Origin of the sequence: Paenarthrobacter sp. MSM-2-10-13 (assembly GCF_011605365.1) — a bacterium.
Lineage (GTDB): Bacteria > Actinomycetota > Actinomycetes > Actinomycetales > Micrococcaceae > Arthrobacter.
On the sequence record NZ_JAAOXO010000003.1, the window covers coordinates 403,701 to 460,285 of the forward strand.

The window sequence follows — 56,585 nt, forward strand, 5'->3', positions numbered from 1 at the left end:
TTCATGCGCTTGGCTTTGGCGATGGAGGGCGTTTTCTCCAGGACGCGCAGTCCCAGCGCCTGGGCGCCACGGCGGCCGTCGGCAACGCCGAACTCCACCCGGGTTCCGGCTTTGAGCTCAGTTACGCCCGCGGGCAGGGACGTTTTGGGCAGGAATACTTCCTGCCCGTCTTCTGCCGCGAGGAATCCGAAGCCTTTTTCCTTGTCATACCACTTGACCTTGCCGGTAGGCACGTAATCAACCTTCTTCGTTCTTGCTTTGGGAGACACGTCGGGCCAATCACCGCATCCGCAGGGATCTGCGGGATCGAGGGTGACAGCCCGGTCCGTGTTGGTCTGTTCCTTCAAGGTTATCCTGCCGGACCCCCTATTCCCGCTTTGCCGCGACCACGCAGCACCGGAACAAGACACAGGCAGTACGCGAACAGGACAAGAGCGGCAGCAATGGTGCGGACAGAAGTCACCGCTGCGGCCTAACTGCTAGCGTTGTGCCCATGACTTTCCCGGGTTACCGCCGCCCCCTCATGATCATCGCCGCCGTCATTGCAGTCCTCTCCCTGGCCGCAGTGGGCACGGTCATGGCTGTGGCTTTTAATGAGGGAGTTGCGCCGGTGTGGGTAACCGGGACGGCCCTTTACGGACTGCCCGTGGCCTTCATGCTCGGCATATTCCTGGTAGTTGACTCCGTTCGCCAGCGGCGCCGGCAATAACCTGCGCCCCCGCTGACAGGCACCAGCGGCCCCGTAGCGGTAACGTTGGATTGATGTCCCTTATTCGCGCGCTCAGCAAGGAATTGGAAGCGCGCAGCGACGATTCGCTGCGGGCCTTGTTTGCCGCGCGGCCGGACCTGATCTCCCCCATGGCGCCCGACTTTGCGGCCCTGGCTGCGAGGGCGAGCGCCCGGGTCAGTGTCCAACGGGCCCTGGAACGCCTGAACAAACCGGAAATGCAGGTGCTGGAGACGCTGCACCTGTGTACCAATGCCGATACCGGCCACAGTATTTCCGCGGCCGGGCTGAAGAAGGTCATTGCCGGTTCCACCCTTTCGGCACTGGATCCCATCCTCGCAAAGCTGCAGGAACTGGCACTGGTCCACAGGGCGGATCCGCCCACCGGGTCACCAGCAACCTCGTCCCGTCAGCGCTTTTATCTTCCGGTGGGCAGCCTCAAGGACGTGATTGGCATCTACCCGGCGGGACTCGGGCGCAGCTACACCGAACTTGTCCGGTTACAACCGGCCTTTGCCCAGCGGGTAGTGCAGTTGGTGGCCGAGCTTCATCAAAGCGGCGCTGGCATCCACCCCGCCAGCACTCCCATGGACGCTGCGTTGGCATTGCAACGCTGGACATCCACCCCTGAGAATCTGCGCGCCATCCTTGCGACGGCGCCGGCGCGGACTGTGGGCTTGTTGGACAAATTCGGCAGCTGGGCCATGGGCGCAGTGCCCCAAGCGCAGCGCCGGGCCTCGGTCACCCACGAAAGTCACGACGTCGGCCCTATCGACTGGCTGTTGGCCCGCGGTTTGCTGGTCCCCCTGGATGCCGGCCACGTGGAGCTGCCCCACAGCGTGGGTCTTGCGTTGCGCGGAGGTGCGATCGTGGACGACTTCACGCTGACGCCACCTGTTCCGGAACTCGGCCATACCAGTGCTGCCCTGCGACGGAATGCGGCCATGGGGGCGATCGCGGAAATCCTGCGGCTGACTGCTGAGCTGTTGTTCGCGGTGCGGGAACAACCCCTGGCGACGCTGCGAAGCGGCGGTGTGGGTGTGCGCGAGTTGCGACGATTGGCCGAATCCATCCGCTTGGGTGTCCATGAAACGGCCGTCCTCCTGGAGTTGTGCGCCATGGCGGGATTGCTCCGTTTGGACGTGGACAGTTCCACGTGGGTCCAGCCGCCATCGCTCGAATGGCTCAACCTTCCCCGGCAGGAACAGTGGTTGTGGCTGGTCAATGCCTGGCTGGCCAGCGAGAGGGCACCTTCCCTGGTGGGGCAGCCCCTCACCGGCCCGACGTCGTCGGCCGCCCATCAAGGCACGGCCGGTACCACCATCAACGCTTTGTCCGCGGAAGCGCAACGGCCCGACGCCCCTGTTGTTCGCCGTCGGGTCCTTGAAATTCTCAATGAGCTCACAGCCGAAGCGGCCGCACCGGATGGCAAAGCGCCTGTTTTGGACGCCAGGGCTGTACTGCAGCGGGCCGAGTGGTCCCAGCCGCGGATGTCCCGCCGGTTCAGTTCACTGGTCCGAGGCATCCTTGAGGAAGCCACGCTTCTGGGCCTGATGGGATCAGGGGCGTTAACCCAATTGGGTGCGGCCATTGCCGATGCCCAGCCGGAAAAAGCCCTGACCATCCTTGGTGAGCATTTACCGGCCGCCGTGAACCATATTCTCCTCCAAGCCGATCTCACAGCAGTGGCGCCCGGGTACCTCGCGCCGGAGTTGGGCGATACGCTGCTGCTGATGGCCGACGCCGAGGGCCAGGGTCCGGCGTCGATCTATCGGTTCTCGGCCACCTCCATCCGGAGGGCCTTGGACGCCGGACAGGATGCGGAATCGCTGTTGGCGTTCCTCCGCGAGCATTCGGCCACGGACGTGCCCCAACCTTTGGAGTACCTTATCCAGGACACCGCTTCCCGGCACGGCCGCCTCCGAATCGGAACGAGTGCCAGCTTCATCCAGAGCGACGACGAGACCGCCATTACCGATCTTCTCCGCGAAGCAAGGACGTCGGCTTTGAGCTTGGTGCGCATCGCACCCACTGTCCTGACCTCCTCTGCCAGCCCGCGAGAGACTGCGCGCGTCCTTCGCGAGCTGGGACTATCGCCTGCAGTGCAGGAGGCCGAGACCGCCGTCGTGCGTTTCAAGCGAACCACGGCGCTGCCTGGCAGCGCCCGTCCGGTCTACACTGCGCCCCGAACGGCGCCGCCGGATGACGACGTGGAGGCACAGCTTTCGGTGCTGCGCCAACACCGTGCCGTCCCGGCCGAAACCACCGGCGAGGCGTCCACCCAGCTCGGCCTGGAGACCCTGCAAACGGCTATCCGGCTCAAACAGGCGGTCATCATGAACGTGGTGGACAGCTTGGGGAATGCCAACACTGAAACCGTTGTTCCTGTATCTGTCTCAGGTGGGCGTGTGAGGGTGTTCGATCCCGCCAAGGACACCGAACGGGTGTTGTCCATCCACCGGATCATCGATGTGGAACCCGCAGGAGAGCTGCGCTCATGAAAAGGACTCAACAGTGACCGACGGTCCGCTGATCGTACAAAGTGACAAGACCATCCTCTTGGAAGTCGATCACGAGCTCGCCACCGAGGCCCGGCATGCAATCGCCGCCTTCGCCGAGTTGGAGCGCGCCCCGGAACACATGCACAGCTACCGGCTGACGCCGCTGGGTCTCTGGAACGCCCGGGCTGCAGGGCTGGATGCGGAGCAGGTGCTCGATACCCTTCTGAAGTACTCCCGTTTTCCTGTCCCGCACTCCCTGCTGATCGATATCGAAGAGACCATGTCCCGCTACGGCCGGCTACGGCTTGAAAAGGACGCCCAGCACGGACTGGTGATGCGCACCGATGACTACCCGGTGCTGGAGGAAGTCATCCGTGCAAAAAAGATTGCTCCCCTGCTGGGGCCCAGGATCGACGGCGAAACCGTGGTGGTGCACTCTTCCCAGCGCGGACAGTTGAAGCAGCTGCTCCTCAAACTGGGCTGGCCCGCGGAGGACCTGGCCGGCTACGTCGATGGGCAACCGCACCTCATCATGCTGGACGAAAGCGGCTGGCAGCTGCGCCCTTATCAGAAGTTGGCCACGGAGAACTTCTGGGCCGGCGGCAGCGGCGTCGTCGTGCTTCCCTGCGGGGCGGGAAAGACGTTGGTAGGCGCGGCAGCGATGGCTACATCCTCCACCACCACGCTCATCCTGGTCACCAATACCGTCTCCGCCCGGCAGTGGAAGGACGAACTGCTCAAGCGGACATCACTGACCGAAGACGAAATCGGCGAATACTCCGGTGCAATCAAGGAAGTCCGGCCGGTCACCATTGCCACCTACCAGGTCCTCACCACCAAGCGCGGTGGACTCTATCCGCACCTGGAACTCGTGGACGGGCACGACTGGGGACTCATTATCTATGACGAAGTCCACCTGCTGCCCGCCCCGATTTTCCGGATGACCGCCGACCTCCAGGCCCGGCGTCGGCTAGGCCTCACAGCAACGCTGGTGCGGGAGGATGGGCGCGAAGGCGAGGTCTTCAGCCTGATCGGTCCCAAACGTTACGACGCACCATGGAAGGACATCGAGGCGCAGGGTTACATCGCGCCCGCCGACTGTGTTGAAGTCCGGGTAGACCTCCCCCGCGACGAACGGGTGGCCTATGCGATGGCCGACGATGCCGACAAATACCGGCTCTGCGCCACCTCGGAAACCAAAACCACACTGGTTGAAGAGCTCGTGGCAGTCCACAAGGGTGAACAGTTGCTGGTGATCGGCCAATACATTGACCAACTGGACGAGATCGCCGAGCGGTTGGACGCTCCCCTGATCAAGGGCGAAACCAGCGTCAAGGCACGGCAGAAGCTTTTTGATGCTTTCCGCAAAGGTGAGATTCACACGTTGGTGGTGTCCAAGGTGGCCAACTTCTCCATCGACCTGCCTGAGGCGTCGGTCGCCATCCAGGTCTCAGGTTCCTTTGGCTCACGGCAGGAAGAAGCCCAACGGTTGGGACGCCTCCTGCGTCCCAAGCAAGATGGCCGCGCAGCCCGGTTCTACTCCTTGGTTGCACGGGACACGCTGGACCAGGATTTCGCGGCAAAGCGCCAAAGGTTCCTGGCTGAGCAGGGCTACGCCTACAGAATCATGGACGCCAAAGACGTGGGCAAGGACGTTGGGCAGGAGCAGTAGGAAGCCAGCCGGAACAATGTTTTCCCACGCCTCTTGCTATTCATTTCCATCAACTTTACGATTCCTAGAGAAGCTCTCCGCCCTTAATGGTTGCCCCTGGTCCAGGCAGCCTGGCGGCCAGCCATCGGCGGTGGGGGAATCCCGCAGCCAGGGAGCCGATGGTTCGAAGGCCTTGAAGAATCTGTGAATTGATTACCAGAGGATTCCCCAATGCGTAAAGCCCTCTTGGTCCTCTCCGCGATTGTCCTGCTGTCAGCACTCGCACAGCTGTTCTTCGCCGGATACTTCCACTTCCAAAACACCATCGAAGCCCAGCGTGAAGCCGGCGTCTACCATGCCGTGAACGGCCAATATGTGCTTCGGTACTCAGCTTTGCTGGCCGCGATCGTAGCAGCCATTGCCAAGGCGGGGTCCCGCACCATCTGGCTGGCGGCAGGTATTTTCCTGCTGACATGGCTTCAGCTGATCATCTTTATTGTCGGCGGCATGTTGACCGGATCCTCCCCGGAGTTCATCACTCCTTCGGGCTCGTGGGTGGTTTCCATCCACCCGATCGTCGGCGTGATGATGATCTTCATGTCCTATTGGTTGTTCAAGCGCGCACAAGCTGCCGCCCTCAACCCTCAACCCTTGCCTCCCAAGGCTGCATCTTCGGATGCTTCCACGTCCCCCAGCACAGCCTAAGCACCGGCAGCTGTGAACACCTCGCAGCTGCTGGCAGTAGATCTGCTGCTGTCTTTCGTGTCGGCCGGCGCCTGGATCGGCGCGGCGTGGATGAGCGCGTCCTTGAAGGACAAGTCCCGCCGGACTGACCTTGCATTGCTCCTATTGGGTACAGCCGTCGCAGTGACAGTGGGACGGTACGCATTGCTTCCCGCTTTGGTGGCGGGCAGTTGGTGGTTTGCCAGCGAACGCATAACCATCAACGTGCCTCTGACCGCCATCCCCGCGGCTTGGGCCGCGGCGGCCGGTGTTCCGTTCTTGCTGAGGAGGCGGAACACCGGCTCCAAACCTGTCACACCAGATCCTGGACGATCCCGCGAATGGGCCGTCCTGGCCATAGTGGCTGCTGCCGCTTCCGCCGTGGCATCGCTGGCGCTGACGTTCGTCCTGGGGCCATTCCCCTCTCTTTGGAGCCTAGCGGTGGTGCTGTTCATGGTGGCGGCATCTGTGCTGACCGCCAAGCTCGCACTGTTTCCTCAGACAGGACAGGTCCCACCGCGGTCCGGCGCAGCTCACGGCGGCGGCGCTTCTGCCGTTGTCCGGCGGCCGACGGCGGCTGCCGCGGTGGCCGGGCTCATGATCTGTACCGCTTTGGGATCGGGGGTCTTTGCCTGGCTTGGGAGCCGGTCGGTGGACGGCGCCACCATCACCGCCGCCGTCGGACATCACAGCAGTGCTGGCGTTGCGATGAAGGATCCGACGCCGGTGACCAGCCTGGTGGGCGATGCCTTCGCGGACGCTGTGGTCCGGCGCTACGAACTGACGGCGCGAATGGAACAGGTAACGCTTCCATCCGGACAGACCACGGAGGCCTGGACGTATGGCAGCCTCCCCGGGCCGGCCTTGGAAGCCCAACTGGGAGAAGTGATGGAGGTGGTGCTCCATAACCGCGATGTGGCTGCGGGGGTGACGTTGCACTGGCACGGGTACGACGTCCCCAACGCCATGGACGGGGTGGCAGGGGCTACCCAGAACGCCGTCATGCCCGGAGGGTCCATGACGTATCGCTTCGCCGCCGCCCAAACCGGCACCTACTGGTACCACACCCACCAGGATTCCGCCGAAGGGGTCCGCAAGGGCCTCTATGGCACGTTCGTCGTGCACCACCCCACATCCCCCCGGGCCGATACGGACATTGTGGTGGCGGGGCACGACCTCAGCGGTCTGGGGTTGCTGGGCTCCTCAGACCGCACCACCGTGCATACGGCCACACCTGGTTCGAGTGTGCGGATTCGTCTGATCAACACCGATTCCGTGCAGCAGCGGTACCTGATTCAAGGCGTGGCCTTCAAGGCCGTAGCCGTGGACGGATCCGAAGTGAACCAGCCCCAGGAAGTGACCGGCAAACTGGTACGCCTTGGCGCCGGTGGTCGGGTGGACGTCGCCTTCACCATGCCCGCCTCGCCCGTCACCGTGCGTTCGGACGCAGCAGCCAGCGGCGTCGTGGTCATTGCTCCGCCAGGTTCAGCAGACGCAGATTCCCAGGAACTGGCTCGGGAGAAGGCGCCGGCAGGGGTCTTCACCACCATGCCTGTGCTCGACCTTCTGGAATATGGCAAACCGCTGGATAGGGTTGAATCGCTGGATAGGGTCGAACCGCTGGATGGGGTCGAACCGCTGGATGGGGTCGAACCGCTGGATAGGAGCCGTGATGGCTCTGGACCCGTCCGTCCCATCACGCGGGAAGAAGTGATGGTGCTGGACCGGCAATTCCGATTTGTCGACGGGATTCCCCGGTACGCCTTCACCGTGAACGGGGCAGCGTATCCGCTGGTTCCGTCCATTGAAGTGGCTGAGGGCGACACCGTGAAAGTGACGGTAGTGAACCGCACCTCAGAGCCACATCCGATGCACCCGCACGGTCACCACGTGCAGGTCCTCAGCAGGAACGGCGTGGTCCCCAGCGGGTCACCACTCAACCTGGACACCGTGGACGTGCTGCCGGGCGAAGTGTGGGAACTACTACTCCATGCTGACAACCCTGGGATCTGGATAGATCATTGCCACAATCTGGACCACGCTGCCGAAGGAATGATGATGCTTCTGAAGTACCAAGGCGTGTCATCGCCGTTCGTGCACGGCGGCCAATCACACAACCGGCCTGAGTAAACGGACGGCCTGAGTAAACGGACGGCCTGAGAGGGGTGAACCTTAGGCGACCATTCTGCTGGTGACCTCAATCTTTACGTGATCCACCACGGCCCAGCCGTCCTCATCGCGGAGTTGGGCACTGGCGAACCGTTCGGCTGCGGCCAGGTCGTCAAAATCCTCGCGCCTAATACGGCCCGAATCGGTATCCAGATACGTCACATGGAACTCGACGTCCCTGGTGCGGTTCTGGTGGATGCTTGCGGGAGCTGCTGTGTTTGCCATGTTTTAAGTGTGGAACGGGGCACTGACATTATAGGAAGCATCCGCAGGCGTGTTGGGATTTCGTGGATTCAGGGCTTGGCCAGGTACTGGCCGGACACCTCACGGACCGTGTCGCTCAGGACGTCCAATACCCTTGACGCCGTCTTCCACCGTTGCCAGTAGAGCGGCACATCGAAGGGTCGGTCCGGGGCGAGTTCGATGAGCCGTCCGTCGGCGATGTCAGGCCCGCATTGAACTTCCGGGATCAAGCCCCAACCAAGGCCCAAACGGATCGCGTCGCCGAAGTCCTGGGAAGCCGGGACGTAATGCCGGGGTCCTTTCCGGTCCGGAACCGCGCCGCCCTCAGCTTTGAACGCCGACTGCACAAACGCCCACTGATAGGTGTCCTTGCGATCGAAGTCCACAGTGGGCGCCGCATTGAGTGCGGCTCCGTCCACGTGGCTGCGCGGGTGCTTGTCCGGGTGCTTGTCCGGGTGCTTGTCCAAACCCTTTTCACCTTTCTGGAACCACCGTTCCACGAACTGCGGGGCTGCAACCGCGCGGTAGCGCATCACGCCAAGACTCTCTACGCGGCACCCTTGCACGGGCTCTGGAGTTGCCGTCACGGCGGCCATCACTTTCCCGGAGCGAAGCAAGGATGTGGAGTGCTGCTCATCATCCCTGTGGAGGTCGAAGGTGACGTTGAGGTCCTCAGGCACGTGGGCCAGCGCTTGCAGGAACCACACCGCCAAGGAATCCGCGTTGACCACAATGGGTACAGCCAACTGGGCCCTGTCCCCATCCAGCCCTAGTTCGCGTCCGGCATCAGCTTCCAGTTGCGCTACCTGCCTCGCCAGACGAAGGACCACTTCGCCCGCTTCCGTGGCCTGGGCAGGGTTGCTGCGTTGAAGCAAGACCCTCCCGGCCGACTGTTCGAGTGCCTTCAGCCGTTGGGAGACGGCCGACGGCGTGATGTGAAGCATCCGGGCGGCAGCATCAAGAGTGCCTTCTGAAAGGACCGTGGCGAACGTAAGGAGCTGGTCAGAAGGAAATTGCGGCATAAGAATATCTTATGCCGCATGAGAATCTTTAGCTGGCCTAAAGGTTGTTGCGCCCGTAATTTCGAAGGGTGAACTTTACTGATTTCTTCCAATCCGCGGGCCTCGGCTTGGCCACGGGGCTCGCCCTCATCGTCGCTATCGGAGCACAGAACGCCTTCGTACTCAGGCAAGGAATTCGCGGTGAGCACATTGTGCCGATCGTGGCAGTATGCGCCTTGTCCGACGCCGTCTTGATCGCAGCCGGTGTATTAGGCACGGGTGCGCTTGTTACGGCAGCCCCTGCCGCCGTCGTGGTTCTTCGCTATGTGGGCGCCGCCTTCCTGGTGACGTACGGCATTGTGGCCGCCCGGCGCGCCCTCCGTCCGCAGTCGTTGACAGCAAGTGAAGGGCGCGTCAACGACGCCGGCGCGAAGCGGGGTCTCGCTGCCGCCGTCACCACCGTCCTGGCGCTAACCTGGCTCAACCCGCACGTCTATCTGGACATAGCACTTCTGGGCTCGATAGCCAGCGCCCAGGGCGACCAGCTGCAGTGGTGGTTCGGGGCTGGCGCCATGCTGGGCAGCATCCTATGGTTCAGCTCATTGGGATTTGGAGCACGCTACCTCCGCGGCTTCTTTGCCCGGCCACTGTCCTGGCGATTCCTGGATGGCGGGATCGCCGTAACCATGGTGGCGCTGGGAGCGGGGTTGGTGCTGGGGGCCTGACCTGCCGCCCTTAGCCACGCAGGCGGCTCCCATGCGGCGTCCAGAAAACTCCCAGTTTCTGGGAGCATCATGGGTGTCATGAAAAAGAACGGTCCTGAAGCCAAGCTTCTCGTAGTCGACGACGAACCCAACATCCGCGAGCTGCTGTCCACGTCGCTGCGTTTTGCAGGCTTCGAGGTTGTTGCGGCCGCCAATGGTCGCGAAGCCCTCGCCGCGGCCGACCTCCACTCACCAGACCTGGCAGTTCTGGACGTCATGCTGCCGGACATGGACGGTTTCACGGTCACCCGTCGACTCCGCGCTGCAGGCAAGCACTTCCCGGTGCTGTTCCTCACAGCGAAGGATGACACCGAGGACAAAGTCACCGGCCTCACCGTCGGTGGCGACGACTACGTCACCAAACCCTTCAGCTTGGACGAAGTGGTGGCGCGCATCCGCGCGGTCCTTCGCCGCACCCAGCCGCTGGAAGACGACGACGCCGTGATCCGCGTGGACGATCTTGAACTCGACGACGACGCCCACGAGGTCCGTCGCGGGGGCACCGTGATCGAGCTCTCCCCCACCGAATTCAAGCTCCTGCGCTACCTCATGCTCAATCCCAACCGCGTCCTATCCAAGGCCCAGATCCTGGACCACGTGTGGGAGTACGACTTCAACGGCGATGCTTCGATCGTGGAGTCCTACATCTCCTACCTGCGCCGCAAGGTGGACATCGATCCCGATGCCGCAGCCCTCATTCAGACCAAGCGCGGCGTGGGTTACGTGCTGCGGACGGCAGAGAAGCGCTGACCCTTGCTGCTTCGCTGGAAGTCGGCGTCCCTGAGGTCCCAGCTCGTCGCCATCATCATGGGCCTGCTGCTGCTCGCCCTGGCGGCCACGGGCGCGGGAACGTTGACGCTCGTCAAGAGTTACCTGCAAGGCCAAGTGGACGACAAACTCAAAGCCGCCGTCGCCCTGGCCCAGGACCAGCAGTCTTTCGACAAGCTGGCCCAGCCCAACCCCTCAACGCCTACCGACACTGCCGTGCCCACGGACTACTCGCTAACGCTGTACGTTCCAGGTCTGGAGCCTTATCCTTTCGGCGGCAGTCAGAGTGATCGTCCGGCGATCGCCAATATCACCGCAGCTGAAGCCAAGCTTCGCGGCAACTCCCCCTTCCAAGTCAAAGGCACGGCCGGAACCAACTGGCGCGTGGTGGCCATCGGGGTCACCGCCAACGGCCAAAACGGCGTAGTGATCATCGGGCTGCCTCTCACCCCGGTGGACAAAGTGATGGAGCACGCCGTTCTGGTGGTTGTAGGCGTGGGCCTGTTGACGTTGGTCCTGGCGTTCTTCATCGCCACGTGGACCGTGGCGCGGTCCTTCCGTCCGCTTGCCAAGGTGGAGAAGACGGCTGCAGCCATCGCGGCCGGTGATCTGTCCCGCCGCGTGGAGGTGGATAACCCGCACACTGAGGTTGGCCGGCTGGGCGGTTCCCTCAATGCCATGCTTGCCCATATTGAAGCTTCCTTTGCTGCCCGCGCTGCTTCCGAGGGGCGCATGCGTCGCTTCGCAGCGGACGCCTCCCACGAGCTGCGCACCCCTTTGGTGACCATCCGTGGCTTCTCCGAGCTTTATCGTCACGGAGCATTGGCCACCAAAGAAGACGTAGCCATGGCAATGGGCAGGATTGAAAGCGAAGCCAAGCGTATGGGGTCCATGGTGGAAGACCTGTTGATGCTTGCCCGGCTTGATGAGCAGCGGCCCCTTCAACTCAAGCCAGTGGATCTCCAGCTCCTTGCCCACGATGCCGTAGTGGACACCAAGGCCTCCTCCGGAGACCGAACCATCAGGCTCACCGGGCTCGACGATGCCTCCCCCACTGCCGCGCCCGTTCAAGGTGACGAAGCCAAACTCCGGCAGGTCATTGGGAACCTGGTGGGAAATGCACTGCGGTACACCCCCGAAGGCAGCCCCATAGAACTCGCTGTCGGTGTTCGAAACACTCCGTCGGGTTCCGTTTCAGTCATCGAGATCCGCGATCACGGGCCAGGCATTCCGGAGACCGAAACGAATAAGATCTTCGAGCGCTTCTACCGTGCTGACACCTCACGGACCCGGGAAACAGGCGGCAGTGGTCTCGGCCTTGCAATTGTTGCGGCGATTGTTGGCTCGCACGGCGGTACGGTCCAGGTTGCAGAGACCGACGGCGGCGGCGCCACTTTGGTAGTCAGCCTCCCCTTCCACCAGGAATCAGCTGAGCTGTTGTCCACATAGCGACGTATGCCTGTTCTGCGGCTGCGGGCGGCTGCCTAGGCTCAATGTTGTAGCCAAGCATCCCCGCACCACGCGGAACATCGTCGTCGAAAGGCATCACCCATGAGCGTTATCTCAGTCGATACCGAACTTCTCCAACTCAAGTCAGCCAACGTCAAAGGAACTGTGGATCGCATCAGTTCCGATGTCCACACCATGCGGCGCGGCCTTGAGGAACTCGAGGCGACCTGGCGGGGAACAGCAGCCACCAACTTCCAAGCGCTTGTCATGGAGTGGTCCCTGACCCAAAGCAAGGTGGAGGCGTCCTTGGCCTCCATCAATCTGGCTCTGTCAACAGCGGCCACAAGTTACCTGGAAGTGGAGCAGGGAAACACGCAGCGCTTCACCTATTAGCTCACACTGTCGAGTTACTTACGCTCCCATGAACTCCTGCGGGGCGGGCTGTCTTCCCCCTGTGCAGCCGCCTCGCAGGTCAGGAGTAACTTCTGTTCAGCGTCAGTTCTCCGGCCTAGCTTTCATCCGGCCTAGCTTTCAATAGTCCCCTGGTGGAAACGAAGTCGCCATTGGCCGCGGTCCAGCATCCAGACGGAACTGCGAAGTGCTGAGCCCGTGGTTGCGAAGCTTCGGTAATTCAACAGCATGGTGTTGTCGCTGAGCCGGTCTGCGCTGAGCAGTTCCAGTTCAGTCGGTTCTCCCGGGTCCTCTTCCAAAGCCACCATCATGGCGTCCCGCGTCCAGAACCTGCCCGAACTCCCGATCTCCGCGAAGTCCGGGTGGAGCAGCACAGCAATCCTGCCAATGTCCGCCCTCACATCGGGCCGAAGCAGTTCCCGCTCCAGCGCCAAGACGGTGTCCTCCGCCGACAACTGCTGGGACGAGGCGTCATCCTCCAGCTCACTGAAGAGATCGGCCTGGCCAAAGATGCCGGATTCGCCAAAGAGCGTCGGCTCAAAATGCGGTCGAAGGCTACGGTCTGCCTTCGTGGCCGTGGAAGCAGCGCCCACAGCGGAGGCGCCGGCACCGGTGCTTGAAGAGACGGGCAGAGGAGCACTGTCTTGCATACGTGACTCAGCCTGCCGCTGCGGCTCAGCCTGCTGCTGCGAGCCTTCCCGGTCTTGGCTCGGACCGCCGTCGTGGGCTCCAGGGAACCCAGGGCCTGCTCGGTGCGCAACGCCCTGCTGGTAGGCGGTAGCAACAGCGCGGGCGCGCTCGTCTGCTGCTTCATTGAGCGGGTGACCAGCATGGCCCTTGACCCATTCGAAGGAGTATTTACGGCCAACGATCACTTGGTCAATGTCCTTGAGAAGGTCCACATTCAGCACGGGCTTGCCGTCGGCCTTGCGCCAACCCTTCCGCTTCCATCCCGGCATCCACTTGGTGACGCAGTTAATGACGTATTGGCTGTCGCAAAGGATCAGCAGTTCTTCCTGCGGCACGTGGGCCGTGGACCGGAACAGGTCCAGGACGGCCATTAGTTCGCCCTGATTGTTGGTACCGTGCGGCCAACCCCCTGCTCGCCAACAGGAGTCATCAACATACCAGGCCCAACCGGCCGGCCCAGGATTACCGAGGGCAGACCCATCGGCGGCAGCAATAATCGTCATGGGGTTAATCCTGCCAGACCCCACCGACACTGAAACCGTGCTAGCACCCAACTAGGTCGCATCAGTGCGCGTTCTGAGCCCTCTAAACGCGCACTTATGCGACCTAGTTGGGCTGGGACCGCAAAACGGCGGCCCCCACCAAATGGTGAGGACCGCCGTCGTAATGCTATCCAGCGTGATGCCGGGTGCTGTATCGCTACAGCAGGGAGACTTAGAAGCCGCCCATTCCGCCCATGTCGTCGCCGCCGGGAGCCGGAGCGTTCTTCTCAGGCTTGTCAGCAACTACGGCCTCGGTGGTCAGGAAGAGACCAGCGATGGAAGCAGCGTTCTGGAGAGCCGAGCGGGTGACCTTTACGGGGTCGTTGACGCCGGCAGCCAGAAGGTCTTCGTACTCGCCCGTAGCAGCGTTCAGGCCGTGGCCGGAAGGCAGTCCGCGAACCTTGTCCACCACAACGCCCGGCTCAAGGCCAGCGTTGAAGGCGATCTGCTTCAGCGGTGCATCGATGGCAACCTTGACGATGTTGGCACCGGTTGCCTCGTCACCCTGGAGGGTGAGGTTGGCGAATGCCTTGGCACCAGCCTGGATGAGGGCTACGCCACCACCGGCAACGATGCCTTCTTCAACAGCAGCCTTTGCGTTGCGGACTGCGTCCTCAATGCGGTGCTTGCGTTCCTTGAGCTCAACTTCGGTTGCGGCACCGGCCTTGATGACTGCAACGCCGCCGGCCAGCTTGGCCAGGCGTTCCTGCAGCTTCTCGCGGTCGTAGTCGGAGTCGGAGTTCTCGATCTCGGCGCGGATCTGGGCCACGCGGCCTGCGATCTGATCGGCGTCGCCGGCACCTTCAACGATGGTGGTCTCGTCCTTGGTGACAACAACCTTGCGGGCGGTGCCGAGGAGTTCCAGGCCAGCGTTTTCGAGCTTGAGGCCAACTTCTTCGGAGATGACCTGGCCACCGGTGAGGATGGCGATATCGGCCAGCTGTGCCTTGCGGCGGTCACCGAAGCCCGGAGCCTTGACGGCAACGGACTTGAAGGTGCCACGGATCTTGTTGACGATCAGGGTGGCCAAGGCCTCGCCCTCGATGTCTTCGGCGATGATCAGCAGCGGCTTGTTGGACTGCATGACCTTCTCCAGAACCGTGACGAGTTCCTTCACGTTGGAGATCTTGGAGTTGACGATGAGGATGTACGGGTCTTCGAGGACCGTTTCCTGGCGCTCTGCGTCGGTGACGAAGTAAGCGGAGATGTAACCCTTGTCGAAGCGCATGCCTTCGGTGAGTTCGAGCTCCAGGCCGAAGGTGTTGGATTCCTCGACCGTGATGACGCCTTCCTTGCCCACCTTGTCCAGGGCTTCGGCGATGAGGCTGCCGATTTCCGGGTCGCCGGCGGAGATGGAAGCGGTAGCTGCGATCTCTTCCTTGGTCTCGATTTCCTTGGCGGAGGCGAGCAGTTCGCTGATGACTGCCTCAACAGCCTTCTCGATACCGCGCTTGAGGGACAGCGGGTCGGCGCCGGCGGCAACGTTGCGCAGGCCTTCCTTCACCAGTGCCTGGGCGAGGACGGTTGCAGTGGTAGTACCGTCGCCAGCGACGTCATCCGTCTTCTTGGCAACTTCCTTGACCAGTTCTGCACCGATCTTCTCGTAGGGGTCGTCCAGTTCGATCTCCTTGGCGATGGAAACGCCATCGTTGGTGATCGTGGGGGCGCCCCACTTCTTTTCGAGGACGACGTTGCGTCCACGCGGGCCGAGGGTGACCTTGACGGCGTCTGCGAGGATGTTCAGGCCCCGCTCGAGGCCGCGGCGTGCCTCTTCATCAAATGCAATGATCTTGGCCATAACGGCGGTAGTCCTTTCGGGACAGTCGTTAAGAAGGTACCTGTCAGATGGGGTGCCCGCGACGGACGGTCCATTGCTTGCGGCCTCTGTATGCCACGCGCTCCGGACCTCACCCCACCAAGGTGTTTCTTGATCCTCCGCAGATTCGACGCCTGCCCGCCGCCGGGATGAGCCGGGCCGGACTTAGCAGTCGAACCGTAGGAGTGCTAACTCAATAATTAGCACTCGACCGGTGAGAGTGCAAGCAGGGATGCCACTTCCCGCTATAAATGGGAGGGCTTTCAGCCGTGGGCTGACCTACGCGACGCGGACGCCTTCGGCCTGCGGACCCTTCTGGCCCTCCCCAAGTTCGAACTCAACACGCTGACCTTCTTCGAGGGCGCGGAAGCCATCCATCTGAATGGCCGACCAATGCACAAAGACGTCGTCGCCGGATTCATCCACAGTGATGAATCCGTAGCCTTTTTCGGCGTTGAACCATTTGACGGTTCCCAAAGCCATAATGCCCACACTTTCGCAGTAGCCAAGACCGGTTGCCGGGATCTCCGTACCGGAATCAATCCACTGTAACCACTGTCACCATCACCGCGCTGCCCCAAAGAGCGAAGGCACCGCTTTTGTTATTGAGGCTTAACCGAGTTGGGCCTTATCGCTTCCAGCCGGGCGTGATTCTTATTGGAAACCGGGGCCGGCCACAACCACCAGGGGTTGTTGAACCTCAGGCGTTTCCACAATGGTTTGAATGCCCAGCAAGGTTCCCAGGGCCTCAGCGTTCGCCTTTTGCTCCGGGGCGTTGTAGAAGATCACGGACGTCTGCTGCGGCAGTCCACCCCAGTTCCCCACCGTGCTCAACGCCCAACCATCACCCTGAACGAGGCCGGCCACACGCCCGGCCAAGCCGGCTGTTCCAGCGCCGTTGTACACAGCTACCGGAGTGGTCTTGTCCACAGGAGCCGAGGAGGGAGTCGCAGAAGGAGAATCCGACGGCGCCGGTTCGGTGCTGGCTTGACTGCCGGGATCGCCGGAGGCGGACGGCGCGCTGCTCGCTTCAGTGGGTGCAGCTGACGGTGCTGTTGAAGTCTGCTGGGGTGCCGGCGTCGTGGCGTTTGATGCTGCGCCCGGTGATACCAGCCCAAGGTTGGGGAGGATCAGGAAGGCCACCAGTCCGAGCACCAAGGCCACTGCCCCAACGGTCAGGACCGGCCACAGGGTGGGGCGTGCGGTCTCTTGGGCGTCGCGGTGAACGCCTTGACGGGACGTGTTCTGCGGAACCCGGTCGAATTCGTCCTTGGCATATTTGGTCATGGTGAAGCGGTGTCCTTGCTGGTTGCTGCTGACTGATCAGCCTGGCGATTTACGCGTCGGACCCCAAGCGACGTGCAGTCCTCGCACGCTGGCGGGACGTACGTAGTCTACGCAGTCTCTTGACGAGCATGGGATCGTGGGCCAACGCGTCCTCGGTATCGATCAGCGCGTTCAGGATCTGATAATAGTGGGTGGCGGAGAGGTCGAACAGCTCGCGGATAGCCTGTTCTTTGGCCCCGGCGTACTTCCACCACTGCCGCTCCAGTGCCAGCATCTGCTGATCCCGTTCGCTCAACGGAGAGTCGCTGCGGGTCTCGGCTGCGAGGTCCTCGAGCGCGAAACCTGTGGCCTGCGACGCCATCGGTTCCGGTGCTGGTTCTGCCACGGCACACTCCTTCGACGCTTATTGGGGGGAAAATGTCCTACCCCCATGCTACGGGCGAATAACAAGGCTGTCATTCGCAGTGCGGGTGCCGCGCGGGAGACAATAGCGTGATGACTGGCGAGGATGCACTCTTTGATCTTGAACCTGCCGACTCGGCCGACCCGGGCTTCGCCGCGTTCTGTGAGGCGCCGCTCGAAGACCTGATGGCTCCCGACTGGGCCGACGCCTTGCGCCCTGTGGAAGGCCAACTCCGGGAGACCCTGAAGTACGTGGCCGGCCAATCCTCAAACGGCGCACAGGTTCTTCCTGCGGCCAAAAACCTGCTGCGGGCTTTCGAGCAACCGCTGGCCGATGTCAAAGTCTTGATTCTCGGCCAGGATCCCTACCCGACTCCCGGCCACGCCGTTGGACTTTCCTTCGCAGTGTCGCGGCAAACACGGCCCATCCCCCGAAGCCTGGTCAACATCTACCGCGAACTCCACGACGACCTCGGACTTCCACCGCGCGTCCACGGCGATCTCGGCGCCTGGACCGAGCAAGGCGTCCTGCTCCTGAACCGAGTCCTCAGCGTCGAAGCCGGGAACGCCGGTTCCCACCGCGGCAAAGGTTGGGAGGCCATTACGACGGCGGCGGTCACCGCCGTCGTAAACCGTACAGACGGCGATGGGCGGCAAAGTCCGCTGGTGGCGATCCTGTGGGGCAAGGACGCCGAGGGCGTGGTGCCGCTGCTGGGCGGGGCGCCGTCCATCGTGTCCGTCCATCCGAGTCCACTGTCGGCCTCGAGAGGCTTCTTCGGCTCAAAGCCCTTTAGCCGGACCAACGATCTCCTGGTGGGTTTGGGCGCGGACCCCATCAACTGGGAACTTCCGGTTCTGTAGACTCACGGCTGCAACCTCCGGCAGCTGTAACCTTCGACTCATACCCAGCCGGTGCGCAGGTCATTAGCTTAGGCTTGCCTACATGACTGCACTCCCCGTCACTTCATCCGCTTCACGCAAGACTCGCCCGCAGGTGACCCTGACCGTCCTGCGCAACGAACGCCTGTCACCGCACATGGTTCGGATCGTTGCAGGCGGACCAGGATTCAGCGACTACGCGAACAACGAATACGTGGACCGATACGTCAAGATCGTCTTCCCCCAACCCGGCGTGGAGTACGAACTCCCGCTGGACTTGTGGGCCATCCGCGACACCATGCCCCGCGAGCAGTGGCCCCACACTCGTACGTACACCATCCGCTGGGTGGACTTGGAAGCTCAGGAACTGGCCATCGACTTTGTGGTCCACGGCGACGAAGGACTGGCTGGCCCCTGGGCTGCAGCGGCCAAGCCCGGCGATTCACTGACGTTCACAGGTCCGGGCGGTGCCTACAACCCCGCACCTGGCGCCGACTGGTACCTGTTCGCCGGCGACGACGCCGCCATACCGGCCATTGCGGCCTGTGTTGAGGCCCTTGCTCCGGATGCCCGCGGCACCGTGTTCCTTGAAGTGGACAACGAGGCGGACATTCTTCCGATTTCCGCACCCGCAGGTGTGGAGTTGCACTGGCTGCTGCGCAAAGGGATTCAGGCGGGATCCAGCCACCTGCTCCTTGAAGCACTAAGAAACACCGAATGGCTGCCGGGACGAGTGGATGTCTTCGCTCACGGCGAGCGGGGCTACATGAAGGGTCTCCGCGAGATCTTCTTCGTGCAGCGCCGCTTGGAGCGTTCGCAGGTATCGCTCTCCGGGTATTGGGCGCAGGGTCGCGTGGAGGAAGTCTTCCAGGCAGAAAAGAAGCTCCCCGTCGGACAAATCTAGACTCAGGTCAAATCTAGACTCAGGACAGATCCAGACTCAGGACAGATCAAGCGTCACTTCCTAAAGCCGAACGGCGCCGCCTCATTGGGCAGCGCCGTTCGGCTTTTGTGGTTAGCGCCTGCGTACCCTGCGCCGTTCGTTGCTGGACAACCCCTTCGTGAGCGGTCTGGCCAAGTTGTCGCCCAGCACAATGCCCGCCGCCACTCCCAGCACTATGGCGCCGGCGTTGAGCATTCCACCCGCACCCAGAAGGATGTTGCCCCCCTCAACGGTGAGCGCGTACATGGAGCGGAAGATCGTCAGACCTGGCAGCAGGATCAGTGCAGCTGGAACAGCCACAACAAGCTGCGGTGCCCCGAGTTTGAGCGCCACTACACGGCCCAACAAGCCGATGGCCACGGCGGCGACCGCTGGCGACAAGCGGTCGCCAAGGCCGGCTTCGCCCACCCCCCACAAGACGAAGAAGCCCACTATGCCAACTGCCGCCGTCGGGAGTAACAGCCGCATTTGAGTCTGTTCGGTGACGCCGATGGCCACCACCGCGATGGCAATGAGCACTGCCTGGATCCACAGCGGATACGCGTCCGGGAAGGTTTGCGTGACGTCCAGGACGGCGCTGCCCATGAGCGTTCCCACCACCACGGCGACGCCGATACCTGCCACGATCGCACCGAATGTCAGTGCCGTGGAAAGAAAGCGGCCCGCCGCCGTTACCGGGAAGCCGTTGATCGCGTCTTGAACAGATGAGACAAGTCGACCCGTTGGCAGCAGCAGCAGGATTCCGCCGGCAACCACAATGGAAGGAGCAATGTCCACACCCGCCCACCGCAGCATCAGGGCAATAAAGGTAACCAGGAATGCGCACGCCATGGTGTTGAAGAAGTCCGCTGTGCGCCACCGTGCTAGCTGCCGGGAGAGCAGGCTGATCAGGATATTGGAGCAGAAGGCAACCACCGACGCGCCCAGTCCCCCACCCAGTACGCCAACAAATACCGCCGAGAAAATACCGAACGCAATGGTGACCATCCACCGGGGGAACGGTTTGGCGCTGCGGATGATCTCGTTCAACCTGCGCACGGCTTCGTCGCGGCCTACTCCCCCTGCCACGATGTCCGTGACCAACTGATGCACCTGGGCCAGGCCGGCGTAGTTGTTGGTCCAGGAGCGCACTACACGCAGCAGCGTGATGGGAGTCTGGTCTTTGGGCGCATAGTTGATGGCCACCGACTGGTTGGTGATGTCCACTTCAACGTTCTTAAGGCCAAGAGCTGCTGTGACCGCAATCATGCTGGTCTCCACCTCAAGGGCACCTGCACCATAACGGAACATGACTTCGGCCAAATGCAGAGCGAAGTCGATGGTCTTGCGGGCCGAAGCGTCCACACCCACCACTTGAATAGTGGGGTTGGCGTAAGGACTTCCGGCCAACCGGTCCACGATGTTCATGGGTGCGGTGGGCGGGCTATCGCCTTGAACCAAACGCATCAGCATGCGCTTGGCGTTGACGTTCTGCCGGACCTGGGATGGCCGCAACGGCTGGGTTTTAGGCAACCCGTCGGTATGGGGCCTGTTGGCGGACCCGTCGGGGCGTTCAGTCACGCGGTGATCCTCCCTTGGCTTGTGTGATTAGCGATTCCTCCGAAATTTTCCTACTACCGGCAATTTCTCAAGGGGCAATCGTCCCAGAACTGTCTGGGCGGCCCCTGCGAGCTTCCTGACCGCGCGGTAGCCATGGAAGATGAGCGGGTTCACCGGCGCTACGAAATCGCCCACCAACTGGACCACCTCGCCACCGAAGCCCTTCTTGAATTCGTAGCCTCCATGGCCGGTTTCATCCTGGCCTTGGATACCGAACGTGCCATAGAAGTTGTAGCGCGAGTATCCGTTGTTCAACGCGTGCAGCATCATGCCCCAGTAAAGGGACGTGGCGCCGTTGAAGTAGATGTAGTCCTGCACTGTTCCGCCAATGACGCACACCAGTTCGTCGCCGGAGCACGCAAAGTGGATGGCGGCCACCGTAGCCACACCCACGGAATCGGGGAAGCGTTCAATGTCCTTGAGGCTGCGCTCGTAGCTGTCCACCAGGTCCTGGACCACTTTGACCCGGTTGGCCTTCTTCTTGCTGCCGGTCTCCTCGACCTCGCGCTTCAGATCGGCCAAGGTCTTGGACTCGGCTTCCAGGCGCTCCGTGATGGAGGCCCGGTACTCGGGAATGTTGATCTTGGCCATCATGAGCTTGGTGAACTCATCGGAGGTATTCCGCAGGAGTTGCTCGTAGTACTCGCGTTCGCGGTACGTGAAGCCCTTCTCATCACCAGCGGTGCTCAGCGCGTTGTAGAAATCGTCCAGCGTCTCCAGCGTGGCCTGTTCCAGGTAGACGCCGTTTTTCTCGGCTTTACGGATGGCCTTGCGCGTGCGGTAGTTCATCCCCATGATGAGCTCTTCGGAGTCAGCAATCCCGTCGAGCTGCTTGATGAACATCCAGTTGATATTGGCGAAGTTCATGTCGAAGCCCTGGTGCGTGAAGCCAAGCCCTTTGAGCTCCTTCAGCAGCGGGCGGTTGTCTTCAACTTCGGGGTGTTCGGCGCCTTCTTCGTCCCGCGCGATGTACCGGATGTTGGGCGAAATGCGCAGCTCGGCAGCCTTCTTGGAGGCCGCATGCTTCTTCAACCGCTCGACGACGAAGCTCACCACTGTGGGGTCGCTGTAGTCCATCAGGGGTCCCTTGGCGCAGTCTGCGGTCTTGTACCCGATGCGGTTGGACGTGTACACCAGCTTTCCCGCAGCAATGAGGGTGCCGCCGCGAGTCACACCGAAGAGTTCCACTTCCTGCCCACGGGCGCGCTGGAAACGCGTCAGATCCATGGACTGGATGAAGCTCCCCTGCGGGTGTCCCTTGGCGAATGTCTCGAAATCAGCGTCACTGAGAATCACGAATTCCATGTCGGTTCCAGCCTCAATCGGAGTCAAAGAAATTACCTCACCTAAAAGTAGATTGCACCCGTTGGTGGCCGGGGCGGGCCTGAATTTGGCGTGCTGGCTGCGGGTGGCCGTCAGTAGAACTGACCGCCGGTACGCCTGGTTTCGAGCCTTCTGAACACCTTCTCAGCGCCCTTGAGCCACAGCTTGTGGCGGACGGGGCCCAGGACAAGGTCATAACAACCCACGAAGTCCGTCACGGTTTTGGTGAAGCTTGTCTTGAACGATCCCAGTCCGTACAGGGGGTGGCTCTTGTCCTTGATCCGGTCAGCAGAGGGTGTGCCGCAGAAGTCGTACTCCACGCAACCGAGCTCCTGCATACGCTGGATCGCTGCCCATTGGACCAGATGGGAGTCGCCGTACTGCTTGCGGTTCTGGGTAGAGCCGCCGTCCTTGTACGTCGCTTTCGATCCGTAATTGATGACGAATGCACCAACGCTAGGTGCGCCGTCCTCATATACGAAGAAGAAGTGGCCCTGCCCACGGCTGCAGAACTCTTCCCAGAACCTGGAGTAGTACTCGTAGCTCCGCAGCGGCATGGAGCCTTTAGCGTCCATGGTGTTCCGCATGAGGGCGTAGAGCTTGCGGTAGCTGTCCTCACCCGGCTCGGCCTGAACTACCTCGCAGCCTTCACGCTCCGCCCTACGCACGGCATTACGGGCACGCGAGGATATGCTGCGGAGGACTTCATTGGCCGGCGCGGAGATATCCAGCAGAGCCGTGGAGTCATTGGACTGGATGTTGGGAGCTTTGACCAGTCCGGCGGCATTAAGTTCTGCCACGGCCTCAGCCGAGTCCACAATGTCAGGCTCGATCTTGATGCTGAAGACGTTCATCTTCTTCTCGCGAGCCAGCGCGGCCACTGCTTTCAGGGCCGGCTGAATGTCACTGACCTCCAGGACGTCCGGTCCCTTGATCAGGTACCAGAGCCGACCCATTACGGGGAACTTCTTCTCCAGGAGCAGGTTGTAGCTGGAGTACTCCTGAGTCTCCACGACGAGCCGCCGGACGAGCCAGCCGTTTCCGTCCTTGACCGCCGCGTAGGCGTCCGACTGCAGCATGTTGCCGCCGTTCGGATTTGCCGTGACGTGCTTGTCCCAGTTATCGATTTCCTCGGCGGTGGCAAAGCGGGCGGTAAATTCTCGCAAGGTGGCCGTGTCCAATCTCAGGGTTTTGGTGCAGTGTTCAAAAGCGTAGTGCGCATGCGGACATGCAGCCCCAAGTCTATCGGGGTATGTGGATATCGCCCGATTCTGCTGGATCACCACGGTTCAGAGCCTGATCTGCTCCATGCTCTCCAGCTCTATGGCCCTGGGTTCCACGCCGGATTCCCGCTGGCCGCTCACAAGCCGATCCGCATTGATCAGCCTGCTGAGGCTGAGCCCGGTCAGATCCGCTATCTGCCCGATGGGCACTTGGAACGTCCTGAAGGGGCCCAGCGGCGGTGGCTCGCCCTCAAGGAGCCGCTGGACGATTGCCTTCTTCAGCTCCACCTTGCCCAGCATGGGTGACTGGTCCAGGACAAAGCCGACGGCGGCCAGCTTGGCGTCGTTGGTCCATGCCGCAATTTTCCAAAACTTTCGAGGGATCTGAACACCCCGATATACGGGGTCGTCATCGACAAACACCGGCCCCGTGAACACGCTCAGCTTTGCGTCATAGGCATCAGCATGGCCAAGAACGTGGTCTTCGAGCCCCACCCAGAGCTCCTTGCCCTGATTGAAGTCATCAATTTGTGGTGCCGCATTGGTGTAACTAAAGGTGTCCTGATTGGCTTTCTTCGCCGTTGCTGAATCGCCCCACACCGGATCCAGGCGCCGGACCAGATGGCCGCGATCAAACGCATTGTTCTTGTACAGATCCGGGCCGGCCTGCTGCTCCCGGGGGATTCTGTCATCCACATGCCATGACCCCTCACGGGCCAGCGGCACCAGTTCCTTGCCGTTGATGTTCACTCCCACAATTGCCGCGAGCTTCCGGGCAACCCGGAACCGCACGGAGAAGTGGGTGTAGTCCAAAAGAATGGTGGTTGCCGACGGACTGGGCAGTTCAAGCCGTGTCCGCAGAAAGTCCCTGCTGTATCCCCCGCTCATGGATACAGCATGACATCAGGGGCTGACAGTAATGGGGCGCCGGGCCCTTCGCTGCTCAAGAAGTGCCACCACAACGGCCGCCACTGGGCCGGCGACGGGCACAGCAAGCGCCAATAGCGCCAACGCGAACCGAACGCCCGGTGAGAAGGACTTAGTGCGAAGTACCAGGATCAGGGCAGCTACAAACAGAAGCAGTGACACTAGCCCGGCCCCCACCACTGCGGCTTCCCACAGCGTGGGAACAATGGGATTTACTTGATCATTCATACGGTCCCCCCAGAGACAGTTGTGAACCCACAGCCTACAGAATTAGCATTCGACGACGTTGACGGCCAGGCCGCCCATCGCGGTTTCCTTGTACTTATGGGACATGTCCTTGCCCGTCTCCCGCATGGTCACGATCACCTCGTCCAACGACACCCGATGCGTCCCATCGCCCCACAACGCCATCTTCGCCGCGTTGATGGCCTTCGCCGCCGCGATCGCGTTCCGCTCAATACACGGAATCTGCACCAACCCCCCGATCGGATCACACGTCAGCCCCAAATTATGCTCCATGGCGATCTCCGCCGCGTTCTCCACCTGACCCGGCGTACCGCCCATCACTTCAGCCAACCCGGCAGCAGCCATCGACGACGCCGACCCCACCTCACCCTGACACCCCACCTCAGCACCCGAAATGGACGCCTGCTCCTTATACAAAACCCCCACAGCACCAGCAGCGAGCAGGAACTTCACCACCACATCATCCCGGTCCTGCTGGGTAGCTTTGTCCATGCCCGGGGCATAGTTCAACGCGTAATACAACACCGCCGGAATAATGCCCGCCGCACCATTGGTCGGCGCCGTCACCACCCGGCCACCGGAAGCGTTCTCCTCATTGACCGCCAACGCGATCAAATTCACCCACTCCTGCCAATACTTCGGATCATTCCGGTCCTTGTCCTCCTTCAGGAGCCGCTCCAACCAATCAGGAGAACGACGACGAACCTTCAAACCCCCAGGCAACACACCCTCACGCTTCAACGACGTTTCAACACAGGCCTCCATCACGGACCAGATATGCAGAAGACCCTCACGGATCTCCTCCTCAGACCTGCTGGCACGCTCATTGATGAACATGATGTCGCTAATGCCCAACCCCTTGGACGAACACCGGCCCATCAACTCCGCCGCCGTCCTAAACGGCAACGGCAACTCCTTCTTCGACTCCTCAAGATCCTCCAGAGCCGCGTCTTCCTCACCCTCCCGGACAATGAACCCACCACCCACCGAAAAGAACGTCGCCTCCCTGAGAACGTTCCCCTCAGCATCACAGACCTGAAACTTCATCCCATTCGTATGCCGCGGCAACACCGTCAACGGATGAAGAACCATATCCTCCACCGCATACGGCAACTCCACACCCCCACCCGAAGCACCAGCCAGATTCAGCACACCCGTCTCGGCGATCGCAGCGAGCCGTTCCTCAACCTCGTCCGGCAGGATCAGCTCAGGGTGATAACCCTCCAAACCCAGCAACGTAGCCGTCATGGTCCCGTGCCCCCGGCCCGTCGCAGCCAACGAACCATACAAATCAACCCGCAGCGAAGCCACCGAACCCAGGACACCAGCGTCCTTGAGCTCCCGGGCAAACACCGCCCCGGCCCGCATCGGCCCCACAGTATGAGAACTCGACGGGCCAATACCCACAGTAAACAGATCGAAAACGCCAACAGCCATGGTCGGGATTCCTTAACAAAGCTTGAAAACGGTCCGGCAGATGGTCCTACCGGAGGGCCGCCCCCCCCGTGTGCCGGTCAGCCCGGCGCCCAATTCGGGGTCTAGCTGCAGAACATGCCGTGCGCACGGCACAGCCCGCAGCGAACCCCCGAATCGGACTCGGTCGGGGTGGGAGTTAGGAGAGGTCTCCGCCATTCTTGGAGGCGTATTCCTCAGCCGAGAGCAGCGGGCCCTCGGACTCAGCGGCGACCTTGAACAACCAACCGGCGCCGTAGGGATCGTTGTTGATCAGGGCGGGGTCGGATACAACGGCGTCGTTGATCTCGGTGACCTCACCGGTGACCGGCGAGTACAGGTCAGAGACGGACTTGGTGGACTCAACTTCGCCACAGGTCTCGCCAGCAGTTACAGAGGAACCAACCTCGGGGAGGTCGACGTACACGATGTCACCCAGTGCGTCGGTGGCAACCTCGGAGATACCAACGGACACGGAGTTCCCGTCTCCGCGTGAAACCCACTCGTGCTCGTCGGAGTACTGAAGTTCGGGCGCTACTTTGGGCATTCTGTTTCCTTTACGTGTAGTGGCTACATCTAATTGTGTCGCGTGTGGGCCGTCTGAGTGGTTGGCCTGGCGGTGTGGCACCGAATTCCTCCGCGTGCTGCTCCTTCGTCGCTTTGACGCACGCTTCCGGAATCCGCTCCCCCACCGCACGGCCACGCGAGTCCGGCCTCCGGCAGCATGCTCCCCACCGTCCCCCTCGCCTCGCAAGCTCGGCCAGGGAACCCGGACGGCGTGGCCCCCGTGGAGCATCGCGTCCGCTCAGCGGGCGCACATGCGACCGAGCATGCAGAGGAGGTCGGACCCGCCGGCCGAAGGCGACTGATTCAGCGAACCCGCTTGTAGAACGGCAGTGCGACGACTTCGAACGGCTCACTCTTACCGCGCAGGTCAATATCCAGCGCGGTGCCCGGCTCAGCAAAAGCGACGTCGACATACGCCAACGCTACCGGGTAGCCGAGCGTGGGGCTGGGCTGGCCGGAGGTGACTTCGCCAATCACTGCGCCGTCCTTGAGGACCGGGTAGTGACTGCGTCCGGCACGGCGACCGAGGCCCTTCAGGCCAACGAGTTTCCGTCCGCTGGTGGAGCCGGCGCCGTCGGCCTTCAGTGCAGCCAGTGCGTCCTTGCCGACGAAGTCGCCTTCCTTGGACAATGCCACTACGGGACCGAGTCCTGCTGCGAAGGGGTTGCCTTCACGGGAGAGCTCGTTGCCATAGAGGGGCATTCCGGCTTCGAGACGCAGGGAATCGCGGGAGGCGAGGCCGGCCGGGGTGAGTTCGCCTTCATTCGCGGCAGCCGCAATCGCCTGCCACAGTGCGGCAGCTGATTCGTTGGCCACAAAGATCTCAAAGCCGTCTTCGCCGGTGTATCCGGTGCGGGCGAGCAGCAGGTCTTGCGTGCCGCCGTCGAACGTGAACGGTACTTCCACCGCCGCGTAGTACTTGAGTTCGGTGACCAGTGCGTGCTGTTCGGCGGGCACCAGGCGGAGCAGGATGGCTTCGGCGAGGGGACCCTGCACGGCAATCAGCGAGGTCTCAGCGGAGGCGTCTTCAACTACGACGTCAAAACCGGCGGCGCGCTCCTGCAGCGCGGACGCCACAACCGCAGCGTTGCCTGCGTTCGGAACCACCAGGAATTTGTCCGAGCCTTCTTCGGTAGAGGCCCGGCGGTAGACGATCAGGTCATCGATGATGCCGCCGTTTTCCTGGCAGATCAGCGAGTACTTGGCCTTGCCGACGGCCATGGCGGAGATCTTGCCTACCAAGGCGTAGTCCAGGAACGCGGCCGCCTCGGGCCCGGTGACCCAGACTTCCCCCATGTGGGAGAGGTCGAACAGGCCTGCGGATTTGCGGACGGCGTGGTGCTCGGCCAGTTCGGACGAGTACTTGAGGGGCATCTGCCAGCCCCCGAAGTCGGTGAAGGAGGCGCCGAGCTTCTTGTGCTCTTCGTAAAGGGCTGTGTAGTTCTCAGTCATTTTCCGGAACCCCTTAGTTCTCGAAGTCTTCGATCGGAGGGCAGGAGCAGACCAGGTTACGGTCGCCTGCAGCGCCGTCGATGCGACCCACCGGCGGGAAGTATTTGTCCTGCTTCAGGTGGTGGACCGGGAAGGCGGCCTGCTCACGCGGGTAGGAACGGTCCCAATCGGAACTTACGACGGCGGCTGCCGTGTGGGGTGCGCGGCGGAGCGGGGAATCCTGCACGGAGAAGTCGCCGTGGGCAACCTGGTCGATCTCGGCACGGATGGCGATCATGGCTTCGATGAAGCGGTCGATCTCCGCAAGGTCCTCGGACTCGGTGGGCTCCACCATGAGCGTTCCCGCTACCGGGAAGGCCAGGGTGGGTGCGTGGAAGCCGAAGTCGATGAGGCGCTTGGCAACGTCCTCAGCGGTGACGCCGGTCTTGGCTGTCAGTTCACGGAGGTCGAGGATGCACTCGTGGGCAACAAGTCCGCCTTCGCCGGTGTAGAGGACCGGGAAGTACTCGTTGAGGCGTGAAGCGATGTAGTTCGCAGCGAGCAACGCGGACTTGGTGGCTTCGGTGAGACCCTGGCCGCCCATGAGCTTCACGTACGCCCAGGAAATCGGCAGAACGCCGGCAGAACCGAAACGGGATGCGGAAATCGGGACGTCGTTGCCCTCAGTCCAAGACGCGGCATCACCGGGCATGAACGGCGCCAGGTGTGCCTTGGCCGCTACCGGGCCAACGCCGGGTCCACCACCACCGTGCGGGATGCAGAAGGTCTTGTGCAGGTTCAGGTGGGACACGTCGCCGCCGAACTTGCCCGGCTGGGCCAAGCCAACCAGCGCGTTGAGGTTGGCGCCGTCGATGTACACCTGGCCGCCGGCCTCGTGGATGGCGTCGCAGACTTCGCGGACGTCGGCGTCGTACACACCGTGCGTGGACGGGTAAGTGATCATGATGGCGGAGAGAGCGTCGCGGTTAGCTTCGATCTTGTTCTTGAGGTCAACGTGATCGATGGTGCCATCGGGAGCGGTGGCTACAACCACTACCTTCATGCCGGCGAGCACTGCCGAGGCAGCGTTGGTGCCGTGCGCGGAAGCAGGAATGAGGCACACGTTGCGCTGATCATCGCCGTTGGACAGGTGGTAGCCGCGGATCGCCAGCAGGCCCGCGAGCTCGCCCTGAGAACCGGCGTTGGGCTGGATGGAAACCTGGTCGTAGCCGGTGATCTCGGTCAGCTGGGCTTCGAGGTCGCCGATGAGTTCACGCCAGCCCTCGGTGTGGGAGTCCGGTGCGAACGGGTGGATGGAGGCGAATTCCGGCCAGGAGATGGCTTCCATCTCTGCCGTAGCGTTGAGCTTCATGGTGCAGGAGCCCAGCGGAATCATGGTGCGGTCCAGCGCGAGGTCGCGGTCAGAGAGCTTGCGGATGTAGCGCAGGAGCTGGGTTTCGGAGCGGTGCGTGTTGAACACCGGGTGCTGCATGAAATCGCTGGTGCGCTCCACGGAATCTTCAAGCGCAAAGCCTTCAGCGGTTTCGGTTACCGAAGCACCAAAGACTTCAAGGAGACCGCCGACAATCTCAGATGTAGTGGTCTCGTCTACAGAGATGCCAACAGCATCGGCGTCAACGCCGCGGAGGTTGATGCCCTTGGCCTCAGCGGCGGCCACGATCTCCGCAGCCTTACCGGGGACGCGGACGGTGATGGTGTCGAAGAAGGAACCGTGGAGGACCTCGACGCCGGCCGCCTTCAGGGACGCTGCAAGGGTACGGGCGTGACCGTGCGCGGTCTCCGCGATCGCTTTCAGGCCTTCAGGGCCGTGGTAAACGGCGTACATCGACGCGACGATGGCCAGGAGCGCCTGCGCAGTACAGATGTTGGAGGTGGCCTTCTCGCGGCGGATGTGCTGCTCACGTGTCTGCAGCGCCAAGCGGTAGGCGGGGACACCGGCGTCGTCCTTGGAAACGCCCACCAGACGGCCGGGCATGGAACGCTCCAGACCCTTCTGGACGGCCATGTAGGCAGCGTGCGGGCCGCCGAAGAACAGCGGAACGCCCAGTCGCTGCGCGGAACCTACGGCGATGTCGGCGCCCTGCTCACCCGGAGGGGTGATGAGCGTCAGGGACAGAAGATCTGCAGCCACGGTGACCAGTGCGCCGCGTTCTTTGGCTGCGGCGATGACGGCGGAGTGGTCGAACACGCGGCCGGAGACACCGGGCTGCTGCAGGACGACGCCGTTAATGGTGCCTTCCGGGAGGCCCAGGGACAGATCGGCCACCTCAACCTCGAAGCCAAGCGCTTCCGCGCGGCCCTTCACGATCGCGATGGTCTGCGGCAGGCAGTCGGCGTCAAGGACGGTCTTGCCATCCTGGGCAGCTTTGTTCTTGTTGGCGCGGCGCATCATCAGGACGGCCTCGGCCACGGCAGTTGCTTCGTCCAGCAGGGAGGCGTTGGCGATCGGCAGGCCAACCAGGTCCTGGACCATGGTCTGGAAGTTGAGGAGCGCTTCGAGGCGGCCCTGCGAGATTTCCGGCTGGTAGGGGGTGTAGGCGGTGTACCAAGCCGGAGATTCCAGGATGTTGCGGCGGATCACCGGCGGCGTCACGGTGTCGTAGTAGCCCTGGCCGATCATCTGAACGGCAGTCTTGTTCTTGGAGGCGAGCTTGCGGAGCTCGGCAAGAACCTCAACTTCGCTCAGGGCGTTTTGCAGGGTGAGGGCAACATCCTGGCGGATATCGTTCGGGACGGCGGTGTCGACCAGCGAATCGACGGTGTCGTAACCGACGGACTTGAGCATGGTCTCAATGTCGGCCTGGCGGCGGGCGCCGATATGCCGATCGACGAAGGTGGTGGAGGCAGAACTAACCGTCACGAAGGAACTCCATTACTTGGGCGGCGTTTGGGTACGCCACAGCGGCTGGGTTCCTCCCCGCTCTGTATTGGACCTGAGAGTTTCCGCGCGTTGCGTGAACAACCATCGCTTGCACCGTCGGTGAGCACAGTACCCGTTCGCCCGTGGATAGGCTGAGTACCTGCTGCTTTCCAGAGTTGCCTCGCCGCGGCGGTGCGTGGGCCTGAGAGATTCCTGGGGAGGGTTTGCTCCTACGGCGCCTGCATCACTTGCCTGCAGGACTCTCCCGCCGCAGATCAAAGGCATGTTCAATTGTGTATGGGCACCATGTAGGGCACGCCACAAGAGTTAATTGTCCTACGCTCGGGCCTCAGCAGCAAATGGATGAGCTGCTACTTCCGCAGGCGTTCAAGGACCCCCAGAAGGATTTCGACGTCGGCCTCCCGCCCGGCGTAGCCGCCCTCCTGGCCACCTTCAAAGATCGCGTTGAAATAGAGTCCGTCGCCCATATAGCTCACAGCCTTGGCAACCTCTGGTCCGACGTCTTCTGCCAGCACGTCAAGCCACCGCTGCTGAATTGCGGCAAACCTGCGGCGGGTTTCCTCGTGAGCCACCTCAGCCAGCCTGGTAGCGGCGACGAATGCCCGGTCCATGGGCGTATCTGCCCAGAGAGAGGACCTGATGAAGTATGCCGCTGAACCATCCGGCGCCGCCTTCATGAGTTCGGTATCTTCATCGGCCAGCAGGTCCAGGCGCTCCAAAAGGGCCGTAATCAGCGCTTCCTTGTTGGGGAAGTGGTAGAGCAGTCCGCCTTTGGACACGCCTGCCCGCTTGGCGACGGCGTCTAGTGTGGCAGCCCGCTCCCCTACTTCTATGAGGAGGGCTTCAAAGGCATCCAGGACGGCGTCCCGGGCAATTGGTTTTCGTGGCATGTATCCATCATTCCCTAAAGGTTCATGGGGGCTATAGTTGAAACTATACCGTCTGGACGGTATAGTTGAATCCATGTTCTCGCCGTCCTCAACCCAAGCACCCCGTTCCGCTCACCCCGTCGAGGGCCAAGCGGCACCGTGGCGCGACTGGACGGCCTTGGCACTCCTGATGTTTCCGGTGCTGCTGGTGGCCGTCGACAACACCGCGCTCACCTTTGCCTTGCCGGAGATTGCCCGCTCCCTGAATGTCGGAGGCGTGCAGTTGCTGTGGATTGTTGATGCGTACCCGCTGGTCCTCGCAGCGCTGCTCGTCTCCATGGGCAATTTGGGCGACAGGATCGGACGACGGCGGCTGCTGCTGATCGGCAGTACGGGCTTCGCGGCGGTGTCGGCTGCTACAGCATTCGCGCCGTCCGCTGAATGGTTGATCGCCGGGCGCGCCGGTCTTGGTGTCTTCGGCGCCATGTTGATGCCGTCCACGTTGTCCTTGATCCGGAACATCTTCACCGACCCCAACCGTCGCCGCTTGGCGATCGCTGTCTGGGCAGCCGGGTTCTCCGGTGGCGCCGCCCTTGGCCCGATCTTTGGCGGCTGGCTGGTGGAGCACTTCTGGTGGGGCGCCGTCTTCCTGGTTGCAGCATTCCTACTCCTCCCCCTGCTGGCTTTCGGCCGGGTCCTGATTCCGGAGTCCAAGGACTCCAACCCTGGACGTGTGGATGTGCGCAGTATCGTTCTGTCCGTCGTCACCATGGCGCCGTTCGTATACGGGATCAAGGAATTCGCGGTTCATGGTTTCGGAGCCTCCGCAGCAGCCTTCATGGGCTTTGGCGTGGTGATGGGTATCCTGTTCGTGCGTCGCCAGCAGCGGATCGAGAACCCCATGTTGGATGTTGCCTTGTTCAAGAACAAGGTGTTCAGCACGGCCATCGTGGCGAACGTGCTGTCCCTGTTCTCTATGACGGGTTTCATCTACTTCTTCGCACAGCACTTGCAACTCGTTGAGGGCCAGTCCCCCATGGAGGCCGGTATCGCCATGATTCCCGCCCTCCTGGCCACGGTCATCGCCGGACTACTGGTGGTGCCATTGGTCAAGCGCGTGCGGCCAGGGTTCGTTGTGGCCGCAGGCCTGACGCTCAGCGCTGTGGGTTATCTGATCGTCGTAGTGGGCGATCACGGCAGCGGCCCCGTGTTCCTGTTGTCGGCGCTCACCGTGTTGGCCGTGGGGGTTGGCGCGGCGGAGACGATCTCAAATGACCTCATCCTGGCATCGGTGCCGGCCGACAAATCCGGCGCCGCCTCGGCCATCTCCGAGACCGGCTACGAGCTGGGGTCGCTCCTGGGAACGGCAGTACTTGGCTCCATCCTCACGGCGTCCTACCAGCACAACCTGATCATGCCGGACGGCATCTCCGAGCAGGCCGCCGGGAATTCCGGTGAAACCCTCGCCGGTGCTGTTGATGCGGCGGGCGCTCTTCCGGCTCCATTGTCGGAGGCGTTGACACATGCCGCCCGGACAGCTTTCGAGTCCGGCGTCCACATCACTGCGGCGATTGGGCTGGTACTGATGGCTGGCGCGGCAGTGCTCGCCGCCGTCGTGCTCCGGCGTGTGCCGAAGGCGCAGTAATAGGCAGAGCGCCGAAGGCGCAGTAATGCGGTTGTGAGGCCCGCTCTGCATGGTTCCGTAGGGACTTGCCATGCAAACCGGGCCTCACAAGGCTTCGGTCGGCGCCGCTTTTTTGTCGACGCCGGCAGTCAGTTGGTCGATTCTGTCGAGGGCTTCGCTGAGCTGGCTGACTGTGTTCCACAAGTCCGGGTGTTGTTCCCTGACTTCCTGCAGCGTGGCGCCGGCGGAGGTCAGGGATGCGAGGTCGAAGCTTACGTTGGTTCGGGCCCCGGCTATGGCTGCCCGGAGTGCCCCGAAACCCACTACGACGTCGGCGATCAGCGCAGGATTTCCGTTGGCGGCGAGCCACCCGAGGTCTTCAATGGCATCAATGGCCCGCTCCCCGAGCACCGCTGATGCCTTAGCGGCATCGACGGAGGCTTGATGGATGGCCTTCTCGCGTTCAGGTCCGGGATCCAGGCGGAAAGCGGCGCCGAAGGCATTGGAAGCGGAAGCGTCGTCATCGGCTAGTTGCAGGGCAGTTTGCCGGAGTTTGAGAGCACGGGAGTGAATGCCGTCGAGCTGTTGGTGCTGCGACTTTTCCGGCTCGGTATATCCGGCCACCATGGACGTCAACGACGCCGCGATGGAGAGCATCACCCCGGTTGCAGCACCGCCTCCCGGGGACCCGCTGGATTCTGCCAGCGCCTTGGTCCACTCCTCAACAGTGGACAGCTGTGTGGTGACTGATTCGGAATGGTTCATGCCCTCCAGTGTGCCGGGGCTTCCCAGACTATGCATTTATGGGCTGGATACACTGGCCAAACTATGGCGTCGAACGAAAAGGGCAAACTCATGACCATTGACCTCGAAGAGCTTTACAAAGACCTGCACGCCAACCCCGAACTGTCCTTTCAGGAGACCCGAACAGCCGGGATCGCTGCGGGACATCTTGAAGATCTTGGCTTCACCGTTCATCGCAATATCGGAAAGACCGGCGTTGTTGGTGTTCTGGACAATGGGCCCGGGCCGGTGGTGATGCTCCGGGCCGACATGGATGCGTTGCCGGTCAAGGAAACAACGGGTTTGGACTACGCAAGCACTGCGATGGGTGTTGATCATGAGGGCAAAGACATGCCTGTCATGCACGCCTGCGGCCATGACGTGCATGTGAGCTGCCTAGTAGGCGCGGCGGAGGTTCTGGCGGGCCGGCGTGATGAGTGGCAGGGCACCCTGATCGCCCTCTTCCAGCCGGCCGAGGAATGGGGCGGCGGGGCAGCAACCATGGTTGCCGACGGGCTGTATAACGTGGTGCCGAAACCAGATATCGTCCTGGGCCAACATGTTGCCCCGTTCCCCGCCGGCTGGTTCGGCATCCGGCCCGGCGTCACCATGGCGTCCGCCGATTCCCTCAACATCACCCTGCACGGACGAGGTGGCCACGGATCGCGTCCGGAGACCACTGTTGACCCGGTGCTGATGGCAGCTGCAACCACCGTGCGGTTGCAGGGCATTGTGTCGCGTGAGCTCGCCGCCAGTGACTCCGCGGTGGTGACTGTTGGGCAGATTCATTCAGGAACCAAGAACAACATCATCCCCGAAACAGCAACTCTAGGCCTGAGCGTCCGCACCTTCAGCGATGCCACAAGGGACAAGATCCTCGGTTCCATTGAGCGCATTGCCAAGAGTGAATCCACAGCTTCAGGCGCGCCCAAGGACCCTGAGATTAAGTTTGAAGAGCATTTCCCGCTGACCGTCAACGACCAAGCTGCGACCGGCAGGGTGTCCGCTGCCTTCAAAGCAAAGTTCGGCGAGGCACAGATCATGGACCCTGGCCCGGTGTCCGGAAGCGAAGACGTTGGAGCCCTCGCGAAGGCCGCCGGAGCTCCCCTGGTTTTCTGGTTCCTGGGTGGCGCCGAACCTGCCCTGTTCAAGGAGTTCGCCACAACAGGTCGGCTTCCGGAGGACATTCCCTCTAATCACTCGCCGTACTTTGCTCCCGTCATTGAGCCGACGCTGGCTCGCGGAACCGAAGCGCTGGTGACGGCTGCCCGGGAATTCCTGACGTCTACATCCTAGGGTGCCGGAGCCTTACTACGGGCCCACTCGCACAAGGAAAGGCGCTGCATGCGCAGCGCCTTTCCTTGTCGAATTTCGATTCGGTCCGGGATTCCTATCAGCGGGATACAGCCGACTTGCGCGCATCCTCAACAGCCCGATTGGTCTCCTCCATCATGAGATCTGCGTTGATTACGGCTCCTGACATGACACCTGCGGCTGCAGAGGCCATCACCTGGCCCATGAGGTCGGTGACGTTTCCTGCAGCGTAGACACCCGGCACTGACGTGGCACCACCCATTGGATTGACCTCTACGTGGCTTCCCACCCCCATGGGGTGCTCCACCGTGGGGACGCCCAAGGATTCCAGCACGGCAGACCTGGCCTCCAACCGTGGGGCGGTGACTACAGCTTCTACTGGGATGGTGGTTCCCGACGTCAGGATGACACCCGCCAAAGCGTCGTCAGTTACTTGGAGGGCTTGGACTTTGCCGTCCACTACGGTGATGGAACGGGCAGCCAACTGCTCCCATTGTTCTTCCGTCGGCTCCACCACGTCATTGAGGAACAAGGTGATGTTGGAACTCCATTGGCGGAACAGCAACGCCTGGTGCAATGCCATCGGCCCTGACCCCAGGATCCCGATCGCTTTGTTCCGGACTTCCCAGCCGTGGCAATAGGGGCAGTGCAGGACATCTTTGCCCCACCGCCCACGAAGGCCTTGCACGTCCGGGAGTATGTCCACCAGTCCGGTGGTGACCAGCAAACGGCGGGCTCTCACCGTTCGTCCGTCTGCCAGATCCACCTCGAAGGTGGGTTCGGATCCGTTCGCAGGGCCGGCCTTCGAGCGTGCCCCGACTACGATGCCGGACACGATGTCCACTCCGTACTGGATCGCCTGCGCGCGTCCGAGTTCCAGCAGTTCCTTGGGATTGATTCCGTCCCGCGACAGGAATCCGTGCACCCCGGCCGCGGGAGCATTTCGCGGCTCGCCGGCGTCGATGACGAGGACGGACCGTAAGGCCCTGCCGAGGGTCAGCGCGGCACTCAAGCCAGCCGCGCCACCTCCCACCACTACGACGTCATACTCGTCCACCGTTCCGATGTTCTCGATTTCCGTACCCACAAGTGCCTCCACGTATCCAGCGGCCCTGCGCCGCTTCTTCCATGGTTTGCCAGAAGGCAAGAAACAGCAAGGAAGTTTGCCGATATGGCAAACTGGGGAACATGACTACCGATTTCAGCATCATGCTCGACGCCGTCGGCCCTCGCCTGCGCGCGATGAGGACCCAACGCAACGTGACCCTTACTGAAGCTTCGGAAGTAACAGGCATCTCCGTGAGCACGCTCTCCCGGCTTGAGTCAGGTCAACGCAAACCGACCTTGGAGCTTCTTCTCCCCATTGCGCGGCTGTATCAGGTCCCCTTGGAAGAGCTGATTGATGCCCCCGAAACGGGCGATCCCCGCATTCATCTCAAGCCGCACGTTCACGAGTGGGGAACGGCCGTTCCTCTCACGCGACGCCCTGGCGGCATCCAGGCCTTCAAGATGGTCCTCAGGGGTGGCACGGGCAAGGAGACTCCCACACCGCAATCACATGAGGGCTACGACTGGGTGTATATCCTCAACGGCAAGCTCAGATTGGTCCTAGGCGAGAACGACTTTGTCCTGAAACCGGGCGAGGTGGCGGAATTTGATACCCGCACACCACACTGGTTTGCCAGCGCCACCAAAGAGCCGGTGGAGCTTCTCACTCTCTTCGGGCAGCAGGGCGAACGGCTCCACGTCCGGGCACGACCCAAGCGCTGAGGCGCGCAACACTGGCAGCTCAGCACTCAGGCTACGAGGCCAACCATTCGCGGGCGCTCCGACGTCGGCTGTCCGGCTCAATGGCACGCTCCTGCTGATTGATCTCCGCCCAGACCTCATCGAGGGATAGTCCCAGAACCTCGGCGATCGCAGCAACAGTGGGGAACGCGGGCGTCGCAACCCGCCCTGATTCGATCTTTCGAAGCGTTTCGGGCGACACTCGAGCATCCAGAGCCGTTTCCAGCATGGAGCGTTCACCCCGCGCTCGACGCAAGAGAGCTCCGAGGCGTTGTCCGCGCTCGGCCTCTGCGGGTGTAAGCGGCAACCTGACCATGGATCCAATTGTAATACCGGGATAATATGGCCGGGATAGTTATTGGTTGCTACATGAAAGGTCCCGCATGATCGAGATCCTGAGCCACTCAGAACTAGGCCGGGCCAAGGAAGCCGGCGCTCTGGTCGCCAACATTTTGCACACGCTGAAGGGCCGCGCAACGGTAGGAACGAATCTCCTGGACATTGACAGGTGGGCCAAGAGCATGATCCTCGAGGCCGGGGCCGTCTCCTGCTATGTGGACTACGCCCCATCCTTCGGTCGCGGACCATTCGGGCACTACATCTGCACTGGCGTCAATGATGCCGTCCTGCACGGGTTACCCACGGATTACAACCTGGCCGAGGGCGACCTCCTGACCCTGGATCTGGCAGTTTTGAAGGACGGAATCGCGGCCGACTCTGCCATCAGCTTCATCGTTGGCGAGTCCAGGCCGGCTGAGAGTGTGGCCATGATCGAAGCAACCGAACGTGCCTTGCGCGCAGGCATTGAGGCCGCCCGGCCGGGCGCTCGAATCGGCGACCTCTCCTATGCCATCGGCTCAGTCCTCAGCGAAGCCGGATACCCCGTCAACACCGAGTTCGGAGGCCACGGCATCGGCTCAACCATGCACCAGGAGCCGCACGTTCCGAACATGGGCCGCCCCGGCCGAGGGTACAAGCTACGGCCAGGACTCCTACTGGCCTTGGAGCCCTGGGTGATGGCCAACACCTCCCAACTGGTCACCGACGCCGATGGCTGGACGCTCCGCAGTGCGACCGGTTGCCGCACTGCCCACAGCGAGCACACCATCGCCATCACCGAAGACGGCGCCGAGATTCTAACCCTGCCCACCGTGGCTGCTTAGACGCTGGCCCAAGATTAGATTCCCGCCATGCGCGGTTTCAGCTGGCCGCTGGATCCACATTCCGCGCCTTCAGCAGGCAAAGGTTCCGACTGCTGACCCGACGACGAGCGAGCCACATCCACAGCACACTCATTCGACATTGCTACAGGTGGCGCGGATTGTAACGGCTGGGCGCGGACATGCCCCGGCAGTGGAGGCGCCTTGGATACATAGGCGTGGCCTGTGGGTGTGCTGATCTGGAGCGTGTGGCCGCCTTGTTTGTCCCCGGTCACCCTCTTGCTGTTCCATCCGGGGTTTTCTTTGGTGTGGTTGCAGGCTTCGCAGAGTCCTGCGCCGTTGTTAGGTGTGGTGGTTCCGCCGGAGCGCCAGGGGACCACATGGTCGATGTGCCGGATGGGCGCGTCGCAGTAGGGGGTGCGGCAGGTGTCGTCCCGGGCTTCGATGAATCGTCGGAGCCGGGGTGGGAAGAGTCGGGCTTTGGAGTCCATGTTCAGGAGTTCGCCCGTTCCGGGTGCGGTGTAGAGCCGCCGCAGCCACACGGTGAAGTCGCGGTCCGGAACTGGTGAGCCTGCCTGGCCGGTCGCCAAACCACTTGCTTCGTCTGCCTGAGGTTCACGAAGTAGTTTCCTGGCCCACTGGGCCGGGACGATTCCATAGCCTTTGAGCCGGGCCGGTTCGCTGTCTGCCTGAAACAGGGTCCGGTCCGTCATCACCAGATCGAGGTTGATGCCCGCGACCCCGCCCGGGGTTCCGGTAACGCGTTCGACCAGGGTGTCAGCCATGACCTGGCCGCGGGAACGGGAGTCACCGCCGGCCCGGGCAGTATCAGCCTCACGGGTCAGGGCCGCATACGCCGCGACGCCTTGGGCCACTGGTAGGAGGGCGGTCAGGTAAGTCATGGTGTCCGGGGCGGGTCGCAGGCTCACGGTCCGTTCGGTGGCTGCGTGACTGGCGCGTTGGGCCACCGAACGGGGATCACGACGATACGCGGCAGCCTTGACCGCGGCGATGATGGCCCGGTCGCCTTTGCCTTCGAAGGTCCCGGTGTCCGGGGCGAGTTCCTCATCCACCGCGCACCGGTCCTCCACGGACAGGCACGCTGTTTCCTTCACCAGCAGCATGGCCCGCCATTCATTGAGCTGGCCCGATTCCAGGGCGGCCAGTGTGCAGGGCATCTCCGTCACCAACGCTCTCGCCAAGCCCAATAACCGGGGACCCTTATTGGGAGACTCCCGCCGGGCCAACGCCAGCTGCGCCCCGACACCCTGACCACGCTCGGACGCAGGAACACCAGCTCGGGCCTGTTCAGCCCGTTGGGCAAGATCAAACGCCACAGCAGCCCGCGCCTGCAGACCGGTGATGGCCGACTTCAGCTCCTCCAACCCCCGGAGCTGATCAATCAGCTCTCCACTGGAGCCGGCAAGCGGAACAGAGCCAAGGAGCGCGACGAGGTCAGACACCCGGGGCGATGAATGGCCTGACACAGGCCCCGTAGCAGGGAGTGCGGAGTAGGAGTGCCCGGGTAGAGCTTCCCAGGCGCGCCCGAGCTCATCATCGTATGACGGCGTCTGCGTGGCCCGGATCTGCTCCATGCCCCAACTCTTCCAGCACGCAGCAAGCGCTATAAGACCACAACTTCCGTATGTGGAAACCAGGGCCTATGTGGAAAACAGGGCCCGTGCGGAAAACACCCCGCAGCAAGCCCAACACCCACGTCACCAGACACCCACCCCCGGACCCCGGGATACCCAGAGACCCGGACCCCAAAGTACCCATAGACCAGTCACATATGAACGTCATTCATTTCAGGCCTTGCGCCCGAGCGTGACTCACGACATACTAAATGAACACTATTCATTTAGTGACTGTCGTCTCACCGGAGTACCAATCACACCACGATCGAACTGACGCGCCTGGATGGCCCGGCCCCCCAACGCCACGGCGCCCACGGCACCCTCGGCCCTCAGGGGCGGCAGCATGCTCCGCAGCACCAAGCAACAACTTTCGGCCATCTAGAAAGGGCCTCACATGAGCCAGACAATCCGACGCAGCGGCAGTGAAGCCGCGAAGTCGCATGACATCAGCGGCAAGGGACTGAAGACGGGGCAGTTGGGGCTCCTCGCCGTCGTCGTTCTTGGCATCTCCACCATCGCCCCGGCGTACACCCTCACCGGTGCGCTTGGCCCAACTGTCAACGAAGTCGGGCTGCAATTGCCTGTCATCTTCCTGATCGGGTTCATCCCGATGATCCTGGTGTCCTTGGCGTACCGGGAACTCAATGCAGACTCCCCCGACAGCGGCACCACCTTCACATGGGTAACCAAAGCGTTCGGACCGTGGGTTGGCTGGATGGGCGGCTGGGGTTTGCTGGCCGCCAACATCATTGTTCTGTCCAACCTGGCGGGCGTGGCCGTGGACTTTTTCTACCTGTTCCTCGCACAGGCCACGGGTTCACCCGAGCTCGCAGACCTCGCTTCGAACAAGCTGCTCAACGTTGCCACGTGCTTCGTTTTCGTGGCACTTGCTGTCTGGATCAGCTACCGAGGGCTTCACACCACCAAGATTGTCCAGTACGGCCTGGTGGGATTCCAGCTGCTGGTCCTTGGCCTGTTCGTCGCCATGGCGTTCGCTAACTGGTCCACCTCCGAAACTGCTGTGCCCTTCAGCTGGGACTGGTTCGACGTCACCAAGATCGAGACGTTCGGCCAGATCGCAGCCGGTATCTCACTGTCGATCTTCGTCTACTGGGGCTGGGATGTATGCCTGACCGTCAACGAGGAAACGGCCAACGGTAAGAAGACCGCGGGCCTGGCAGGCACGCTGACAGCGGTGATCGTCCTGGGCATCTACCTCCTGGTCACCATTGCCACCATGATGTTCGCAGGCGTCGGCGATACGGGGATCGGCCTGAACAACGAGGAAAACCACGCCAACGTCTTCACCGCACTCGCATCGCCGGTCATGGGTCCGTTCGCCATCCTCATGTCCCTCGCTGTGCTCTCCAGCTCAGCGGCGTCCCTGCAGTCCACGTTCACTTCGCCTTCCCGCAGCCTGTTGGCCATGGCGCATTACGGCGCCCTGCCGGAGCGCTTCAGCCACATGAGCAAGAAGTTCTCGACGCCGGGCTTCGCCACCATAGCGGCCGGCGTCCTGTCCGCGGGCTTCTACGCGGTGATGCACGTGATCAGTGAAAACGTCCTGAACGACACCATTCTGGCCCTTGGCCTGATGATCTGCTTCTACTACGGACTCACGGCCATCGCCTGTGTCTGGTACTTCCGCAACAGCGTGTTCTCCAGCGCCAGGAATTTCTTCCTGCGACTCGTCTGCCCGCTGCTGGGTGGCGTCGGCCTGTTCGTCGTGTTCCTGCAGACTGCCGTGGACAGCTGGGCTCCCGAGTTCGGCAGTGGCTCGGAGATCTTCGGGGTGGGGCTCGTATTCGTCCTGGGCATCGGCATCCTGGCTTTGGGCGTAGTGGTCATGTTGATCATGTCCCGTGTTCGGCCCGGGTTCTTCCGTGGCGAGACCATCCGAAAGGACACGCCGGCTCTGGTGGTGCCGGAGTAGGCCCGCCTTCCGCGGAGTTCGTGGGAAAGCTGCCAGTTCGCCGGACATCTCCGGGCGAATTGGCAGCTTTCCCGCGATCTGGGCACTTCAGCGCCCCGTCAATCACCAACGATGCGCCACGTCCACTACCAGGCGAGAACCGCCGTCGGGCCCGTCCAGGGTGAAGACCCGGAACGGAAGACGTGCACGGACGCCCAGCCCAATGCTGGTGGTGCCCTCAAAACTGCCCGCGTAAACCACCTGCCGGAAGGTCTGATAACCGGAGACGTTGGACAATTCGGCCTTGGCTGCCGGCACATAAGTCGGCTGGTTGTACTGGTTGTACGACGGCGCCGTGACCATCACTTGGAGATCAGCATCCCCCAGCACCGGGATGGGGTAGCCGGTGGCATCCTGGGTCACTACAGGAACGTACTGAACGACGTAGCCGGCCACCTTACCTGTCATGTCGATCACCAGGCGGTCGTAGCAGGGCTGTTGCCCGGTGCGAACGTTGGTGACACTGGCGGAGCTCATGTCGAGGTCTGCCTTGGCCATGGAACCCCACGAGATACCGCAATATGTTGCTGCCGAGGCTGGCCCCGGCGCCACCAGACCGAGACCGGCAGCTGCCATGACCGCTGCCAAACCCGCTCCAAATTTCCTCATTTTTTGTGCCCCCTTCAGGCGAAGTTGATACTTCAACAGTAGGAGCGCAGCAGGGTGTTTGGGTGGGTTGTGGCCGCTTCGGGGCGCAACCGTTAAGTGGGCGCAGCGGTGGTCACAAGAGGGTTATTGTCGGGCCATATTTTGGGCATTGGGCGGCCGTGCAGGGGGTGCTCGCGCCCATATTCGTAACCGAAGATAACGAGACCTTGGCGTTATTTAGCCTTCGCAATCCTTACAGAACTTAAGACCGTTCTTTTCCAATGCAATCTGGGACCTGTGACGGACCAGGAAACAGGAGCCGCACGTGAATTCGTCGGACTGCTCCGGGACCACAATAACTGTCAGTTCTTCACCGGAAAGATCTGCTCCGGGCAGGTCGATTCCTTCGGCGGTATCGTTTTCCTCGACGTCGATGACCGCAGTCTGCGCAGTGTTTCCTCGGGATGCCTGAAGGGCCTCAAGCGACTCGGCGGGAGACTCTTCTTCTGTCTTGCGCGGGGCATCGTAATCAGTAGCCATTGAGCTTCGCTTTCGTTGCTGCATAGTGCCTCTTCCGGCACCTCAGTGAAGCAGTTTAGGGCATATCTGAGGAGATCAGCGAAAAGTGTGCCCAACGCGACATTCTGCAGCATTCCGAGCGGCTTCTAGGACTCTGAACGCACCCTTGCGGCGTGCGTTTGGATGGCCTGAGCACTGGCAACCGTGACGCCGCTGAGGGCAGGTAGCCATGACAAATCACTCATGCTCCCCGGGCCACCTGCACCCTGTTCCTCCGCCGACGGGCCAGTGCAATCCAGGACGTACGCTGCCTCAATCCAGGCCGCTATGGTGGTGCCGACTGAACTGGCAAGCGAAGCTAGTGATCCGATCATGCGGCAACGGTATCCAGCCCGCGTTTGGCGGCCGTTTCCGTTGGATCACCAGTTTGTTAACTCCTCAGTCCCGCAAAGCCTTCTCCACGATGTACTCCGCTATGGCCATGGACGAAGTAGCCCCGGGAGAAGGTGCGTTGCGCACCAAGACCGTGTCCCGGCGTCGTGCGATGACAAAGTCGTCCACCAGCGAACCGTCACCGTTCATGGCCTGCGCGCGCACGCCCCGGGTGCCCGGAAGAATGGTGGCGCCTTCCAGCGACGGCACAAAGCGCACGGCCTCGCGGATGAACTTTTTCTTGCTCACTACGGTCTGGAATTCACGAACAGCTGACGGCACATTCTGCCTGGCAAATTTCCAGAATCCAGGAAACAGCGTGTAGTTCAGTACGTCGCGGGCATTCACCTCATTCCACGAGTAAGACTCACGGCCGAAGGAGATGAATGCATTTGGACCGAGCATCATTTCACCGTCGATGCGTTTGGTGAGGTGGACACCGAGGAAGGGGTGTTTTGGGTCCGGCACCGGGTAAATCAGCCCGCGAACTTGATCCCGGGCCTCCTCACCCAGCAGGAAGTACTGCCCAAAGAACGGCACGATCCTTGGGGTAGCCGGTTCACCCGTCGCTTCGGCCACGCGATCCGATTGAAGGCCCGCGCACACCACCACGAGGTCGTAATGTTCGCCGCCATCCCTGGTACTGACCACCACGCCGCTGTGCTGTTGCTCAAGCCTGGTAACTTCCTGCCTGAGCCGGATGCTTCCGCCCGAACTACGGACGTCGTCGGCGAGCGCGTTGGTGATAGCCGTGTAGTCAACGATCGCCGTTTCCGGCGAGTGAAGAGCGGAAAGCCCGACGGCGTTCGGCTCCACCTCGCGTAGCTGCTCGCCCCGCAGCATCCTTGCGCCCGGGACCCCGTTGGCCGTGGCACGGGCGAAAATCTTGTCCAAGCGATCCGATTCCTCGGGTGTCTGGGCAATGACCAACTTGCCGCACGCCTCATAGGGCAGGTTCTTCATGGCGCAGAATTCCTGCAGCAGCTCCACTCCCCTGCGACACAGTTTTGCTTTCAGCCCGCCGGGTTCGTAGTACAGGCCTGCGTGCACCACCCCCGAGTTGTGTCCGGTCTGGTGTGCTGCGAGCCGGTCTTCCTTTTCGTAGACGGTGACCTGGACGCCCTCGAGCCTGTTGGTCAGTTCCCTCGCCACTGCAATGCCGATGATCCCGCCACCCACCACGGCGCAGCGTTTGATGGTTCTTATGCGTGGAGGGTGGGGCATGGCAGTCCTCGTCTTTGGGTGGGCCCGAATCAGTCACAGCATGTCACGCGTGCCGCTTTTAGGGCACGTGACGCCCGAAAATTGTCCGAAGAAGGGCATGAAAAAGGGCGGCACGCGAGGTGCCGCCCTTTTCTGTGAAACGAATTACTTGCTATGTGGCTGACTATGCAGTCGGCTGATCAAAACGCTGGCCGGCCGGGTTGGACGGCAGGAGCGCGAAGACCAGGATGGCAAGTCCACCCACGAACGGGATGAGCCCGAGAAGGGCCAGCCAGCCGCTGAAGTTGCCATCGTGGAGACGACGAACCAGCAGGGCGATGGACGGGATAAGGACCGCCAGGTAGAACACGGAGATCAGAATGATGCCCACCACGGCTCCCGGGCCGGGAACCGTGCCGCTGCTGGTGGTGGTGGATCCGGCTGCACCGAGAATGCCGGTGAGGAGCTGCAGGACAAAGCCAACCACGCCCAAGGCAAGGGCGACCCACCAGTATTCGCTGCGGCTCGCGCGGCCACTGAATGCGGTGTATTTCTTGAAGAAACGCTTGACGGCCGCGCCGATCGGAGCGCCGTAATAGGGTGCCCACAGCGGCGGTTCGCCGGCTTGGACGCCGTACTGCTCGGTTTGCTGAGGTTGTTGCGGGTAACTGGTCATTGGTATATCCCCCGGGTTAGGTGAGTCGTGATGAAGCTTCGTGCTCAGTGTGTGAGTCGTGCCTATCGTAATGCCCTTACACCGAATTAGGCAGTTCGATGGAGGAAATTAACCCGGATTTAGCTTGGTAACGCAATATTTCGTCGGTGCGGCTTTCCCTGAGACAGCATATTCTTTGCCACGACAGGCGACATTGAATACGGTCAAGCGTCACTGCGCGTAGTGCTTTCGGAGGTCCATCTTCCGGATCTTCCCGCTGGCGGTTCGTGGCATCTCCTCAACGAATACCACTGACTTGGGGATTTTGTACCGTGCCAACCGGCCCTCCAGATGCGAGCGCAGTTGCTCTTCGGTCAGGGACGCACCGTCGCGCAATGTGATGATCGCCCTGGGCACTTCTCCCCATTTGTTGTCATCCATGCCGATCACGGCCACACTCCCCACGGCCGGTAATTCTGCGATGGCAGCTTCCACTTCGGCCGGGTAGATGTTCTCCCCGCCGGAAATGATCATGTCCTTGATGCGGTCCGAAACGAACAAGAAGCCTTCTGCGTCTTGGTAGCCCATGTCGCCGGAGCGGAACCAAGAGGACTCGGAATAGCTTTCGACGGTTGCTTCGGGCCGGTTCCAGTACTCCTTGATCACGTTGGGTCCGGAGATTTGGATCTCCCCCACGGCGCCAACTGCAGCAAGACCACCCAACGGATCGGCAATCCGCACGTCTGTAAAGAAGTGCGGAAGCCCGGCGGAGCCTGCCTTTTCCTTGGACCTCGATACCGGCAACATGGTGGCCCCCGGCGCGGTTTCCGTCATGCCATAACAGCTGGTGAAACCTATGCCGCGCCGCTCATACGCATCCAGCACCCGCTGCGGAACGGCAGAACCGCCGCAGGTGAGCTTGTCCAGGGAGCTGAGATCCGCCGTCGACCATCCCGGATGGTCACAGAGCATCTGGAAGGTGGTGGGGACGCCGTTGAGTGTGGTGACCTTGTGGTGCTCCACCAGCTCCAGCACCCGGCCGGCGTCGAACTTGGCTTCAAGCACCACGGTGGCACCCTTGAGCAGCATGGGAAGCAAACCCATATCAAGGGATGCCACGTGGAACAGTGGTGAGATCATGAGCGCGACGTCATTGCGGTTCAGGTCCATGTCCACCACCGTGTTGAAGCAGTTCCAGGTGATGTTGCCGTGTGTCAGCAAAGCACCTTTGGGCTTGCCGGTGGTGCCGGAGGTGTAGAGGATCATGGCGCCGTCTTCAAGGGTCACCGCTTCATCCAGCGGCGCCGCGTTTGCAGCGTCAAGCACCTCGCCATAGTGCTCGACGCCGGATGGCAGCTTGAGCGCGTAACCGTCGGTGACGTCGTCGGGCGCCACTACAAGACGGTGGGTTACGTCGGTGTCAGTGCAGGACGCGGAGGCGAGGACCTCCAAGGATTCCGCGCTGATAAGGAGCCGCGCACCGGAGTCCTGCAGTTGATACTGCAGCTCCGGGGCAGCCAAGCGGGTGTTCAACGGGACGAAGATGGCGCCCAGCAGCCCGCAGGCGAAGAACGTCTCCACAAAGGACGGGTGATTCTCACCGAGGTAAGCCACCCTGTCCCCCTTGGTCACGCCCCTGTCCTTAAGGGCGTTGGCCAGGCGATCGGTCCGTTCTGCGAGTTCCGCGTAGCTCACAGTGTGCTCACCGGAAATGATGGCAGTTTTGGTACCGGACTTGATCCGGCGCCGGTGCAGCCAGGATCCAACTCCGTTGTTGTCCATGGTGCGGTACTCCTAACTGACCGTAGAGAGGTCGTTGTTCTTAGATTCCCGCGTCAGCAGGATGAAGACAATCGATACCAGCGACATGACGGACAGGAACACCACCACGGGAACGATGCTCTGGCCGGCGTCCTTGTAGAGGCTCGCCACAATGCCGGGTGTGAAGCCCGCGCCAATCAGTGTTGCCAACTGGTAGCCGACGGCTGCGCCGGTATAGCGGTTAGTGGTGCCGAACTGCTCGGACACGAACGCGGCCAGCGGACCATAGAGGGACGAATGCAGAACCAGCGCCACAGTGAAGGCCAGGAAGACCACACCGATGTTGCCGGAACTCAGCATCCCGAACATGGGGAACAAGTAAAGGATGAACAGGGCCAGGCCGGTGACCATGACCGGACGGCGGCCGAAGCGATCCGAGAGCCTACCGCCCAAAAGGACGAACAGGATGGAGATGGCTGAGGCGCCCGCGAAGGCATAGAGCACACCTTGTTGTGGTGCTCCCTTGGACACTGCATAGGTGACGGAGAACGTGGGCAGCACTACTTGGAGGCCGAAGCCGGCAGCACCGGCAAACATGATCATGATGAGTGCCTTGGGACGCTTCAGCACTTCCAGCAGCGGGATCTTGCGCTTGGTGTCCTGGGCGCTTTCCTTGGCCACGGCCTCGGCAAAGATTGGGCTTTCGGAGACCCTGAGCCGGACGAACATGCCGACTATCAGGAGTACGAAGGACAACAGGAATGGAACTCGCCAGCCCCAGGCCAGGAATGCATCCTGGGGAAGTGCGGAGAAAATGCCCATGACAACGGTGCCGAGGACTGCGCCCGTCGGGGCACCGGCATTGACGAACGATGCCGCGAACCCGCGACGTTTGGGATCCGAATGCTCCAGGGCCATGAGCGCTGCCCCGCCCCATTCACCGCCGACGGCGATTCCCTGGCAAACACGCAAGACCACCAGGATCACGGCGCCCCAAGGACCAATGACGTTGGCTCCCGGGATTAGACCAATCAACGTCGAAGCGATGCCCATCATGGCCATGGACACGATCAGCATGCCCTTGCGGCCAATGCGGTCACCGAAGTGCCCGAAGATGATACCGCCCAGAGGCCGGGCAACATAACCCGCCGCGAACGTGGCATAAGCCGCGACCACGCCCACCCACTCATCTGTACCGGCGAAGAACACTTTGGGAAAGGCAACCGCTGCCGCAGTTGCGTACAGCAGGAAGTCGTAGAACTCGATGGTGCTGCCCAGATAGCTGGACATGATGACCGTGCGCGCCTCTTTGCGCTTAGCGGCCGTGCTCGACTGTGCGAGCGCAGTGTGTCCTGACATGGCTGTTCCTTGGGAGAGGAGGGAAAGGGGGTGGATGTCTACTTGTAGAAGCGGTTCCTACTTGTAGAAACGGGCGAGGAACTCGGCGACGACGGCGGGGCGTTCCTGGCCTTCGATTTCGATGGTGGCGTTGACCTTGATCTGGGCGCCGCCCTTGACTTCGCTGACTTCGGCGATGCTGCCTTGCATTCGGACCTTCGAGCCGACCTTGACCGGCGAGGTGAAACGGACCTTGTCCAGGCCGTAGTTGACCTTGGTGGTCACGCCCTCGACGTCGAAGAGCTCGCCCCAGAACGGGATGATCAGGGACAGGGTGAGGAAACCGTGCGCGATCGGAGCGCCGAACGGGCCGTCCTTGGCGCGTTCCGGGTCGGTATGGATCCACTGCTGATCGTCGGTTGCGTCAGCGAACAGGTTGATCTGCTGCTGGGTGATTTCGCGGTAGTCGGTGGTGCCAAGGTCCTTGCCGGACATGGTGAGCAGGGTGTCGAAATCGACGACGAGATTGGGCATCTTTGCCTCCTGTGTTGTTGGTGTTGTGGTTCTCTCAGTGGGTGTTAGCGCGTGAAGGCGCTGTCGCCGGTGAGGGCGCGGCCGACAATGAGGGCGTTGATTTCGTGCGTGCCTTCGTACGAATAGACGGCTTCCGCGTCTGCATGAAATCGTGCGACGTCGGCCGCGAGGGTGATGCCGTTACCGCCAACCACTTCGCGGGCCAAGGCGACGGTTTCGCGCATCATCAGGGACGTCTGCATTTTGGCCAGGGCCGAGTCTTGGTCCCGATAGATCCCCCAGCTCTGCTGCTCGGTCAACCGCACCACCAACGACAAGCTGGCAGTGATGTTGCCGAGCATGCGTGCCAGTTTTTCCTGGACCAGCTGGAACGACCCCAGGGAACGGCCGAACTGTTGGCGTTCCTTCACATACGCCAGGGCAGCTTCGAACGCGCCTGCTTGGATCCCGGTGGCGATCCACGCAACGTCCGATCGCATCGCCCGCAGCATGGCGGCCACGTCCTTGAACGAGTTCACGTTGTGCAGACGCATTGCCTCGGATACGCGAACATTGTCCAGGGTGATGTGGGCGTTCTGCATCATCCGCAGCGAGGTCTTACCGTGGATCTTCTCCAAGCTGACCCCTGCGGCGGTCCTGTCCACGAGGAATGCCTTGACCTGTCCGTCCGCGACGTCGCGGGCGAACACGCACAACACATCCGCCGTTGAGGCGCCCCCAATCCACCGCTTGGCGCCGTCCAGAACCCAGCTGCCGCCGTCGGCCTCTGTCCCTGGGTCTGGTTCGAAGCGTGCGGTGGTGGAAAGCCCGCCGGCGATGTCCGAGCCGTGCTCCGGTTCTGTCAGCGAGAAGACGCCTTTGAGGGAGAAGTCGATGACCTTGGGCATCCACTCCTTCTGCTGTGCCTCGGAGGCTCCCACCTGGATGGCGGTCCGGAACAAACCGGCTTGTGCCGTGTACCACGTTGCCAACGAGGCATCAGTGCGGGCCAGTTCGAAGATCCGGAAGCCTTGGTAAATCCCCCGCGCAGGGGCCTCAACAGTGACGTCGGCCGGTTCCATCAGGTCCAGGTCAATCAACGGCCGGGCCAGTTGCTCGGGGAACTCCCCCTTCTCCCAGTACTCGGCCAACAAGGGCTTGGCTTCGGCGTCCAAGAAGGTCCGCAGGCGTCCAAGGACCTGACGTTCCTCCGTGCTGAGGAGTGCTTCAGCGTCGTACCAATCTGCCACCGTGTACAGCCTCTGATCCACAACACTCACGCTCATCTCAACCACCCAACCCGAGCAGCCTGACTGCGTTGTCCTTGAGAATCTTCGGTCGGACTTCGTCCTTCAACGGCAGGTCCGCGAACGCCCTCAACCACTTTTGCGGGGTGATCAGCGGGAAGTCCGTGCCGAACAGCACCTTGTCCTGCAGCACCGAGTTGGACAGCCGAACCAGGGATTCCGGGAAGTACTTGGGCGACCACCCGGAGAGATCGATGAACACGTTGGACTTGTGCGTTGCGATCGAGTTCGCCTCATCCTGCCACGGCACGGAAGGGTGCGCCATGATGATCTGCAGCCCCGGGAAATCAGCCGCCACGGCATCCAGCAACAGCGGATTCGAGTACGCCAACTTGATCCCGTACCCGCCCGGAAGACCCGCGCCCATACCGTTCTGGCCTGTATGGAAAATGCATGGCAGCCCCAACTCCTGGAGCGTCTCCCACAACGGGTAGAACGCCTCGTTGGACGGGTCGAAGCCCTGCAGCGAAGGGTGGAACTTGAAACCCCGGGCACCCAGCTCCACAGCCTGGTGTTTTGCCCCCGCGATCGCGTCCTCCCCCGTCCGCGGGTCAACGCTGCCGAAAGGAATCAGCACATCATTGTTCCGCGCAGCTCCGGCAATCAGCTCGGGGATGCTGTTGGGCTCATGCTTGAGCTGGGTCCGGGCGTCGACGGTGAAGACGACGGCGGCCATGTTCAGTTCGCGATACACCTCGGCGATCCTGTCCAGTGACGGGGTCCTGTCCTCGGACTTGAAGTACTTCGCCGACGCTTCCGTCAACGCTTCCGGAAGCGAGCCGTGCCCGCAGCTGTCCACTTCGAGGTGGACATGCATATCGATGGCATCCAGGGCAGCGGCGTCGATGCCGAGCTCGTAACGGTCGGCCATGATCAGCGCGCCTGCGAAGGTACAGCCACCGGCTCGGGCCGGAGTTCCTCAGGCAGCGGCAGGAATTCCTCGCCGAAGCTCTGCAGCGCCTGCGGACCAAACAGCGAGTCGGCATTTTCCTGCAGGGCCTCGTAGCTCCAGCCGCCATCGCGGTACTCGGTGGTGGCCGCCGTCGGGTGCGTCCAGACTTGCAGCCGGTCGCCACCGGCACCGATTGCCTGGCCGGTAATGCCGGCAGCCGCATCAGAGGCGAGGAAGGCAATCAGCCCGGCGACGTCGTCGGCCGTTCCAAAACCGAGATCATGGCGGAAGAAGGACGGCATGGCCTCGCCACGTTCCTCCGCCTCCACGGCCTTCTGGAAATACGGGACCGTCTTGGTCATGGCCGTTGCCGCCACGGGGATCACGGAGTTCACCGTCACGCCGGCCTTTTTCATTTCCAGCGCCCACGTCCGGACCATGCCCACGATCCCGGCCTTGGCAGCGGCGTAATTAGTCTGTCCGAAGTTGCCACGCTGCCCGGTGGGCGAGCCGATGGTGATGATCCGGCCGGCGATGCCGTTCTCCTTGAAGTACGCGAAGGCCTCGCGAACGCAAGTGAACGTCCCTTTCAGGTGCACGTTGATGACCAGGTCAAAGTCCTCGTCGGTCATCTTGAGAATGCTCTTGTCCCGCAGGATACCGGCGTTCGTGACCAGGATGTCCAGCCGACCGAAGGCTTCTACAGCACCTGCAACCAGGGCCTTCGCGGCGTCAGTGGTGCCCACCGGAACCACCACAGCGGTGGCGCGTCCGCCGTCGGCCTCGATCTGGGCGACAGCGTCCGCAGCGGTCTGGGCGTTCACGTCGTTAATAACGACGGCGGCACCCTGGCGGGCGAGCTCCCTCGCGTAAGCGAGTCCAAGACCCTGTCCACTCCCGGTGACGATTGCAACCTTGCCGTTCAAGCTCATGGCGTGCTCCTTCGCATGCAGTAACCGGCCTGAGCCGGTGAGGCCGATCCCACTGCATCGTGAGATCCTTGTCATGATCAATGAGAATACGGATCATTGAAAAAGTCAACGATTGTTTTTCATTACTATTGGAGTTGTCATGGGCCCGCAAAGCACCGAAGTGGAAACCCCGCGCCTCGCCGCAGCAAAAATCGGCAGTGACGTGGGCTTGTTGCTGGCCAAACTGCACGCCACAGGATCACTGCTCAACAACAAAGCCCTGGCCGACTACGGACTCCGGGAACGGTCATTCTCCGTGCTCACGCTCGCGTGCAGCGGGTTGGAACCCACACAACGCGAGCTCGCCGATTTCCTTAGCCTGGATCCGAGCCAAGTTGTCAGCCTGGTGGACGATCTGGAGCACCGCGGGCTGGTCAAACGAGCCCAAGGCAAGCAGGACCGGCGTGCCAAGATCATCGTCTCCACCGCCGAAGGACGCCGGATCCACACCAAGGCGAGGGCAGGACTGGAAGAGTGCGAGCGGACGCAACTCGCGGCACTCAGCGAGGAAGAGAACACGCAGCTGAGGGCGCTGTTGAAGAAGGCACTGTGGGGCTAGGCTCGGGGCCGCGCACCTGAACCGCGGCGGCTCGATGGACATCTGCACAGCAGCCCCCGGCTACCGTATGCATCTGTCCATATCAGCATCCGGCCGCTTCTGTCAGGATCGAAATTATGAGCTTCCCTCTTTTCCACGATCCCTTGCAGGGCGCCGTCGCCGTTGACGCACCTGTCCGCGATCCTCAGGTCCACCGCCAAAGCCGCACTAACAACAGGCCGGCTCGCCAAGCCACACATGGATCCAAGCCTGTCCGCACCTCCCGGCAGCGAGAGGTAGCTAAGGTTGCCGAAGACCTTCAGGCTCTGATGGCGCGGACCCCAGGCAGACACTAGCTAACCCTCAGTGCCCGTAAGTCGCTGCGCAGGTTGGATAGTATCCAGACGAGTAGTCGCCTTTTGAGGGGCTGAACCGTGAGCTTACACATCTGGTACCTGGTGGATCTTTCTGCATCTTCAGCGGAAGCGGACAGTGCCGTCCGTCGGCTTCAGGAATGGCTGGTAACCACCGGATGGGTGGGTGCCGAACGGGAGTCCGATTGGGTGGAGGGTCTTTGCCTGACACCCGGACCGCGGGCCCTTGAGCGAGGGCTCGCAAAGGGAACCAGCAATTTGACCCTGATTCATGACCGGGATGGTTACTCCATGGGAGAGAATTTCGGCCCTCCCCCCTGCCCTGCCTGTGGGGAGACGCTGGATGAAGACATCCTGTTTGACGCTTATAGCGACTGGGCCGCCACCGACTGGACACTTGAGACGCAACCCAGCGTCTCCTGCGACGCATGCGGGGAAGAGAAACCGGTGGTGGACTTCGCTGATGAGCATTCCCGAGTGGCGCACGGCAACCTCGCCAGCCAAGACCGGGCTGGAACCCAACACCTTGTACATCGTGGACAACCGCACCAAAATGCCAGATTCCAGCGGCGGCCTCACGGACGACAGTCTTGAACGGTTCTATACGGATGCCACAGGCCGGGTCGAACGCGTAGACACGTACGCTGGCGTCAAGGGTGCCTGGTCCGTTGAATTGAACAAGCGGATGCCCAATGTCACCTACAACGTCGTCGCGAAAACCGACGGTGGCTTGGAAAACCACTTCACGATCATCACCGATGACTTCGCCAAGCCCAAGAGCGTCGAAGCACACATCACCGGGTTGCTCAAAGGCGACATCAACCGCAGCGCATGGCAGCAGATACTGGCCGGTATCCGTGTAGGCGGTCGCGGCTACGAGGGCGGCCACATCATCGCGTCCCTCTTCGCAGGACCAGGAGAAGGCGCCAACCTCATGGCCCAACTCATGTTCCAGAACCGCGGACACGGAACCCCCAACGTACCCGCCAACACCCTGGCGTTCTACCAACTCGAACGAGAGCTGATGACCAAGGCCCTCCACCGCGTCGACACCGGACAACCCCTAGACTTGCGTGTAAAGGTAGAAGCCGTCCCAGGACCAAAACCCGGGCTGCCCGACAGGGTGGACGTTACATTCCGGTTCGACGCGGAGACATCAACGACTCGCCGTTTTCCGAATTTGCCCATGGAGCAGAAGGAGTCACTTTGAGCAGCAGCGAAATCATTTCCAGACCCTCCGTGCTAGTAGGCCTCACCCGGTTGAGGAGCGAGACCTTCAGCGAAGGCGCCCTGGGATTCGGTGCCCAAGAAGTTATAAGTACCTCGGTCATTCATCAGGCCTGGTCCCAACAAACTGAGACAATCTTGCGAGACGGTGTTTGGGGACCGCGTAGCTTCTCCTTGGAGTTTTCCCGCGAGTCCATGATTGATTGGTTAGAGGAAGTCCGCCGCGAGTCGTACGTCCTAGGCTTTGGAACGTGGACCAGCTGCAAGGTCTATCTCTATCCAGATTCGGACGGCAGACTTGAGGTCTTCGACGTGGAACTCCTCAGACCCGCCCATGAAACAACCATCCCCGATCGTCCGGCGGACGCACTGACATTGTTCCAGGATCTGAAAGCGTTCCCACGCACGCTAGACAACATCCCGCAGTGGATGTGGACGGTGTTCCGCGCCGAAGGCATCACACCCCCTGTCTACAACCCTCAACTGCAAATGGTCGAGTGGGCCAACAAACGCCTTCCTGTCACCGAAAATGGCACCGACTTCTCCGTCCAACCTGAAATCATAGACCCATCCAAAGAACCAGGTGTCTTCGCGAAAATCAGCCGGAAGCTCTTCGGCAGCTAGGCTTCAATACGGACACGAACGCGCCCTGTCCGCACCAGTACGGTCACCCAGGGCAGCCGCGATCCAAGTTTTGTGAAGAAGCGGAGCTGCGTAAGCCGCCGTCGAGGCCCCACAATCTGTTGGGCCGCTCAAATGCGACATTAACCGCAGCGCCTAGCGGCAAATACTTGCCGGCCGCCGCTTCGGCGGACACGAAGGCGCTAGCCTCCTGGCCCAACTCATGTTCCAAAACAGAGGCCACGGTACCCCCAACACCTTGGCCTTCTATCAACTCGAAAGAGACCTCATGACCAAGGCCCTCCACCGCGTTGACACCGGACAATCCCTAGACTTGCGTCTGAAGGTAGAAGCCGTCCCAGGACCAAAGCCCGGCCTGCCTAGCAGCGTGGTAGTCAGAAATCGGTTCGACTCAACAGAGGAAATCGAAATCAACAGATTTGATAATTTGCCTGATACGGAAGAGTAGAAATTGCCACAAGCATTCAGACTTAATTCTCCGCAAGTAGCGACAGGACTTGAACGATTACACAAGGAGGCCTTCTCGCCGAGCGGAGCTGGCTTTGTTGCTGATGACATCAAGATATCGGCAGTACTGCACGCAGGTTGGTCCCGGATGACAGAGGCCACCTGGCTTCGGGGAGTGCCTCAGAGTCAGGACTTTTCGGTAACTTTTTCCGAAGAGGCTACCACCAATTGGATGTACGAGCTGAGACGTTCGTCCTATGTCGTCGGCCAGGGTACTTGGACGATCTGCGTCATACGAGTTTCACAATCGGGTGATAATTACATCGAAGTTTTCGATGAGGAAATTATACGGCCCGAGAAGCCCACTAAAATCCCGGACCGGCCGGCGGACGTAAAGACATGGGCCCGCGACCTTAAAGCTTTTCCGAGGACAATAGACAATATTCCGTCCTGGATGTCGGAGATATTTCGAGCTGAAGGAATTATCCCTCCCATCTACAATCCAGAGTTCCAGTCTGTGGACTGGAAGAACCGTCGCAGGCAAGTTACCGACCGAGGAACTGATTTCAGCATAGAACCGGTCGTCATTGACCCCACACTGGAACCAGGCGTCTTCGCGAAGATCGGCAAAAAACTCTTCGGCGGATAGCCAGCACCAACGCCGGACGGAGCGCCCGTCAGCACTAACACAGTCACAAAGAGCAGCCGCAATCCAAACTCCCCGAAGAAGCGGAGCCGCGTACGCCGTCGTCGAGGTTCATCTGCTCGAGGCGACATCAACCGCAGCGCATGGCAGCAGATACTGGCCGGTATCCGTGTAGGCGGTCGCGGCTACGAGGGCGGCCACCTCATCGCGTCCCTCTTCGCAGGACCAGGAGAAGGCGCCAACCTCATGGCCCAACTCATGTTCCAGAACCGCGGACACGGAACCCCCAACGTACCCGCCAACACCCTGGCGTTCTACCAACTCGAACGAGAGCTGATGACCAAGGCCCTCCACCGCGTCGACACCGGACAACCCCTAGACTTGCGTGTAAAGGTAGAAGCCGTCCCAGGACCAAAACCCGGTCTGCCCAGTGGACTCAAAGTGTCCCATTCGTTTGACAAGGACTTGATTCAAGATGATTTCTTCCCAAATCTTGAGTCCCCGAAATAGTGAGGCCCTGATGCAAGATTCCGTGGTGGATAGCCCTCTAATTCGACAGGGACTAGCTCGCCTCCAGGAGCATACTTTCTCCAAGGCCGGACTAGGCTTCGGCGCACAGGAAGTCATAAGCACCTCGCTGATGTTTCAAGATACATCGAGGCGCTACGTCGATGTTTGCCGCGACGGTCAGTGGGGTGGTCGGGACTGGCAAACCGATTTCCCACCCGAGCTCCTTGACTACTGGCTGA

56 protein-coding genes and 1 riboswitch (2 of these 57 cut by a window edge) are annotated in these 56,585 nt (G+C 61.7%); of the genes, 22 read left to right on the forward strand and 34 right to left on the reverse strand.

The annotated features are described in order from the left end of the window. Positions 1-233: the 5' portion of a cold shock domain-containing protein gene (locus tag HAV21_RS10150; RefSeq protein WP_026543217.1), read on the reverse strand. 151 nt of this gene lie to the left of the window's left edge; only the first 233 of its 384 coding nucleotides appear in the window; the start codon lies at positions 231-233; the stop codon falls past the left edge of the window. Positions 234-493: 260 nt separating this feature from the next. On the opposite strand from HAV21_RS10150, the gene HAV21_RS10155 reads away from it, so the two are divergent. The 5 genes from HAV21_RS10155 to HAV21_RS10175 all read left to right on the forward strand — a co-directional run bounded on the left by HAV21_RS10155 (position 494) and on the right by HAV21_RS10175 (position 7,732). Further along, positions 494-709 carry a hypothetical protein gene (locus tag HAV21_RS10155; protein ID WP_166841599.1) on the forward strand — a complete coding sequence of 72 codons (216 nt, stop codon included), beginning with the start codon at positions 494-496 and terminating at the stop codon, positions 707-709. A 53-nt stretch (positions 710-762) separates the two neighbouring features. Continuing rightward, positions 763-3,228 carry a helicase-associated domain-containing protein gene (locus HAV21_RS10160; protein ID WP_166841600.1) on the forward strand — a complete coding sequence of 822 codons (2,466 nt, stop codon included), beginning with the start codon at positions 763-765 and terminating at the stop codon, positions 3,226-3,228. 13 nt (positions 3,229-3,241) lie between these two features. Beyond that, entirely contained in the window at positions 3,242-4,900 is a 1,659-nt protein-coding gene (locus HAV21_RS10165; protein WP_166841601.1) for a DNA repair helicase XPB, read from the forward strand. Positions 4,901-5,110: 210 nt separating this feature from the next. Then, the gene (locus tag HAV21_RS10170; protein WP_166841602.1) at positions 5,111-5,584 is read left to right on the forward strand and encodes a hypothetical protein; all 474 of its coding nucleotides are present in this window, start codon (positions 5,111-5,113) and stop codon (positions 5,582-5,584) included. A gap of 12 nt (positions 5,585-5,596) precedes the next feature. After that, complete coding sequence (locus HAV21_RS10175) at positions 5,597-7,732, forward strand: multicopper oxidase family protein (protein ID WP_166841603.1); 2,136 nt, start codon at positions 5,597-5,599, stop codon at positions 7,730-7,732. Between the two features lie 42 nt (positions 7,733-7,774). Here HAV21_RS10175 and HAV21_RS10180 read toward each other — a convergent pair whose 3' ends face one another. Both HAV21_RS10180 and HAV21_RS10185 read right to left on the reverse strand, forming a co-directional pair. Further along, complete coding sequence (locus tag HAV21_RS10180; protein ID WP_142940095.1) at positions 7,775-7,996, reverse strand: hypothetical protein; 222 nt, start codon at positions 7,994-7,996, stop codon at positions 7,775-7,777. A gap of 68 nt (positions 7,997-8,064) precedes the next feature. Further along, positions 8,065-9,036, reverse strand: a complete 972-nt coding sequence (locus tag HAV21_RS10185; protein ID WP_166841604.1) for a LysR family transcriptional regulator ArgP — start codon at positions 9,034-9,036, stop codon at positions 8,065-8,067. A 68-nt stretch (positions 9,037-9,104) separates the two neighbouring features. Between HAV21_RS10185 and HAV21_RS10190 the strand changes: the two genes are divergently transcribed. The 4 genes from HAV21_RS10190 to HAV21_RS10205 all read left to right on the forward strand — a co-directional run bounded on the left by HAV21_RS10190 (position 9,105) and on the right by HAV21_RS10205 (position 12,389). Then, entirely contained in the window at positions 9,105-9,740 is a 636-nt protein-coding gene (locus HAV21_RS10190) for a LysE family transporter (protein WP_166841605.1), read from the forward strand. Positions 9,741-9,818: 78 nt separating this feature from the next. Continuing rightward, a complete protein-coding gene (locus HAV21_RS10195; protein ID WP_024819794.1) occupies positions 9,819-10,529 on the forward strand; it encodes a response regulator transcription factor in 711 nt (236 codons plus the stop codon). Between the two features lie 3 nt (positions 10,530-10,532). Then, a complete protein-coding gene (locus HAV21_RS10200) occupies positions 10,533-11,996 on the forward strand; it encodes a HAMP domain-containing sensor histidine kinase (protein WP_166841606.1) in 1,464 nt (487 codons plus the stop codon). A 102-nt stretch (positions 11,997-12,098) separates the two neighbouring features. Then, a complete protein-coding gene (locus HAV21_RS10205; protein WP_142940099.1) occupies positions 12,099-12,389 on the forward strand; it encodes a WXG100 family type VII secretion target in 291 nt (96 codons plus the stop codon). Between the two features lie 131 nt (positions 12,390-12,520). On the opposite strand, the gene HAV21_RS10210 is transcribed toward HAV21_RS10205, so the two are convergent. From HAV21_RS10210 to HAV21_RS10230, 5 genes are all read right to left on the reverse strand, one after another. Next, positions 12,521-13,600: a ribonuclease HI family protein gene (locus HAV21_RS10210; protein WP_166841607.1), complete on the reverse strand. Its 1,080-nt coding sequence runs from the start codon at positions 13,598-13,600 to the stop codon at positions 12,521-12,523. Positions 13,601-13,811: 211 nt separating this feature from the next. Beyond that, complete coding sequence (gene groL, locus HAV21_RS10215; RefSeq protein ID WP_142940101.1) at positions 13,812-15,437, reverse strand: chaperonin GroEL; 1,626 nt, start codon at positions 15,435-15,437, stop codon at positions 13,812-13,814. Positions 15,438-15,734: 297 nt separating this feature from the next. Then, entirely contained in the window at positions 15,735-15,938 is a 204-nt protein-coding gene (locus HAV21_RS10220) for a cold-shock protein (RefSeq protein WP_011773737.1), read from the reverse strand. 171 nt (positions 15,939-16,109) lie between these two features. Then, positions 16,110-16,742 (reverse strand): LytR C-terminal domain-containing protein, encoded by a 633-nt coding sequence (locus tag HAV21_RS10225; protein ID WP_166841608.1) that lies wholly within the window; start codon positions 16,740-16,742, stop codon positions 16,110-16,112. Between the two features lie 49 nt (positions 16,743-16,791). After that, complete coding sequence (locus HAV21_RS10230) at positions 16,792-17,103, reverse strand: DUF3263 domain-containing protein (RefSeq protein WP_178994424.1); 312 nt, start codon at positions 17,101-17,103, stop codon at positions 16,792-16,794. A gap of 134 nt (positions 17,104-17,237) precedes the next feature. Between HAV21_RS10230 and HAV21_RS10235 the strand changes: the two genes are divergently transcribed. Together HAV21_RS10235 and HAV21_RS10240 are read left to right on the forward strand one after the other, a co-directional pair. After that, on the forward strand, positions 17,238-18,005 hold the full coding sequence (locus tag HAV21_RS10235) for a uracil-DNA glycosylase (protein WP_208096543.1): 768 nt from the start codon (positions 17,238-17,240) through the stop codon (positions 18,003-18,005). Between the two features lie 82 nt (positions 18,006-18,087). Beyond that, the gene (locus HAV21_RS10240) at positions 18,088-18,927 is read left to right on the forward strand and encodes a siderophore-interacting protein (RefSeq protein ID WP_142940104.1); all 840 of its coding nucleotides are present in this window, start codon (positions 18,088-18,090) and stop codon (positions 18,925-18,927) included. A 111-nt stretch (positions 18,928-19,038) separates the two neighbouring features. Here the strand turns inward: HAV21_RS10240 and HAV21_RS10245 are convergent, their stop codons facing one another. From HAV21_RS10245 to HAV21_RS10290, 10 genes are all read right to left on the reverse strand, one after another. Then, positions 19,039-20,526: a threonine/serine exporter family protein gene (locus HAV21_RS10245; protein ID WP_142940105.1), complete on the reverse strand. Its 1,488-nt coding sequence runs from the start codon at positions 20,524-20,526 to the stop codon at positions 19,039-19,041. A gap of 27 nt (positions 20,527-20,553) precedes the next feature. Then, positions 20,554-21,870 carry a peptidoglycan bridge formation glycyltransferase FemA/FemB family protein gene (locus tag HAV21_RS10250; protein WP_142940106.1) on the reverse strand — a complete coding sequence of 439 codons (1,317 nt, stop codon included), beginning with the start codon at positions 21,868-21,870 and terminating at the stop codon, positions 20,554-20,556. 110 nt (positions 21,871-21,980) lie between these two features. Then, a complete protein-coding gene (locus HAV21_RS10255; RefSeq protein ID WP_142940107.1) occupies positions 21,981-23,069 on the reverse strand; it encodes a peptidoglycan bridge formation glycyltransferase FemA/FemB family protein in 1,089 nt (362 codons plus the stop codon). Between the two features lie 108 nt (positions 23,070-23,177). After that, positions 23,178-23,999 carry a DNA/RNA non-specific endonuclease gene (locus HAV21_RS10260; protein ID WP_166841610.1) on the reverse strand — a complete coding sequence of 274 codons (822 nt, stop codon included), beginning with the start codon at positions 23,997-23,999 and terminating at the stop codon, positions 23,178-23,180. A 15-nt stretch (positions 24,000-24,014) separates the two neighbouring features. Continuing rightward, positions 24,015-24,266, reverse strand: coding sequence for a hypothetical protein (locus HAV21_RS10265; protein WP_142940109.1), 252 nt, complete (start codon positions 24,264-24,266; stop codon positions 24,015-24,017). 42 nt (positions 24,267-24,308) lie between these two features. Beyond that, entirely contained in the window at positions 24,309-25,721 is a 1,413-nt protein-coding gene (locus HAV21_RS10270) for an L-serine ammonia-lyase (protein ID WP_166841611.1), read from the reverse strand. 175 nt (positions 25,722-25,896) lie between these two features. Continuing rightward, entirely contained in the window at positions 25,897-26,283 is a 387-nt protein-coding gene (gcvH, locus tag HAV21_RS10275) for a glycine cleavage system protein GcvH (RefSeq protein WP_024819780.1), read from the reverse strand. Positions 26,284-26,606: 323 nt separating this feature from the next. Then, a complete protein-coding gene (gene gcvT, locus HAV21_RS10280; protein WP_166841612.1) occupies positions 26,607-27,755 on the reverse strand; it encodes a glycine cleavage system aminomethyltransferase GcvT in 1,149 nt (382 codons plus the stop codon). Between the two features lie 13 nt (positions 27,756-27,768). After that, on the reverse strand, positions 27,769-30,615 hold the full coding sequence (gene gcvP, locus HAV21_RS10285; protein WP_166841613.1) for an aminomethyl-transferring glycine dehydrogenase: 2,847 nt from the start codon (positions 30,613-30,615) through the stop codon (positions 27,769-27,771). Positions 30,616-30,795: 180 nt separating this feature from the next. Beyond that, positions 30,796-30,893, reverse strand: a riboswitch (glycine riboswitch). 93 nt (positions 30,894-30,986) lie between these two features. Beyond that, positions 30,987-31,526 carry a TetR/AcrR family transcriptional regulator gene (locus tag HAV21_RS10290; RefSeq protein ID WP_166841614.1) on the reverse strand — a complete coding sequence of 180 codons (540 nt, stop codon included), beginning with the start codon at positions 31,524-31,526 and terminating at the stop codon, positions 30,987-30,989. A 73-nt stretch (positions 31,527-31,599) separates the two neighbouring features. Between HAV21_RS10290 and HAV21_RS10295 the strand changes: the two genes are divergently transcribed. Continuing rightward, positions 31,600-33,150, forward strand: coding sequence for an MFS transporter (locus HAV21_RS10295; protein ID WP_166841615.1), 1,551 nt, complete (start codon positions 31,600-31,602; stop codon positions 33,148-33,150). An 84-nt stretch (positions 33,151-33,234) separates the two neighbouring features. On the opposite strand, the gene HAV21_RS10300 is transcribed toward HAV21_RS10295, so the two are convergent. Continuing rightward, complete coding sequence (locus HAV21_RS10300) at positions 33,235-33,894, reverse strand: cyclodeaminase/cyclohydrolase family protein (protein ID WP_166841616.1); 660 nt, start codon at positions 33,892-33,894, stop codon at positions 33,235-33,237. 90 nt (positions 33,895-33,984) lie between these two features. Here HAV21_RS10300 and HAV21_RS10305 point away from each other — a divergent pair, with 90 nt between their 5' ends. Further along, complete coding sequence (locus HAV21_RS10305) at positions 33,985-35,208, forward strand: amidohydrolase (protein WP_166841668.1); 1,224 nt, start codon at positions 33,985-33,987, stop codon at positions 35,206-35,208. A 97-nt stretch (positions 35,209-35,305) separates the two neighbouring features. Here HAV21_RS10305 and HAV21_RS10310 read toward each other — a convergent pair whose 3' ends face one another. Continuing rightward, positions 35,306-36,292: an NAD(P)/FAD-dependent oxidoreductase gene (locus HAV21_RS10310; protein WP_347877639.1), complete on the reverse strand. Its 987-nt coding sequence runs from the start codon at positions 36,290-36,292 to the stop codon at positions 35,306-35,308. A gap of 122 nt (positions 36,293-36,414) precedes the next feature. Between HAV21_RS10310 and HAV21_RS10315 the strand changes: the two genes are divergently transcribed. Continuing rightward, entirely contained in the window at positions 36,415-36,996 is a 582-nt protein-coding gene (locus tag HAV21_RS10315) for an XRE family transcriptional regulator (protein WP_166841617.1), read from the forward strand. A 31-nt stretch (positions 36,997-37,027) separates the two neighbouring features. Here HAV21_RS10315 and HAV21_RS10320 read toward each other — a convergent pair whose 3' ends face one another. Then, on the reverse strand, positions 37,028-37,330 hold the full coding sequence (locus HAV21_RS10320; RefSeq protein WP_142936494.1) for a helix-turn-helix transcriptional regulator: 303 nt from the start codon (positions 37,328-37,330) through the stop codon (positions 37,028-37,030). A gap of 67 nt (positions 37,331-37,397) precedes the next feature. Between HAV21_RS10320 and map the strand changes: the two genes are divergently transcribed. After that, entirely contained in the window at positions 37,398-38,177 is a 780-nt protein-coding gene (gene map, locus HAV21_RS10325; protein ID WP_142936495.1) for a type I methionyl aminopeptidase, read from the forward strand. A gap of 14 nt (positions 38,178-38,191) precedes the next feature. On the opposite strand, the gene HAV21_RS10330 is transcribed toward map, so the two are convergent. Beyond that, the gene (locus HAV21_RS10330; RefSeq protein ID WP_166841618.1) at positions 38,192-39,769 is read right to left on the reverse strand and encodes an HNH endonuclease signature motif containing protein; all 1,578 of its coding nucleotides are present in this window, start codon (positions 39,767-39,769) and stop codon (positions 38,192-38,194) included. Between the two features lie 436 nt (positions 39,770-40,205). On the opposite strand from HAV21_RS10330, the gene HAV21_RS10335 reads away from it, so the two are divergent. Next, the gene (locus HAV21_RS10335) at positions 40,206-41,744 is read left to right on the forward strand and encodes an APC family permease (RefSeq protein ID WP_142936497.1); all 1,539 of its coding nucleotides are present in this window, start codon (positions 40,206-40,208) and stop codon (positions 41,742-41,744) included. A 102-nt stretch (positions 41,745-41,846) separates the two neighbouring features. Here HAV21_RS10335 and HAV21_RS10340 read toward each other — a convergent pair whose 3' ends face one another. The 11 genes from HAV21_RS10340 to HAV21_RS10390 form a co-directional block, all read right to left on the reverse strand. After that, the gene (locus tag HAV21_RS10340) at positions 41,847-42,392 is read right to left on the reverse strand and encodes a hypothetical protein (protein ID WP_142936498.1); all 546 of its coding nucleotides are present in this window, start codon (positions 42,390-42,392) and stop codon (positions 41,847-41,849) included. A 216-nt stretch (positions 42,393-42,608) separates the two neighbouring features. Then, complete coding sequence (locus tag HAV21_RS10345; RefSeq protein ID WP_024819766.1) at positions 42,609-42,911, reverse strand: DUF4193 domain-containing protein; 303 nt, start codon at positions 42,909-42,911, stop codon at positions 42,609-42,611. 125 nt (positions 42,912-43,036) lie between these two features. Further along, on the reverse strand, positions 43,037-43,264 hold the full coding sequence (locus HAV21_RS10350) for a hypothetical protein (protein ID WP_142936499.1): 228 nt from the start codon (positions 43,262-43,264) through the stop codon (positions 43,037-43,039). Between the two features lie 64 nt (positions 43,265-43,328). Next, a complete protein-coding gene (lhgO, locus tag HAV21_RS10355; RefSeq protein WP_166841619.1) occupies positions 43,329-44,546 on the reverse strand; it encodes an L-2-hydroxyglutarate oxidase in 1,218 nt (405 codons plus the stop codon). Between the two features lie 163 nt (positions 44,547-44,709). Beyond that, positions 44,710-45,201 carry a DUF805 domain-containing protein gene (locus HAV21_RS10360; RefSeq protein WP_142936501.1) on the reverse strand — a complete coding sequence of 164 codons (492 nt, stop codon included), beginning with the start codon at positions 45,199-45,201 and terminating at the stop codon, positions 44,710-44,712. A gap of 210 nt (positions 45,202-45,411) precedes the next feature. Beyond that, positions 45,412-46,962: an o-succinylbenzoate--CoA ligase gene (gene menE, locus HAV21_RS10365; protein ID WP_166841620.1), complete on the reverse strand. Its 1,551-nt coding sequence runs from the start codon at positions 46,960-46,962 to the stop codon at positions 45,412-45,414. 12 nt (positions 46,963-46,974) lie between these two features. Continuing rightward, the gene (locus HAV21_RS10370) at positions 46,975-48,300 is read right to left on the reverse strand and encodes an MFS transporter (protein WP_166841621.1); all 1,326 of its coding nucleotides are present in this window, start codon (positions 48,298-48,300) and stop codon (positions 46,975-46,977) included. A gap of 57 nt (positions 48,301-48,357) precedes the next feature. Then, positions 48,358-48,813 carry a MaoC family dehydratase gene (locus HAV21_RS10375; protein WP_166841622.1) on the reverse strand — a complete coding sequence of 152 codons (456 nt, stop codon included), beginning with the start codon at positions 48,811-48,813 and terminating at the stop codon, positions 48,358-48,360. 44 nt (positions 48,814-48,857) lie between these two features. Then, a complete protein-coding gene (locus HAV21_RS10380) occupies positions 48,858-50,078 on the reverse strand; it encodes an acyl-CoA dehydrogenase family protein (protein WP_166841623.1) in 1,221 nt (406 codons plus the stop codon). 1 nt (position 50,079) lies between these two features. After that, positions 50,080-50,970 (reverse strand): amidohydrolase family protein, encoded by an 891-nt coding sequence (locus HAV21_RS10385; RefSeq protein WP_166841624.1) that lies wholly within the window; start codon positions 50,968-50,970, stop codon positions 50,080-50,082. A 2-nt stretch (positions 50,971-50,972) separates the two neighbouring features. Beyond that, positions 50,973-51,923 carry an SDR family NAD(P)-dependent oxidoreductase gene (locus HAV21_RS10390; RefSeq protein ID WP_166841625.1) on the reverse strand — a complete coding sequence of 317 codons (951 nt, stop codon included), beginning with the start codon at positions 51,921-51,923 and terminating at the stop codon, positions 50,973-50,975. Positions 51,924-52,062: 139 nt separating this feature from the next. On the opposite strand from HAV21_RS10390, the gene HAV21_RS10395 reads away from it, so the two are divergent. From HAV21_RS10395 to HAV21_RS10415, 5 genes are all read left to right on the forward strand, one after another. Beyond that, a complete protein-coding gene (locus tag HAV21_RS10395) occupies positions 52,063-52,521 on the forward strand; it encodes a MarR family winged helix-turn-helix transcriptional regulator (protein WP_166841626.1) in 459 nt (152 codons plus the stop codon). A 116-nt stretch (positions 52,522-52,637) separates the two neighbouring features. Continuing rightward, a complete protein-coding gene (locus tag HAV21_RS10400; protein ID WP_142936509.1) occupies positions 52,638-52,856 on the forward strand; it encodes a hypothetical protein in 219 nt (72 codons plus the stop codon). A gap of 481 nt (positions 52,857-53,337) precedes the next feature. Then, positions 53,338-54,084 (forward strand): DNA/RNA non-specific endonuclease, encoded by a 747-nt coding sequence (locus HAV21_RS10405; RefSeq protein ID WP_160147610.1) that lies wholly within the window; start codon positions 53,338-53,340, stop codon positions 54,082-54,084. After that, positions 54,081-54,725 carry a hypothetical protein gene (locus HAV21_RS10410; protein WP_166841627.1) on the forward strand — a complete coding sequence of 215 codons (645 nt, stop codon included), beginning with the start codon at positions 54,081-54,083 and terminating at the stop codon, positions 54,723-54,725. The genes HAV21_RS10405 and HAV21_RS10410 overlap by 4 nt, the downstream gene beginning before the upstream one ends. 469 nt (positions 54,726-55,194) lie before the next feature. After that, on the forward strand, positions 55,195-55,839 hold the full coding sequence (locus HAV21_RS10415) for a hypothetical protein (RefSeq protein ID WP_142936512.1): 645 nt from the start codon (positions 55,195-55,197) through the stop codon (positions 55,837-55,839). A 108-nt stretch (positions 55,840-55,947) separates the two neighbouring features. Here the strand turns inward: HAV21_RS10415 and HAV21_RS22245 are convergent, their stop codons facing one another. Then, the gene (locus HAV21_RS22245; RefSeq protein WP_238703235.1) at positions 55,948-56,208 is read right to left on the reverse strand and encodes a hypothetical protein; all 261 of its coding nucleotides are present in this window, start codon (positions 56,206-56,208) and stop codon (positions 55,948-55,950) included. A gap of 148 nt (positions 56,209-56,356) precedes the next feature. On the opposite strand from HAV21_RS22245, the gene HAV21_RS10425 reads away from it, so the two are divergent. Further along, positions 56,357-56,585 carry the 5' portion of a hypothetical protein gene (locus HAV21_RS10425; protein WP_142936531.1) on the forward strand. 419 nt of this gene lie beyond the right edge of the window, so only the first 229 of its 648 coding nucleotides appear in the window; its start codon is at positions 56,357-56,359; the stop codon falls past the right edge of the window.

Coding starts and splice junctions, on each gene's coding strand:
- HAV21_RS10155 (WP_166841599.1), top strand. CDS start 494: ATGACTTTCCCGGGTTACCGCCGCCCCCTCATGATCATCGCCGCCGTC.
- HAV21_RS10160 (WP_166841600.1), top strand. CDS start 763: ATGTCCCTTATTCGCGCGCTCAGCAAGGAATTGGAAGCGCGCAGCGAC.
- HAV21_RS10170 (WP_166841602.1), top strand. CDS start 5,111: ATGCGTAAAGCCCTCTTGGTCCTCTCCGCGATTGTCCTGCTGTCAGCA.
- HAV21_RS10180 (WP_142940095.1), bottom strand. CDS start 7,996: ATGGCAAACACAGCAGCTCCCGCAAGCATCCACCAGAACCGCACCAGG.
- HAV21_RS10185 (WP_166841604.1), bottom strand. CDS start 9,036: ATGCCGCAATTTCCTTCTGACCAGCTCCTTACGTTCGCCACGGTCCTT.
- HAV21_RS10195 (WP_024819794.1), top strand. CDS start 9,819: ATGAAAAAGAACGGTCCTGAAGCCAAGCTTCTCGTAGTCGACGACGAA.
- HAV21_RS10205 (WP_142940099.1), top strand. CDS start 12,099: ATGAGCGTTATCTCAGTCGATACCGAACTTCTCCAACTCAAGTCAGCC.
- HAV21_RS10210 (WP_166841607.1), bottom strand. CDS start 13,600: ATGACGATTATTGCTGCCGCCGATGGGTCTGCCCTCGGTAATCCTGGG.
- groL (WP_142940101.1), bottom strand. CDS start 15,437: ATGGCCAAGATCATTGCATTTGATGAAGAGGCACGCCGCGGCCTCGAG.
- HAV21_RS10220 (WP_011773737.1), bottom strand. CDS start 15,938: ATGGCTTTGGGAACCGTCAAATGGTTCAACGCCGAAAAAGGCTACGGA.
- HAV21_RS10225 (WP_166841608.1), bottom strand. CDS start 16,742: ATGACCAAATATGCCAAGGACGAATTCGACCGGGTTCCGCAGAACACG.
- HAV21_RS10230 (WP_178994424.1), bottom strand. CDS start 17,103: ATGGCGTCGCAGGCCACAGGTTTCGCGCTCGAGGACCTCGCAGCCGAG.
- HAV21_RS10235 (WP_208096543.1), top strand. CDS start 17,238: ATGACTGGCGAGGATGCACTCTTTGATCTTGAACCTGCCGACTCGGCC.
- HAV21_RS10240 (WP_142940104.1), top strand. CDS start 18,088: ATGACTGCACTCCCCGTCACTTCATCCGCTTCACGCAAGACTCGCCCG.
- HAV21_RS10250 (WP_142940106.1), bottom strand. CDS start 21,870: ATGGAATTCGTGATTCTCAGTGACGCTGATTTCGAGACATTCGCCAAG.
- HAV21_RS10260 (WP_166841610.1), bottom strand. CDS start 23,999: ATGAGCGGGGGATACAGCAGGGACTTTCTGCGGACACGGCTTGAACTG.
- HAV21_RS10265 (WP_142940109.1), bottom strand. CDS start 24,266: ATGAATGATCAAGTAAATCCCATTGTTCCCACGCTGTGGGAAGCCGCA.
- HAV21_RS10270 (WP_166841611.1), bottom strand. CDS start 25,721: ATGGCTGTTGGCGTTTTCGATCTGTTTACTGTGGGTATTGGCCCGTCG.
- gcvH (WP_024819780.1), bottom strand. CDS start 26,283: ATGCCCAAAGTAGCGCCCGAACTTCAGTACTCCGACGAGCACGAGTGG.
- gcvT (WP_166841612.1), bottom strand. CDS start 27,755: ATGACTGAGAACTACACAGCCCTTTACGAAGAGCACAAGAAGCTCGGC.
- HAV21_RS10290 (WP_166841614.1), bottom strand. CDS start 31,526: ATGCCACGAAAACCAATTGCCCGGGACGCCGTCCTGGATGCCTTTGAA.
- HAV21_RS10295 (WP_166841615.1), top strand. CDS start 31,600: ATGTTCTCGCCGTCCTCAACCCAAGCACCCCGTTCCGCTCACCCCGTC.
- HAV21_RS10300 (WP_166841616.1), bottom strand. CDS start 33,894: ATGAACCATTCCGAATCAGTCACCACACAGCTGTCCACTGTTGAGGAG.
- HAV21_RS10305 (WP_166841668.1), top strand. CDS start 33,985: ATGACCATTGACCTCGAAGAGCTTTACAAAGACCTGCACGCCAACCCC.
- HAV21_RS10315 (WP_166841617.1), top strand. CDS start 36,415: ATGACTACCGATTTCAGCATCATGCTCGACGCCGTCGGCCCTCGCCTG.
- HAV21_RS10320 (WP_142936494.1), bottom strand. CDS start 37,330: ATGGTCAGGTTGCCGCTTACACCCGCAGAGGCCGAGCGCGGACAACGC.
- map (WP_142936495.1), top strand. CDS start 37,398: ATGATCGAGATCCTGAGCCACTCAGAACTAGGCCGGGCCAAGGAAGCC.
- HAV21_RS10330 (WP_166841618.1), bottom strand. CDS start 39,769: ATGGAGCAGATCCGGGCCACGCAGACGCCGTCATACGATGATGAGCTC.
- HAV21_RS10335 (WP_142936497.1), top strand. CDS start 40,206: ATGAGCCAGACAATCCGACGCAGCGGCAGTGAAGCCGCGAAGTCGCAT.
- HAV21_RS10340 (WP_142936498.1), bottom strand. CDS start 42,392: ATGAGGAAATTTGGAGCGGGTTTGGCAGCGGTCATGGCAGCTGCCGGT.
- HAV21_RS10345 (WP_024819766.1), bottom strand. CDS start 42,911: ATGGCTACTGATTACGATGCCCCGCGCAAGACAGAAGAAGAGTCTCCC.
- HAV21_RS10350 (WP_142936499.1), bottom strand. CDS start 43,264: ATGATCGGATCACTAGCTTCGCTTGCCAGTTCAGTCGGCACCACCATA.
- lhgO (WP_166841619.1), bottom strand. CDS start 44,546: ATGCCCCACCCTCCACGCATAAGAACCATCAAACGCTGCGCCGTGGTG.
- HAV21_RS10360 (WP_142936501.1), bottom strand. CDS start 45,201: ATGACCAGTTACCCGCAACAACCTCAGCAAACCGAGCAGTACGGCGTC.
- menE (WP_166841620.1), bottom strand. CDS start 46,962: ATGGACAACAACGGAGTTGGATCCTGGCTGCACCGGCGCCGGATCAAG.
- HAV21_RS10370 (WP_166841621.1), bottom strand. CDS start 48,300: ATGTCAGGACACACTGCGCTCGCACAGTCGAGCACGGCCGCTAAGCGC.
- HAV21_RS10375 (WP_166841622.1), bottom strand. CDS start 48,813: ATGCCCAATCTCGTCGTCGATTTCGACACCCTGCTCACCATGTCCGGC.
- HAV21_RS10380 (WP_166841623.1), bottom strand. CDS start 50,078: ATGAGCGTGAGTGTTGTGGATCAGAGGCTGTACACGGTGGCAGATTGG.
- HAV21_RS10385 (WP_166841624.1), bottom strand. CDS start 50,970: ATGGCCGACCGTTACGAGCTCGGCATCGACGCCGCTGCCCTGGATGCC.
- HAV21_RS10390 (WP_166841625.1), bottom strand. CDS start 51,923: ATGAGCTTGAACGGCAAGGTTGCAATCGTCACCGGGAGTGGACAGGGT.
- HAV21_RS10395 (WP_166841626.1), top strand. CDS start 52,063: ATGGGCCCGCAAAGCACCGAAGTGGAAACCCCGCGCCTCGCCGCAGCA.
- HAV21_RS10400 (WP_142936509.1), top strand. CDS start 52,638: ATGAGCTTCCCTCTTTTCCACGATCCCTTGCAGGGCGCCGTCGCCGTT.
- HAV21_RS10405 (WP_160147610.1), top strand. CDS start 53,338: ATGAGCATTCCCGAGTGGCGCACGGCAACCTCGCCAGCCAAGACCGGG.